This window comes from Pseudomonas sp. AM8 (genome assembly GCF_036346475.1).
Taxonomy (GTDB): domain Bacteria; phylum Pseudomonadota; class Gammaproteobacteria; order Pseudomonadales; family Pseudomonadaceae; genus Aquipseudomonas; species Aquipseudomonas marginalis.
The window spans coordinates 1-57,671 of record NZ_JAOTNX010000010.1 but is presented as its reverse complement, the minus strand read 5'-3'; the positions used below and the strand labels follow the sequence as shown (position 1 = coordinate 57,671).

The window sequence follows — 57,671 nt, the reverse complement described above, 5'->3', positions numbered from 1 at the left end:
GCGTGATGGAGGCGCTGTAGATGCCGGACTCGGTGGTGAGCACAGTACGGATGTTCTGGATCGTGCTGGCCGCCAGGATCAGGTTGCGCTCACTCTCGATCGTCCCGGAGCTGTTGATGATGCTGGTGGCCAGGCCGCCCTGGCCGTCGCGATCGACACGCAGGTTGCCCATGGCGTAGATCGCGGCGCCGAGGTTTTTCAGGCGGTCGACCTTGAGGTTCATGTCGCCGCCACTGAAGATCAGGCCGTGGTCGTTGAGCAGGTTGTCCACCGAAAGATCCAGGCTGCCCTGGCTGGCGACGCTGCCGCCCACGGTCCAGTCCTTGCCGCTGCCGACCAGGGCGCGGATGCCGAGCAGTTTGCCGGTGGCGGTCTGTTGCAGGTTATCGACGTTGACGGTCAGGCGCCCGGCCTGGATCGCGGTGCTGTTGGTCCAGTTGGCTTTATCGAGGATCAGGTCGCCATTGGTCACCAGGCTGCCGCCGACATCGTCGAGGCTGATGCCGCTGAGGTCGAGTGCACCCGTGCCCACGTGCAATACCTTGCCGCCGGTGTTCTGGAAGCGGGTGGCGGCGAGGCTCAATTGGTCGTTGGCGGTCTCGAGGCTACCGCTGTTGTTGAGCAGGCCGCCGATGGCGTAGCGGGTCTTGCCGGTGGTGCCGAGGGCGCGCATCTGGCCGCTGTTGGTGAGGCTGGCAGTGTCGACGTCGAGGGCGGTGGCGCTCTCGATCAGGCCACGGTTAACCAGGGCCCCGGTCAGGCTGACGTCGATCCGGTTGCCGGCGATCTCGCCGCCGCTATCCACATTCATACCGGTCAGGTGCACGCGATCCCGAGCAAACAGCGCGCCGCTGCCGTTGTTGAAGTCAGTGGCGTCGATCTGCGCATCACCGGCTTTGGCGGCGATGCGGCCACCGTCGTTGTCGAGGGTGCCGGCGGTGAGGGTCACGCCGGACTTTTCACTGTGGATCAGGCCGTTGCCGCCGTTTTGCAGCAGGCCGCTGGTGGTCAGGGTCAGGCCATCGTTGGCGACCAGGGTACCGTTGTTGCGGTTGTCGATGCTGTTGGCGAACAGGGTCAGCAAACCTTGGCTGGCGAGCTTGCCTCCCTGGTTGTCAACGTGGGCGGCGCGCTGGATCAGCAACGGGCCGGCACTCGCCAGCTTGCCATTGCGATTGATCAGGTCGCCGATCAGGTCCAGGGTGATTGCGCCGCCACCGGTGAGGCTGCCGGCGCTGTTGTCCAGGGTATCGCCGTGCAGGGTGAAGGCACCGGTGCTGTCGATGATGCCGCCCTGGCTGTTGTCCAGCAGGCCGCTGACGGTGAGGGTCTGCGTGCCGTCGCTGAGCAGGCGACCGTTGTTGCGGTTGTCGACGCTGGCGGCGGTGACGTTCAGCACCTGCTTGGCGTTCATGGTACCGCCCTGGTTGTCCAGGGTATTGGCGGTGGCGCCGAGCTCGCGATTGGCGATCACCGTGCCGGTATTGCTGATGTGCTGGGCCTCGAGCTTGACGTCGCCGACGGTGTTGCGCGTGTTATCGGCGTTGACCCCGGCCTCGACGATGCCGCTGTTGGTCAGTTGGCCGTTGCTGGTCAGTGTGATGCTGTCGCGGGCGGCGAGGGTCTTGCTGTTTTTCAGGGTGCCCTTGGTCTGTGCCTTGAGGGTGGTGCCCGCGTACACGGCGCCCTTGGTCTCCAGGCTCGCGGCCTTAATGTCCACCGCACCGCTGGCGGCGGCCTGGGCCATGCTCAGGTGGCCGTTGGCGTCGAGCTGAATATCGCCACCACTGGCTGCCAGTGTGCCGTCGAGCTTCACACCCACGCCGGCTTCGGTGCCCACCAGTTTGATCGCACCGGCATACATGCCGCCCAGGGCCGACGAGTCGATGGCCAGTTCCGGCTTGGTGCTGCCGTCGTCGGCGCGCGCGGTGGTTTTCAGGCTTTGGGCGTCGACGTCATTGCGTCCGGCAATCACGGTGAGCTGGCGCGCATTGATCTTGGCGTTGATCTTGGCCGAACGGGTAATGATCTCGAAGCGGTCGACGTTGCTGGCGTTCAAGCCCTGGCCGTCGATGGTCACCGCACCGCCATCCACCTGGTAGCGGTCCAGGCGCCCGGTCTGGTCAAGAATCGGCTTGCCGGTGGTCAGGGTGACGTTGGGGGTATTGATAAAGCCGCAACCGTTACAGCTCACGCCATACGGGTTGGCCACGATGACCTTGGCGGACTGCCCCGCCACTTCGGTGTAGCCGCGCAACTGGCTGGGGCTGCCGCCGTTGACTTCGTTGAGGATGACATTCGCAGCGCCGCCCTTGAGGTTCGGGTTGCCGACGATGATCCCGCCCAGCTGCGTGCTCTGCACCATGCCCGTGGCGTTGTTGAGGATCACGCCGTTGGGACCGACGTTGTAGTCCTTGAACTGGTTATGGGACAGCCCGCTGCCATTGGGCGTGGCGATGTTCACCACCGGAACGCCGTTGCCCGCCTGCCCGAGGGTAGTGCCGGGGCCGCTGACCACAATGCCCTCGGCCTGGGCCAGCAGCGGCTGCCAGAACAACGCGTTGGCCAGGATCAGGGCCAGGCCGCGTTGGCTCAGGCTTTTCAGGGCAGTAACAGGGCGAACGTCCATATTCAAAATCTCAAGGCAGCGGTGTTGAATTACAGGAAGAAATCCAGGCGGAAATAAATCGGCGCTTCGCGCTCGGTCACGACGCCAGGCCTTTCCAGCGAATGGGCAAACGTCACGCTGGTGCTGACGTGCTTGCCACGGGCAAACAGCTCCAGGGAGTTACTCGATACCCGGCCGTGCTGGTCATCGTTGTAGCGATCGTTGCGAATCACGCCCTGGTCGTAGCCGACGCTGGCGCCGTACTCGGCGAAGGCCGGGCGCATCCAGTCGAGGGTCACCGGGCGCGCCCAACGCACTTCGTTGCGCCAGTAGCCGCCGCTGTCGCCGTTCAACTGCTGGTCCTTGAAACCCCGCACCGAGTACGAGCCGCCAAGACTCATGCGTTGCGGCGCGTACAGCACGTCTTCACTGCGCTGCCCGGTGGCCAGGCTGGAAAAACTCAATGACTCGCCCCACAGCGTGAACGGCTGCAGGTAGCTCAGGGTGGCGGTGTATTTGCGGTAGCGCGGCGTGGGCGTGAGGTTGCCGCGGATACGGGTCTGCTCATCCTTTTGCGCATCGAAGGCACCGATACCGTTTTGCATGCCCACATCAAGGTTGACGAACGCGCTGCCGATACGGCGCCCGTGGCTGATACCCACCTGGAATTCGCTGAGGCGGTTGCTGCTGACGCCCAGGCGTGTGTCGTTGATGTAGTTGTTGGTGCGCAAATGAGTGAGGCCGACATTGACCGACGTCTTGCTCACGTCATCGCGATGCACCACGCGCTCGGCGCGCAGCTGGTGATTCTGGCTGTCGCCCCATTGCTTGTATTTGAAGTCATCGACGCTGCCCGGCGTGCGGTAATCGCTTTCACTGTAGGTGTAACTGAAGTTCCACCAGCCCCACGGCACGTTGTAGTAGAGCATGCTGTTTTTCGAGGTTTTCTGGTGGTCGCTGATGGCATCGTGGCCGCCGCGCAGGATCAGTTGGTCGGCCAGGCCCAGCGGGCTGTCCCATTCCAGGCCAGCGCCCCACTGCTGTTCGCCGGTACTTTTCTGGCCGTCGTTGTTGCGCGACAGGCTGGCGCGCCAGGGTTTTTGCGGCTGGTTTTTGACCAGCACTTCGCTGCCGCCGATCTGGGTGCCGGGGGTCAGTTCCATTTGCGCCTGTTTGGACGGCAAGCGGCTCAGTTGATCCACCAGTTGCTCGACTTCGCGCAGGTTGAGGGCCTCGCCAACCTTGCCGGGAAACGCCATGGCCAGCTCGCGGTCGGTGACCGTGCTGCCCTGGGCGCCCTTCAGGCCTTCGAGTTTGCCTTCGACCACCAGCACTTGCAGGTGGCCGCTGGAAAGGTCCTGTTGCGGCAGGTAGGCCCGGCTGGTGACGCGGCCCTTGGCAATGTAGTAATCGGTGATGACCTTGAGCAGTTCATTGAGCTGCGTAACGCCCAGGCATTGGCCGATATAGGGTTTGAGCAGGCGGTTACGGTCGGCTGCGGAGAGGCTGTCGGCGCCCTTGAGTTCGATGTCCTGGATGGGGAAGCAGCGGGTGTCAGCAGGCTGTGCCGGGGCCTGTGGCTGATTGCTCTTGCCGGGCAGGTCCTGGAGCTCTTCCAGGCGCCGACGCTGCTCTTCGAGAAGCCGGTTCTGGCGGTCGCGGATAAGGTCCTGATCCCCCGGCGTAGGGGCGGCCAAGGCACTGTTGCCGCTCAAATAAGCAAGCAGCAAAGTGCATAGCAAATACCGAGTCCGTGGCAATAAAAAAGACATGTTCGGTCCGTCGAAAATCAGGGGCCGCGAAACTAACATCGAACTAGCAGTAACCCAAGAAACAGAGTCAGTTGCATGTCCGCGCTAGTTATTAACGCAACACATTGATTAATAACAATAAAAAATCATCAAAAAGATACACGGCCTGAAACTGGAAATATTATTCCGACAGGCGGCAGCTGTTCTGATAGCGATTCGTCGGAGAACTTATAAGTTGCCATTACTTGGCCATCAAGTTCTTGCCGAGATAAGTTAGTACCGAAAAAAGCAGATAAGTTCGCGGGAGTTTTGTGAATTGGATCCCAATAATCGGGATCGGCAGGGTAAGAGTCCCGATAGGGAGGTGTCAGCCAAGCATTCATTAGCTGATCGACCGCAATCGGGGGCAAGCCCCCTCCCACATTGGATTGTGGTTTACACCACTAGCTGGCGTCTTTGTTCTGAGACGCGCCAGGCACGAGGGTCAAGCCTGGTTTTTCCACGTCACGGGAGACGTGGGCTTTGACTTCCGACACGCCGCCGTCTTCGTCGTTGTGGATCACCAGTACGCCCGGGCGGCGCAGTTGCTCCAGGTCGCCCTCGGCGAGGCTGAAGCTCTCGCTCAGGTTCTTGTCGGTGAGGGCCTTGGCTTCAGCGCGGCGCTGGGCGAACTTGCGCCCCTTGCGTTGCTGGTAGCGTGCCCAGGTGACCAGGATCACCGCGTTGAACAGTGCGATCCACAGGTAGACCTGCAAAGTATTGAGCGCCGCGAAAATCGGCGCCTCGATACGCGGGCCGCCGTGGGTTTCAAGCATCGAAGTGATCCCGCGCGCCAGCAGCCAGACCAGTCCGGCCCAGGCCATCAAGGTCAGGATCACGTCGATGATCCACATCACGGTACTTTGGCGAGTTCTGACCAGTTTCATGCTCACGCCTCCTCTTCAACAGGTTTGATACCGCGATCCGGGCTGACCCAGCGCGCGCGCTTCTGGTGCTGGTTGAACAACACCTTGGGGAAACTGACCAGGGTGGTGAACAGGCTGACCAGCCAGAACACCATCGGGTACCACACGGTCCAGAACAGGGTTTTCCACAGGTCTTTCTCGTAGCGGCGGTCGATCAGGATGCTCACCGCGAATTGCACCAGGCACACCATCGCCAGCACCAGGCCGGTAAAGGCCGGCGGGACCAGGGAGTCCACCGTGATTGCCGGCGGCAGCACGATGAATTTGCCCAGGCCCCAGAAAATCACCGAGAGCAGGAAGGTGAAGGCCCAACCGGTGGACAGGCAGTATTCGAACAGCAGCGGCCACAGGTAGCGATGGCGCCATTGCCAGATGCCACGGATATTCTTGAACAGCACTTCGGCGCCGCCCTGGGCCCAGCGCAGGCGCTGTTTCCACAGGCCGCCGACGGTTTCGGGCATCAGGATCCAGCACAGCGCGCGCGGCTCGTAGAAGATGCTCCAGTGATCGAGCTGCAGCTTCCAACTGACATCGATGTCCTCGGTGATCATGTCGGTGCTCCAGTAGTCGATGCGGTCCAGCGCCTTTTTACGGAACGCCACCACCACACCCGACACCGTGAAGATCCGCCCGAACACGCGCTGGGTGCGCTTGATCAAGCCGATGATCGAGGAGAATTCGCCCACCTGCACGCGGCCGATCAAGGTCGAGCGTGTGCGGATGCGTGGGTTGCCGGTCACGGCGCCCAGGCGCGGGTTGTCGAGCATCGGCGCGACCATGTAGGCCGCCGCGTTTTTATCCAGCAGCGCATCGCCGTCGATGCACACCAGGTATTCGCTGCGCGAGGCCACCGCGCCCATGCGCAAGGCCACGGCCTTGCCCTGGTTCTGCGCCAGGTGCAGCACCCGCAGGCGCGGATGTTCCAGCGCCAGGGCGTCGAGGACGGCGGCGGTGTTGTCCTTGGAGCCGTCGTTGACCGCGATCACTTCGATGTTCGGGTACAGCTGGCCCAGCGCCGCATGAATGGTGTCGGCGGCGTTATCGCCCTCGTTGTAGCAAGGGATGATGATCGAGATCAGCGGGTTGCCGGCCAGGGTCGGTGCCGGAGTGTCTTCCTCCCAGGGCCAGTGGCGCTCCCAATGCAGCCAGAAGTACAAGCCACCGGCGATCCACAGCGCCGACATGAACAGCGGGTAGAAAAACACGAAGTCCATCAGGAACTGCCCGGTGACCAGGAAGATCAGGCCCAGGGGCACGCCTAATACCAGTGCCAGCACGAATAACGCCAGGATTCTGTCGAACATGGTCAAGGATTCCATTGGTTGGAAAGGGCCGGACGCACAGTCTTCAGGTCCGGGGAATTTTCCAGGAAGTTGTCCGGGTAGTAGCCAAAACTCGTGACACCCTGGCGCTTGAGCACACCCATCCATTCAGCCATCTGCACAGCGTCGATATCCGGCGCGGCCTTGGTGCGCCAGTCTTTGGCCTGCAGTTCGAATACCGTGCGCTCCATCGCGCCAGGACGCACCTTGACCGTCGCCACCAGCTTCTCCAGCCAGGCATTGGAGGTCTTGTACTCCTGGCCTTCCATCAGCGGCATGGCCATCGGCGCGGTCCAGTCATAGGTCTGGAGGAAATCATCGAGGTTCTGGGCGAACCAGGCCTCGCTCGCCGGGTTGAGCATCGGCTCGGCGAAGATATTGCGCGCGGTCTGCACCTGCGGCCCACCGATGGCGTGGACCTTGGCGGTCAGCTCTTTGGTGAAGTCGATCAGGTAGCGGCTCTTGAAGCGCGTCCAGCGCTGCATCACGGCCGGGTCGGCGCGCAGGGCCTGGATGCTGCCCGGCAGGCCGTTGGCGGCATAGGCCTTGAGCGCGGCGGGGCTGGCGTCTTCGAAGTCAGAGAGCACTGCGTCGTCGTGGTACAGCACGCCGTCGATGGCATTGTTGCGCGCCAGGTCTTCATAGATCTCGCCAATGATCCTGCGCACCTGCGGGTCGAACGGCGACAGGCGTTTATATTGGTCCGGGTCGGTGCCGACCTGACCGGTTTCCGGGTCCCAGCGCGTCACGCGGGGCAGCTTGGGATCGAGGGCAAAACTCAACACCGGCATCCACGCGTACACGGCGGCATGGGCACGGGTGTGCAACTGCCAGGAGACGCGGTTGAACAGGTCGGCGCGCACCGGCAAGTGACGGTTGGGGAAGTACAGTTCGTGCACCAGGCCATCCCCCTTGGGGTCGGCAAAGGCTTGCAGGAACACCGTACCGGCGCCCATGTCCACCACGCGCTGCACCAGTTGGTCGAGGTTGCGCGCCTGCTGGGCCGGGTCCGGGTCGTAGACGTTGTCCAGGTCCACATGCAGCACCCGCAGCGGTGCCGGGGTTTGCACGGCGACGATGCTGTTGGCGAAATGCTCGCCGTCCGGGTCGGAGGCCACCAGGAAGCGCGGGCTGTTCATCAGGTCACTGGAGCTGTCGAGGCCGTCTTCCAGGGTCAGGGCCATCTGGTAGCCCTGCTCGCCGACGATCGCCAGCGAGGTGCCCTTGGCGGCGCCGTACGGCCACACCCATACCCGTGGTTTCTTGCCGGTCACGGTTTGGATCTTGTTGGAGATCGCCGCGACATCCGCACGCAGCCGCGCATCGAACTGCGCCTGGGTTTCATAGCGACCCGTGGCCGGGTCATAGCGCAGCGAGGTCGCCGCCGGCTCGAGGTTGCCCTGGGGGTTGGCCAGGATCCCGGTGTGGCTGGCGTCGGTGTGCGCGGCGATTTCCACCAGGCCCGATTGCGACACTTCGCGGATCTGCTGCCAGGTAAGGAACTCGCCGCGCGGCCGTGGCGAGCCGGCGAAGTCCACCGGTTTGTTCATCGGCGTGTCGATCCAGTAGCCCACCGGCGCCAGCAAGGCCGGCCAGCGATAGGCGCGCAGGATCGGCATCACGCGGGTATAGAAGCTCGAATAGCCGTCATCGAAGCTGAGCATGATGGCTTTGGGCGGCAACGCGGGGCCGCCACGGCGGGCGGCCAGGATCTGGTCAACGCTGACCGCCTGATAGCCGTTCTCCCGCAGCCAGGCCAACTGTTCGATCAATCGCTCGGTGCGCACCGCCACCACGGCCTGGTCAGGATCGCGGTCCGACACGTCATGGTAGGCAATGCCCAGGAAGTGGTTTTTCGGCCACGCCGCTTCGTTGGGCGGTGTCGGCCGCTCGGCGGGGGGAGTGAAAGGTGCGGGTTGCTGGGCGCAGGCACTGGCCAGCAATACGCCCAGAACCAACAAGCAACGGCTGAGGAAGGTCATGGTCAGGCTCTTTTAGAAACGGTAAGTGAGGTCGACGAGCAGACGCAGATCGCGTTCGCGATCCCCGTCATAAGGTCGGCTGATCAGGCTCAGGTTGGCGCCGGCGTCCAGCACGTCATTCCAGCGAAAGCGTTGGCCATAGCCCACCAGACCGATGCCACCGGTGGAATAATCCCGCTGGCTATAGGTACCCGCACCGACCTGGAACTGCTGACTCCACTGGGTCTCGTAGCGGTGATAGAGCACATGGTTGATGTTGAGGACGGGCAACACGGTAAAGTCCGACTTCGGGTTGAAGTACACCGTGTCTTCCTTGCTGTTGCGGCTGGCGCCGACTTCCAGGCCCAGGTCCACCTGCACTTTCGGCGAGCTGTAAAGGCCTTCGCGGCCGCTGAGCAAGGCTTCGAAGCGGTCGTTGCCATCGCTGAAATGGGAGGGGCTGAGGGTCAGTTTCCATTCGCGGCTTTCGTTGGCGCGCCAGCGGATAAAGCCGCTGCCACCGTTGGCCGTGACGCCGTCATTCAAGGCCCGCAGCGGCGTGGTGCTCAGGAGGTAGCCGAGGCTGCCGCCGTATTGCCAATTGTCGTTGATGTCGCGGGCAATCGACACCGCGGCGCCTTGTTTGGAACCATCGCCGTAGGAATGGTTGGAGACCTCGGCTTCAATGGTCATGTCGCGGGTACGCCGCTCCACGCCCACGACCTGCCAGCGATGCTGGCCCGTGCCTTCGCTGAAGTCGGCCTTGGCATACCCGGCGCCGGCGAATACACGCCAGTCTTCGTCGATGGGCGGCGTGTAGATCCGACTCTCAATGCCCCAGTCGCGGCTACCCGCGACGGCGCCCGCGTCACTGTCATTGCCCCCGCCAAAACTTTTACCGGTATAGGCCTCGACCCGCAGCTCGGCCATGTCATGCACGTCGCGCAGGCGGCTCAGGCGCTGCACCTGGCGATTGTCCGGGTTGCGGGCGAGCACATCGTCGGTGAGCACGTCGAGCTGGCGCCACTCCTGCAGGTCCATGGCGGTGTAGGCCTGGCTCACTTCCAGGCCCATATCCCGTGGGGCCTGGGCTTCGGTTTCCTTCAGGATGCCTTCGGCACGCCGTGGCAGGTCGCGGGCGCGGTACATGTCAGCCTGGGCCAGGCGCAGGCCGACGTTGCCCGGGGCTTTCGCCACCAGCGCTTCGAGGCCGGCTTCGCTGCCCGGCAGGTCGCCGCCGTAGACGCCGGCCTGGGCCGACAGTTGCTGGGCGTCCATCCACGCGTCGTTGGGGTTGCCGATGGGCAAGCCCTTGAGCTCGACCCGCGGGTTCTGGCTGTTGGCGAGGCCCTTGGCGACCTCGTTGGCGTCCTCCGCTTTATCGCTTTCCTGCAAGGCGTAGAACAGCGCAGTGGTGTCTTCGACCCGATCATCGGGCTCGGCGTCGGTGGCGCTCAGGGCCTGGCGATACAGCGGCTCGGCTTTTTCCGGCTGGCGCTGGTCCAGGTAGGCTGCGGCCACCCAACGCACGGCGTAGGTCGGCAGTTGCACGCCTTCGGCCTTAAGCGTCTCGTATTCGCGGATCACCTCGGCGGTACGCGCCCGAGCCTTGAGTGCACCGAGACGGTCGATGCGCCAGCGCACCACGTCGTCATGGGCGCTGGCGTCCGGGGTCCAGCGGGCGAGCAGTTTGTCGTAATCGGCCAGGGCTCGGTCGGCAATCACGTAGCGTTCTTTTTCGCTGCGGGTGGCGAACTCGGCCATGCGCACACGCTCGGCAGCGAGGTCGCCTTCCAGGCGGCGCTGGGTCACCGGGTCCAGCAGGCCAGGACGCTGGGCCGACAGGCGCAACGCGGCTTCCGGCAGGCGGGCCTTTTGCAGGGCGACGATGTATTCGCGGGCGACGTCAGGCTTGTCGCCCGCGCGGATAAACGCCTGGTCGAACTCAAACAGCGCATCGTAGTTGAGGCCGGCGCGGGTCAGTGCGTAGCCCAGGGCCATGCGGCGGTTAGGATCATCGGGCTTGGCGGCCACCAGCGCGCGGGTGCGTTGCACGGCTTCGTTGGCCTTGCCGCCGTCGGCCTGGGTCAGGGCCAAGCCCAGTTGCAGATCGACATTATTCGGCTCACGCAGCAACGCCTGGCGATAGACAGCCTCAGCCTGGGCCCATTGCCGCTGGTTACGATACGTACGCGCGACGGTGGCGAGCGCCTGGGTGCTGAGGTTGCGATGTTTACCCTGGGCCTCGTACACCTTCAGCACTTCGGCGTCCTGGCCGGCCCAACCGGCGATCACCACATGATCGCTGACCTGGCCTGGCGTCTGGCGTTCGGCAGACAGCTGGCGCAATTGGGTCAGGGCGGGGGTGAAGTTGCCGTTGCGCGCCTGAATAATCAGTGCGTCATAGGCCGGATCGGCCATGGCGAAGGCGGGCATCAGTAATTGGCTGCATAAGGCTGCCCCGACGAGCAGTCGCAACCGGCCTGATGCACTGAGTGGTAGGTTTCGCAACATATCGTGAGCTTCCTTACACACGGAAAGCTGTAACGATAGGTGGTCCTGAGCGAATTGCCGCAGGGTGCCGGCGTCCAATGACCCGGCCTAGCTTTCCTGTGTGAACTATCTCTTAGGAAAGTAGGAAAAAGACCAATCCAAAACAATTGTTCAGAATTGCGCAGCCTATCTGAAATGTGAATGTGGGAGCGGACTTGCCTGCGATAACGGGGTACCAGCCGGCACGTGCGCCGACTGTTTGACCCTTATCGCGGGCACTCCCGCTCCCACATTATTTATTTCCGGGTGATGGCGAAATCTTTACTGTGCGCCGCTGACCGCGCCGACCTTGGCCATCACAAAACCAATGAATTGCTCGACGGTCATCTTCTGGCCGTTGAAGGTCACTTCATTGTTGGCGTAGTGCAACTTGGACACCACGTCGCTGCCGACCAGGGTCGCCAACTGAGTACCGACCGCCATGCCGCTGACCATCTCAGCGGCCATTTGGGACTGCTGCTCGATGGCTTTCGCGTCGCTCACGCCACTGAGTTGCGCTTGCAGGGCGGCAACGTCACCGATCATCGGCTTGGACAAGGTCAGGTTGGCATCCAGCAATGCAATCATCTGCTTGCCCAGCTCAACCGGCGGCAGCTCCATGGACGCTGGCTTGGCCAGGTCCACCAGCAGGTTGAACTTGCTTTCGCCATGGGTGGTTTTCAGGGACAGGTTTTCCACGGCGATCTGCGGCTTGGCGGCCAATACCTGGTTGACGTTCGCTTCGGCCAGGGCCTGCTCGGCTTCGGTCAGTTGCAGCTCAGGTGCGGGCTGGCCCGCTGCGGCAGCGGCTTGCACCGGCTGCATCTTGTCCTGGTACAGCTTGGTCAACACCAGCATGGCCGGGATGTCGACGTTCTTCATGCTCAGGGCCATGGCCGCCGAACCCACGGGTTTGCCCTGGTAACCGATCTCGTCGATCTTGTAGTCGACACGGCCGGCCAGGTTGTTGTCCTTGGTTTCGCTGGAGTCTTTCTGCTCGAAGCCTTTGACCGTCAGCACGGCTTTCTGCGGGCCGAAGGTGAACGTGCTGTCGGTCAGCTCAACGGTGTTTTGCCCGGTGTAGAAGCCAAAGGTGGATTTTTCCAGGTTGCTGGCGATGGTCAGGCCAGCCAGTTCGGCCTCGAAGGCGTCGCCCTTGGCATCTACCGCTGCGATCTTGAGGCTGTTCATGAAGCCGTCGGCCTTGACCTTCTGGCCTTCGGCGGTGCTGTCGAAATTCAGGTTGGCGCCGGAGAAGTTCACCGAAGACGTGTCGTCCTTGAACGTCAGGGGCAGCAATTCGATGTTGCCGTTGACCGAGCGGCTGTAGCCGATATTGGCCACGCCCTTGAGCGGCGACACGTCTTTGGCGGCGGCGAACCACTTCTCGGTGGTGGGGTTTTTTTCCAGTTCGTAGTGACTGGTGGCCATGACCGGCAGCCATTTGAGCGTCACCAGGCGCGAGAACGGCAGCGGTCCGTGTTCGATATGGTCGACGAAGAGCAATTCGGGATTGGGGTTTTCTTCGCCGAACACCGAGCCTTGGCCTTTCAGGCGGTAGTGCGCGGTGCTGCTGAACACGCCACGCTCCAGGGACACCAGCTCCAGGGCCACGGTGCCATCGACGCCGGCCATGGAGGTCTGCAGTTCCTTGTTGGCGTTCTGGATCGCGGTTTGCAGCACCGGTTCCAGTTGTTTACCGGTGTACCAGGCGCCGCCTGCACTGACGACGCCTACGGCGACAACTAAACCCAAAAGAACGACTGCTGGCTTATTCATGAAGTGACCTGATCAAATCCTGTGAGAAGTGGGCTGTCTTCCTTGAACCCTGTTGGGGTTGGCTCAAGCCCGCCGAAAAATCCGGGAGAGGTTAGCATAGGCTCCGTAGCAGCGGTCGAGCGCAGCGAGGCCGCGTTCGACTGCGAAGCAGTCGTAAAACCACGCACCTTGGCTTATCAAAAACCGTGCGTGCTGGTTTTACGAGGACTTCGTCCTCGAACGCGGCCTCGTTCTACTCGACCACTGCTACGTCAGGAATACTCCAATTCGATCTCGTCGAGCTGGTGGTCAAAACTCTTCAGGCGTGCGGTCCAGGTGTACACCAGCACCTCAAACTCGCGGTGTATCACCGCATTGCCGGGCGTGTCGGACTTGGGGTCGCAGAAGTCCAGTTGGTAGCGCTCACGGGCCATCTGCGTGGCAACGTCGGACAATTCCCGCGCATTATTCAGCCAATGCCGGCCATCGGCGACCTGCCGATCGAGGGCCACACACTGTTTTTTCAGGACTTCGAGGCTTTTTTCCAGGGGCGTGCCGGTAAGGTCGCCCATGACTTCCTGGAAGGTGCGCCCCGGCTGCCAATAGCTGCCCCAGAAATAGCGGTCGAACACGGTTTCGACTCGACGCAGGGCGACCTTGGTGTCCCAGATCGCTACGCGGGTCTTGCCTTGCTCGAGGAGTTTTTTCTTCACGCGTTGGTTCTGGTAGGACGCCCAGGCCACCACGCCGATGGACAGGGAGCCGATCACCAGGCAGGCGCTGTCGAGAAACACCATGGCCTTGTCGAGTTGATGGGCGAGCATGACGCCGTAGAAATACGCGGCCGATAACAACACCAGTGCGAAGAGCACGCACCAGAAAGCGGGAGCATAAGGGTTTTTCATTATTGGAATCCCCATGAGCAAACGCGAGCAGTGTCAGGCGAGTCGTCACGGCGACCCGCCTGTCCAAGCATAGCTATTCGCTCAGGGTTTGCCGGGCTGTGACGCTTGCGTTCGTCCGCTTTCCCAGCCGCCGCCCAGGGCCAGGAACAGATCGATCTGGCTCATGGCAACCTGGGTATTCGCCGCCGCCAGTTGCGCGCGCATCGCGGTGTAGGTGCGGGTGGCTTGCAGGTCGGCGAGGAACGATTCGCGGCCGGCCTGGAAGAAGCGGTGGGTTTGGTCCGCCGCCTCTTGGGCCGAGCGCTCGGCGTCCGCCAGCGCCTCGCGCCGTTGCAGCACGGCGGTGTATTGCGCCAGGCCGGTCTGGGTTTCGCGGATGGCGTTGAGGACCACCCCGTCGAAATGCGCCAAGGCGCCCTGGGTCGCGGCTTCGGCCTCGTGGATACGTGCACGGGCGCCGTTGGTCGGCACCGTCCAACTGATCATCGGGCCGAAGCCCCAGCGGTTGGTCGCGGGCTGGCCGAGGTTGTCGAGCAGGCCCACGGTGCCCACCGTGGCGCCGATGGCGATGTCCGGGTACAAGGCGCCGGTGGCCACGCCGATACGCGCAGTGGCGGCGGCCAGTTGGCGCTCGGCCTGGCGCACGTCGGGGCGACGCTTGAGCAGTGCCGCACCATCGCCCACCGGCAACAATTGAGCGATATGCGGCAGTTCGGCACAGCTGCCGGTGCCCGCCGGCAGTTGGTCCACTGGCTTGGCCAGCAGCATCGACAGGCGGAACAGCCCGGCCTGGCGCGCCGCTTCGTAGCGCGGCATGTCGGCGCGCAGGGATTTGTATTGGGTTTGCGAGCGGGTGACCTGGGTTTCATCGCCACGGCCCGCGTCACGCAGGCGTTGGGTCAGTTTGGTGCTCTGGGCTTGCAGGTCGAGGGACTCGTTGGCAATCGCCAGTTCTTCGTTGGCGGCGCAGACCTGGGTGTAGGAGCGCACCACATCGGCCACCAGGGTGATGCGTGCGGTATCAGCGGCAGCCTGGGCCGCATCGGCGCTGGCCTGGGCGCTTTCGATGCCACGTTGCAAGGTGCCGAACAGGTCGAATTGATACGAGGTGGTAATGCCGACGCTGCCGATGTTATCCACCGGCACTTTGTCCGCCTGCAAAAACGCTTCGCCGGATTCCTGCAGCCGTTGCACCTCGGCCTTGGCGCCGGCACTCCAGCCGCCGGCGGATTCAGCCTGTTGGGTCTGATAACGGGCGCGCTGCAGGTTGGCTGCGGCCACCCGCAGGTCGGTGTTGGAGGCCATGGCCTGGCGTACCAGCTCGTCCAGGCGCGGGTCTTTGTACAGCTTCCACCAGTCGGCCGGCACCGGCGCCGACACCACGTCGCTGCCCTTGCCCGCCAGTTGCCCTTGCAGGTCAGCGCGGTTGACGGCAGACGTTTGCGGCAGCTTGTAATCCGGCCCCACCACTTGGCAGGCCGACAGCAACAACCCCAGCGCAGCGGTTGCCCACAACTGCTTCATGGCTTGGCTCCCTCATTGGGTTTGTCGCCAATGATCGACACCGTGGCGGTACGCCCGGCGATCATGCGGAAGTCCGCCGGGACATCGTCAAAGGCAATACGCACCGGAATCCGCTGGGCCAGACGCACCCAGCTGAACGCCGGGTTGACGTTGGGCAGCAGGTTCGAGCCGCTGCTGCGGTCGCGGTCTTCGATACCGGCGACGATGCTCTGCACATGCCCGTGCAGGCGGGCGTTGTCGCCGATCACACGGATGTCCACGCCCATGCCGACGTGGATGCCGTCGAGCTTGGTCTCTTCGAAGTAGCCGTCGATATGAAAGGAATTGCTGTCCACCACCGACAGCACCGGCCGCCCGGCGGTGACGAACTCCTGGGTACGCGGTGCGCGGTCGTTGACGTAGCCGTCCACCGGGCTGCGGATCACCGAGCGGTCGAGGTTGAGTTGGGCCGAATCCACCGTCACTTGCGCTTCGGCCAGGGCCGATTGGGCGCGGGCAACGCGGGACTGGCTTTCTTCCAGCTGCTCGCTGGGCACCAGGTTGCCGAGGCCACGGTTACGCTTGTACTCGCGACTTGCCTGGGCCAGGGTTTCCTGGCGGTCGGCCACGGCGGCCTGGGCCTGGCGCAGGGCCAGCTTGAAGCGGTCCTGGTCGACGGCAAACAGTACCTGGCCCTTGGTCACCAGCTGGTTGTCGTGCACATCGACGCGCTGGATCAGCCCGGACACGTCCGGCGCGATCTGCACGATGTCGGCACGGATGTGACCGTCACGGGTCCAGGGCGCAAACATGTAGTACATGACCATGCGCCACACAACGACGACCGCGAAGCTCACGATCAACAACGTCAGGACTACACGGCCGATGGTCAAAAAAGGTTTTTTCATGTCATCAGGTATCGACTGAGTGAGTCCACCGCGCCCAGCAACAGCGCGTAGAGCCCCACATTGAACAATGCCCGGTGCCAGACCAGGCGATAGAAGTGGACGCGGGTCAACAGCCCGTGCACCACCAGGAACAACACGTACGTAATGCCCATCAGCACCAGCAGCGTGGGCAGGAACACCCCGCTGATATCCAGATCACCGATCATAAAGGCGCTCCATCGGGTAGCGGCGCTTCCATCTCCGTGCCGCCAATGAATTCCACTCCCGGCAACAACGCCAGGCGCAGGCCGGCCAGCGCGTGCAGCAGGTGCAGGCGGGTGTCGTCTTCGTCTTGCAGGCCCTGGCCGTTGAGGGCGCGGCGTGTGCGGTCGAGGGTCATCAGCAGACCGCTGGGCGCGGGCAAGCGTTCACCCGCCTTGAGGCAGGCCTTGAAGTAACCGCCCACGCCTTCCACCACCTGGTTGAGCAGCACCCGCGGCACGCCGAGGATGCGCGGCGAATAGGCCAGCAGGTCGAGCAGGTTGAGCGCCACGCGCAGGTCGCGCAGGGCGATGCCGGTGTCCTGGCCGATCATCGCCAGGCGTGGCAGGTGCTGCATCAGGCGGTCAAGCATTTGCACGGCCAGGTAGCGGTGTTCGTTCAGGGTGGCGGGCTCGGTCAGGCCGACGATGTCGCGCCAGCTGAAACGGGTCAGGCGCTTGGCCGCCAGTTCGGCGCCGAAGGGCCGCGCGATCAACGTCCACACAAAGGCGAACAACAGGCCCACGGGCCCGGCCAGGTTGACGTTGGCGAAGTTGAGGAAGTCCGCGTCGTAGGCGCCCTGGATGCTGATGAACGACGAGGTGTTCACCAGCGTCAGCAGCATGCCCAGGTAAAAACGCGGCTGCACGGTCAGCGTGCCGATGCAGATGAACGGCACCGCGAACGCCAGTACCAGCATCGGGAAATCGTGCAGGTTGGGCAGTACCAGGAACAGGTAGAGGCTGGCGAACAGCACCGACATGGCGGTCCAGAAAAAGAACCGATAGATCTGCGGCGCCGGGTCGTCCATAGAAGCGAAAAAACTGCAAGCCACGGCTGCCAGGATCACCGCGCTGCCGCCATCGGTCCAGCCCAGCAGGATCCACAGCACCGACGCGACGATGATCGCGGTGACGGTGGAAAACGCCGAATAAAGCATCAGGCCATGGTCGAGGAACGGCGTGAGCCGGCCCAGGCGCCAGTGACGGTACACGGCGCGCCAGGTGTCCTGGCTTTCGCACTGGATGGCGGCTTGCAGGCTTCGGCAGTCCTGCCACAGGTCGATCCACTCGCCCAGGCGGTAGAGGGCGTTGGAGAACAGCAGTGTGTGGCGCTCGTCCAGCGCTTCGCCTTGGGGTTGCAGGGCGTCGACCTGTTCACGCAGGGCGCGCCAGCGTTCCAGCGGTGCGCTTTCGGTGGTGTTTTCCAGCCACTGCCGGGTGGCTTCCAGCAGCGACGTCAACTGCTCGAGAAACTGCGGCGCACGCTGTTCGACGGCATACAGCGCATCGTCGAGTTCCTCCACCAACGGCAGCAGGTGGATCATGCGCCCGCGCAATTCCTTGGTATTGCGCACCGTCTGCGGCCGCGCGCCTTCGTGGGGCAACTGGCCGATCATCAATTCAAGGGTATTGAAGGTGGCGACCATGCCGCCGCGCAGGGCGCTGACTTCTTCCGGCTGCACATTGCGGGAAAGAAAACGCTGGCTGTAGACCTGGGCGTCGCTGAACCACTTGGCCACCGCGCCATCGAACACCGGCATCAGCCGCCGCGGCCAGAACATGGCGCCCACCACCGCCGCGACCGCAATGCCGAGGAAGATTTCCTCGGTCCGCGCCTCGGCCACATCCCACACCGCCAGCGGGTTATCCACCACCGGCAGGGCGATCAGCGGCAAGGTGTAGCCGGCGAGCATCAAGGCATAGTTGTTGGCGGTGCGCAGGTGCATGGAGAGGAACAGCAAGGTGCCCGTCCACAGTGCGATCACCACCACCAGGATGTACGGCGACTGCACGAACATCGGCACAAAAAACACCGCCGCCGCCGCCCCCATCAAGGTGCCGATGGCGCGGTACAACGCCTTGGAACTGGTAGGGCCGACAAACGGGCTGGAGACGATATACACCGTGGCCATCGCCCAGTACGGACGCGGCATTTGCATCAGCATGGCGATATACAACGCGATCATCGACGCGGCGAAGGTGCGAACCCCATAGAACCAGTCACGGGCGGGCGGAAAGCCGGTAAAAAATCCGTTCAAAGCGTCGCCGCCTCAAAGGCCCGCAGTACACGCAGTGCCGCTTCCATGTCGGCGGTCGCAATGTCCGCCAGCACTTCGCGGCGCAGGCGCACCAGTTGCACCTCCACCGCCTGCACCAACTCGCGACCGCGCTCGGTCAGGCTCAGGGCCTTGGCGCGGCGGTCGTGGATGTCTTCGCTACGGCACACATAGCCGTCATGGCACAGCCGGTCGAGCAGGCGCACCAGCGAAGGACTTTCCATCCCGGAGGCCTGGGCTACTTTGACCTGATGCACTCCGTCGCCCAGGCGACCGATCATCAACAACGGCACAGCGCAGGCTTCGGAGATGCCATAGCTCACCAGCGTGCTCTGGCAGATTTTGCGCCAGTTACGGGCGCCCACCACCATGCTGCTGCTGAGGTTCATCTGGAGGTGTTCGAGGGATTGAGGCACTGGATAGTTCGCATACAGTTAGTTTGCTAACTATCAATATGGTGGAAGGATCGGATTGCGTCAAGTTTTGAAACAATTTAGCGGATGGGTGGAACGATTCAGTGGCCACACCGCAGGACGAATGTGGGAGGGGGCTTGCCCTGATGCCAGTCAGTTAAGCCTACATCGCCTCCTGTAGGAGCGAGCTTGCTCGCGAAAAACGTCAACGATAACGCGTGCTTCCTGAATGAACGCGGCGCCTAGATTTTTTTACTGCTCACCTTTTTTCTTTACAAAAACACAATTTCCAAAAGATTTTTTTACACCCCTCGCCCACCCCGCAACATCAGATTCAACTCATCCACCACTTCCGCCCAATCCGCATCGTCCAAAATTTCCTCGCGCAAAAACGCTTTCTGGCTGTCTGTCCAAAAAAACGCATCTGCCAATTTCAGATCCGGCTTGAGTGGCGAGTGGACCGCCACAAACTGATCAATACTGACCGGGTCATCCGGCAGCCCAAGCTGTTTGAACAGTGACGGCAAGCTGTGCACAGGCGATTGCATGGCGGGCTCCTGAGAAGACGATTGCACAGAGTCTAGTTCAGGCGCCAGCCAGGCCAGCAACCGCTCGACGCCCTGCTGTGCCGACAGCACGCCGGTATCCAGTACCAGCGCAGCGTGGGGCGGTGGCTCGTAGGGCGAACCAATGCCGGTAAACCCCGGTAGCTCGCCCCTGCGTGCGCGGGCGTAATGACCTTTGGGGTCGCGCCGCTCACAAACCGCCAGCGAGGCACTGCACCACACTTCCCGATAGTCGGCCCCCAGGCGCTCGGCGAAGACCTCGCGCAACTGCACCAGGGGCGCAATCATCGCCAGGATCACGATCTGCCCGTGGTCCACCAGCAGCGCCGCCAGTTCGCTGGCGCGGCGGATGTTTTCCAGGCGGTCGCTGTCGGCAAAGCCCAAGTCTTTGTTGAGCCCGACGCGCAAGGCATCGCCGTCGAGCACGATGCTCTGGCGGCCGTGTTCGAAGAACGCGGCCTGGAGGCCCTGGGCCAGGGTCGACTTGCCCGAGGCGGGCAAGCCGGTGAGCAGGATCGCCACACCGCGATGGCCGTTGCGCGCCTCGCGTTGACGGCGGGTGATGCTCGCCGTCGGCGCCACCAGGTTATTGGGCGACGGCACGCGGCACCGGTGCGGTGATGTTGCCGGCAGCCCAGGCCGATTCACGGCTGGCCAGGGCAGTGGCGATGCTTTGCACGCGGTCGGAGTCCAGTTGCTCCGGCAGCGGGTCGAGCCCGGCGCTGGCGAAGATCTGGCCGTAGGCGTTGCGCAGGTCAGCGTAGGCCAGGTCGCGGCGCAGGTCGGCTTGCAGGGTGTTGAGCTCGCCCTGGATCAGGTCGAGTTCGCCCAGGCCCGCCGCCTCGTGACGATTGCGCAGTTGGGTGAGGATTTGCCCGTCGATATTGGCCAGTTGTTCGTTGGTCTTGAACTGGCGCACGGCATCCTGGAAGTTGGCATTGGCCACATACACCTGCGCCAATACCGCGATGGACATGGCCTGGCGCCGGGCGGTGGCGACTTCTTCACCGGCCTTGGCGACGTCGATGGCGGCCGGGGCGGAGATCACGTTGAACAGGTTCCAGGTGATCTTGGCGCCGTAGTCAGCCCAGCGGTTGTCCACCAGGAACGAGTTGCTGTCGTAGTGGCCGCCGGCGGAGAACTCCAGGCCGGGCAGCAGGCGCAGCATGGCTTTGCGGGTTTCGGCGGCGCTGATGCGGGTCTGGTAGTCCTGCTCGCGCAGCTCAGGCCGATTGGCCAGGGCTTCCTGTTCCAGGCTGGCGAGGTTGACCTTCAATTGCGGCACGCTGTAGTCGTCCGGCGTGGCCAGCTTGAGGTCGGTACCCATCGGCAGGTTGATCAAGGTCGCCAGTTCGGTCTTGGCCAGGGACAAGGCACGGCGCTGCTCCTGCAACTGGCGCGTGGCTTCGATCAGCGAGCGCTGGTAGCCAAGGGCCTGGACCGGGTCGCCGATGCGTTGTTCGCTCATGCTCTGGCTGTCGGTCTGGGCCTGGTCGACCCGCGCCATCAGGCTGTCGATCTGGCCGAGCAAGCGTTCGGCCGCCACGGCGCGCCAGTAGGCCGAGCGCACGTCCTGAACGATGGTGTTGATCACCTTGCGGCGGCGTTCCTGGATGATCAGGCGCTGGTCGCCTTGCTGTTTGGCACTGATGTAGCTGACGCCGAAGTCGAGCACGTTCCACACCATGGTCAGGTCCGCCACACGGCGGTCGCGGTCCTGGGAGGTCGACGGTTCCAGGGACTGGGTGCCGGTGAGCACGCTCTGGCTGCTGGAGGCGTTGGTGTTGTTGCGCCCGGCATAGCCGGCGGACAGCGCCATGCGCGGCAACATGTCAAAGCTGGACAGGTCCGACTGTCGCTTGGCCAAGGCTTCTTCCATTACTTTCAAACGGCCTTCGAGGTTGTATTTCACCGCGCGGGCCATGGCCTGGTGCAAGGTAAGCGGGCCGCTGAGGGGTTCCTGCCCCGTGTACATACCGTGCAGATCATTGCGGGCACGTTGCTCGCTGACACTGCGTTCAATCGGCTCACTGGTGACCGCGCAACCGCTGATCGCCAGCACCAGCATGCTGGCGCCGAACAACTTATGACGTGTATTCATCCTTGTACTGCCCCTGTTCCTGCGCCGAAATTAAGTAGGTTCAAGCCTGCATTTCGCTGATGCCGACTTGTTGCAGTGCGTGTGCCAGATCGATCACCTGGCGATGCTCCCTCTCGTTGATCTGTTGCAGTTGTTGGCCAAGGGTCGGTGCGCCAAAGACGCCGCGCAGGCCTTGGGCCGCATCGCCGCCGCCCTTGATCGACTGGCTGTCGAACGCTTTGAAGCCTGAGTCGCTGCCACCGGTGTCGCGGTTGAACAGGCCCGACAACGTGCTTGAGCCAAACACCCCGCCGTCGCCGCCGCCGAAGCCAAGGAAACCCTGGCCACTGCCGTCCCCGCTGCCATCGGTGCTGAACACCTGGGCGATAAAGCTGGGCGACGACGCGCCGTTGTTGATGAAAATGCTGCCGATGGGCGGCAAGCCGCCACCCATCTCACGTTGCTCGAACAGTGGCGGGAAACCGAGGGGCGAACCCAGATCGCCACCCGGACGGCCGAAGATGATCGGCTGCAACGGCTGGTTCGGCGCATCCTGGGGCGCAACCGGAACGGTGACACGGAAGAGGGGGTCGCCCGTCAGCGCAATGGTGTTGATCGCAAAATTGTTGGAGTTGGCAAAACCGCTGCCAGCGTTGCCTGCCAGGTCTACCACCAGGCTGGAATCCAACGTGATGAAGTTGCTCGGATCGTTGATATTCGCCGTGGGTGTCAGGGTCGCAGTCCAGGTCTTGCCGCCGTCGTTGGTGGCCAGGTTGGACAAGGTGCCGTTGGCCACACTGAGGTCATCAAGCTCGAAGCCGCTGACCTTCTCGCTGAAGGTGAAGGTCACCGTGGTGGTCTGCCCGACTGTCAGACTGGGGTTGGCTATGCTGATGGTCGCGGTCGGCCGCTCTCCATCAATCGCAAAGTTGTTGGAAATTACGATGCCGCTGCCGACGTTACCCGCTGCATCATTCACCAGGCTGGTATCCAGCACGATCAGGTTGGTGGCATCGCTGATGGCCGCCGTCGGCGTCAAGGTGGCGGTCCAGGTTTTACCGCCATCGCTGCTGGCCAGGTTGGACAAGACAGCGTTGGCCACGCTCAGGTCTGACAGATCGAAACCGCTGACCGCTTCACTGAAGCCGATGGTCACCGTGGTGGTCTGCCCGATGCCCAGGTTGTTGTCAGCCACAGAGATAGTTGCGGTTGGGCGCTGGGTGTCAATCGTGAAGTTGTTGGAATCGGTGGTGCCCACGCCTGCGTTGCCAGCGCCGTTGATCAGGCCGGTATTGTCCAGGGTGATCACGTTGGTGGTGTCGGAAGTACTGACGCTCGGTGTGAACGTGGCCGTCCAGGTGACGCCGCCGTCGGTGGACGCCACGTTGCTCAACGTGCCGTTGCTGACGGTCAGGTCACTGTTGTCGAAACCGCTCACCGCGTCGTTGAAGGTGATGGTCACCAAGGTGGTTTCGCCGATGCTCAGGGACGAATCGGCAATCACGATGGTCGCCGTCGGCACGTTGGTGTCGATGGCGTAGTTGTTGGAACTGGTCGTGCCCGTGCCGGTGTTACCCGCCCCATCGTTGACCCCGGTGTTGTTCAGGACAATCAGGTTGGACGCGTCGGTGACCCCAAGGCTAGGTGTGAACGTGGCCGTCCAGGTGATGCCGCCATCGCTGCTGCTGACCGCGCTCAACGTGCCATTGGCGACGCTCAGGTCCGAATTGTCAAAACCGCTGACCGCCTCGGAGAACGTAATGGTCACCAGCGAGGTTTCGCCGACGCTCAGCGCAGTGTCAGCCACCACGATGGTGGCGGTCGGGCGCTGGGTATCGACGGCGTAATTGTTGGAGTCGGTGGTGCCACTGCCGACGTTGCCCGCCCCATCCACGACGCCGGTGTTATTGAGGGTGATCAGGTTGGTGGCATCGCTGGTGCCGGCGCTTGGGGTGAAGGTCGCGGTGTAGGTGATGTTGTCGCTGGTGCTCAGGCCCGAAATCAAGCCGTTGGCGACGGTCAGGTCGGCCAGGGTGAAACCGGTCACCGCCTCACTGAAGGTAATAGTGACCACGGACGTTTCGCCGACCTTCAGCGCGGTGTCGGCCACCACGATGGTGGCAGTCGGGCGCTGGGTATCGATGGCGTAATTGTTGGAGTCGGTGGTGCCGCTGCCGGCGTTGCCCGCCGCGTCACTCACGCCGGTGTTATCCAGGGTGATGAGGTTGCTGGTATCGCTGGTACTGGCGCTCGGTGTGAGCGTGCCGGTCCAGGTGACGCCACCGTCGCCGCTGCTCAGGCCGGTGACCGTACCGTTGGTGACCGTCAGGTCGGCGCTGGTAAAGCCTGTCACCGCTTCGCTGAAGGTGATGGTCACCAGCGAGGTTTCGCCGACGCTCAGCGCGTTGTCGGCCACCACGATGGTGGCAGTCGGGCGTTGGGTATCGACAGCGTAGTTGTTGGAGTTGGTGGTACCACTGCCAGCATTACCGGCCGCGTCGGCCACACCGGTATTGGCCAGGACGATCAGGTTGGTGGCATCGCTGATGCTGGCACTCGGCGTGAGCGTCGCGGTCCAGGTGGTACCACCGTCGCTGCTGCTCAACCCGCTCAGGGAGCCATTGGCAACGGTCAGGTCCGCCAGGGTGAAACTGGTCACGGCCTCGCTGAAGGTGATCGTGACCAAGGACGTTTCGCCGATTGTCAGCGCGGTATCGGCCACCACGATGGTGGCAGTCGGGCGCTGGGTATCGACGGCGTAATTGTTGGAGTCGGTGGTGCCGCTGCCAGCGTTGCCCGCCGCGTCACTCACGCCGGTGTTATCCAGGGTGATGAGGTTGCTGGTATCGCTGGTACTGGCGCTCGGCGTGAGCGTGCCGGTCCAGGTGATACCGCCGTCGCCGCTGCTCAGGCCGGTGACCGTACCGTTGGCGACCGTCAGGTCGGCGCTGGTAAAGCCTGTCACCGCTTCGCCGAAGGTGATGGTCACCAGCGAGGTTTCGCCGACGCTCAGCGCAGTGTCAGCCACCACGATGGTGGCGGTCGGGCGTTGCGTGTCGACGGCATAGTTATTGGAATTGATAGAACCCACACCGACATTGCCACTGAGGTCCGCCACGCCGGCTTTATCCAGGACAATGAGATTGGTGGCATCGGTGATAGCCGCGTCCGGCGTCAGCGTGGCCGTCCAGGTGATGCCGCCGTCGCTGCTGCTCAGGCCGCTGATTGAGCCGTTGGCAACGGTCAGGTCGGCGGTGGTGAAACCGCTGACTGCTTCGCTGAAGGTGATGGTCACTACGCTCGTTTCGCCGATCCTGAGGGCGGTGTCGGTGACCACGATGGACGCCGTGGGTGCCACGGTATCGTTGACGATGTAGTTGTTCGAGTCAGTGGTGCCCACGCCGGCATTGCCAGCCAAGTCGGCCACGCCGGTGTTGTTCAGGGTGATGATATTGGTGGTGTCAGCGATGTTACCGGCTGCGGTCAACGTCCCCGTCCAGGTGATCCCGCCGTCGCCACTGGTCAAGGTCCCGACGCTGCCGTTCTGCACGGTCAGGTCCGCCGCGGTAAGGCCGGTCACGGCTTCGGAGAAGGTGATGGTCACCAGCGATGTGCCGCCGGAGTTCAGGTTGGTATTGGCGACCACGACGGTCGCGGTGGGTGGCGTCTCGTCCGGCACATAGTTGGTGTTGATGGTGCCGCCGTCACCGTAGACGTTGGCCACCGAAGACGGCGAAACACCCGCGGAGCCCGCACTCGTCCCCCCCACGCCACTGCCGCCAATGTTGCCGGCCAGTGCCGCGAAGTTGGCGGCGGTAATCAGGATCGAGCCTTTGTTCCAGATGGCGCCGACCCCGACGCCGCCCGCGCCGCCTGCCTGGAGATAGCTGCCGCCGGCCCCGCCCCCCCCACCGCCGCCACCCGCGCCGACGTTGTTGGAGATGGCCGAGTTACCGATGATCCGCAGGGTCGCGCCGGTGTCGTTGTAGATCCCCCCCACCGCACCACCGCCGTCACCACCGAAGTTGTCGTACCCGTCACCGCCACCGCCACCGCCGATGGACAATCCGCCACTGGTGGCCGTGCCACCGGCCGAACGGGTGCTATAACCCGGATACGCCGCACCGCCGGCGCCCCCCGTGGTGGAACCGCCACGCCCACCGATGTTGAAGAAACCACCGCCCGCACCGCCCTGCCCCGCCGTGCCATTGGAGCCCGTGGAGTTGAGCGTGTCGCCGCCCCTGCCGCCGGTGCCGCCGGTGATCGCGCCGCCGCCGCCGCCGCCGCCCCCGGCATATTGCGGCGTTACACCGCCACCGCCGCCACCGCCCGAAGCGGCGTTGGCGGTGACCGTAACGTTGCGCAGGGTCAAGGTGCCGGCGTTGTAGATACCACCGCCCTTGGACACCAGTGCATCGTCACCGCCGTTACCACCGTTGCCTGCCACCATGCCCCGGGTAATGACCAGGCCATCGAGAGTGGCCGTGGTACCCGCCGTCACGTTGATGATCTGGGTGCGGTATTGCCCATCCAAGGTCACATCGGCCACGTTGTCGTTATTGAGGTCACCATCGATAGTGACGTTCTTGTCGACCACCAGCACCGACGTCAGCCCGATGGTCATGCTGGTGTTGAACGTGACGATATCGCCGTTCTGCGCAGACGCCAGCGCCGCGCGCAGGGAACCCACGCCGCTATTGAGATTGTTAGTGGCGGTCCAAGTGGCCAGGCCCCATTGATACTCGCTCATGGCGCTGGCCGACAACACGTTGGCGCTTTCGATATTGCCCGTGGCGATTTCCAGGTCCCAGTCGCCGCCCAGGCCGGTGCGGTCGGTTGACGCCGCCACGTCGCGGCCGGTCAACTGCGCCAATGAATCGACCAGGCTCAAGCCACGCTCGCCTTCGGCGGTGTAGCAGCCATAGATCAGGATATCGCCACCGACGTTCATGTCCTGGCCGATCTGCGCCAGCACCTCGCTGCGGGCCTGGACGTTATCCGCCGACAGGTAACTGTTGCCCAACCACAAATCGCCGGCGTTACCGTGGGCGATGATCTGCACCGAGCTGACGCCCTGGTGGCTGTCCAGGTAGTCGGCGATCTGCTGCAAACCGTCCCTGGTCGCATCCAGTTGCACCACCTGGGTACCGGGCGCCACGCCTTCGAGCAGGCTGGCGGAATCCTTGACTCGTGAGTCGACGAACAGCACGCTCTTGCCCGGCACCGCCGCATGGGTCGCATCGACCTGGCCCTGGGGCGCGTGCGTGTCCACCGGCTGATCCGCCGAGGGGGGCTTGGCCGCCTCGGCCGTAGGCTGGGCATCCGGCTGCGCCGCATCGACCACGGTTGCCGCCACCGCACCGTCGAACAGCATTCGCGGCTCCAGGAACATAATCATTGGCGATGCCAGGGCATGTGCCCCCTCGATTACCCGCGATTTGCCTTTGTTCCACCACATGACGATCACCTGGACTCGAACGCTTTGAACACGCAAAAAAGAAAAGCCGCAATCAGCTGATCGCGGCGTCGGTTTTCATACGAATGACATTGGCTGCACTGGCAGACCCATCGCGCCAGAACGACAACGCGGCATACTTTTCAAACAGGTCCGGCGGTAACACGGTTCGCCGGGCCTGCGGCGCGACCTTGGGCTTGACCTTGTGCAGGCCGGCAAGCCCCAGCGCCTCGTCAAAGGCCGGTGCGTCGTAGGTCAGGTGATTGAAATCATGTTCGAACCACGGTTCACCGATGAACTCATACACCAGCCGCATCACGCGCTCCGGGGCCTGGCTCAACAAGTCGTAATCGACGATCAGCAACGACTCGGCGTTCTCGCCGTAATACGCCTCTTTGAGCGCCGTCCAGGCAAAGCCTACCAAGCGATTACGCTGGGCCAGGGTTTCGCAACGGCTGTACACGGTGTTGCGCTCGTCATCGTCATTGAACAGTTTGGTGTTCTCGAACGGATTGGCGCGGTACAGACGTTCAAGGCTGTCCAAGACCCACGCCACGTTGCGCACGCAGGCGATTACCTTGGCCTGTGGGAATAGGTCATGCAGCGCGGGCATGCGCGCGCACCACTGGCGATTGGTGTCGAACACCACCGGGGTGGAGGTCTGGTTGGCGTAATAGGCGTCGAATAGCCCGCGCAACAAACGGCGGCGAGTGCTGGCATCGATTACCGAGCCGAACTCACTGCCGGCGCTGCATTGCGCCAGCACCCCATTGAATAAGGGACTTACCGGGCTGCTCATGCCGGCGTGAAAACGCGGGTTCTGCAAGAGGATCGCAGAAAGCAGGGTCGAGCCGGAACGCGGCAAGCCGGAGATAAAGTGATACTGCATCCGTTCACCACTTTGTAGGACAACATCCATTTGTCGCCGAAGAGTAGTTGAAGATTGCACGCACCACTAGGACGCAGTTGCCACCATTTTGATATTCCTTTCATAACGAATGGGTATTAGCGGCAACCTTCCGGTCGCAAGGGCTCGGGGCCGCGGCACAACACATAAAGACGCGCCCTCGCCCCGCCGCCGTCTTGTTGGCTGACTAGTCGCCAATCCGCTGGCAGCGGCGCAAATTCGTCCGGCTGTTCGTTGCTGCTGATCAGCCAGACACGCCGGGTATCGGCCGGCAAATCCGACAAGCGGTCGAGGTAGATGCGCCCGCCGTCCTGGTCCACCAGGGTGCCAAAGCCGTAGGCATTCGGCCGGGTTGGCGTGCCATCGGCCTTGGGCGGGGTGTAGAGCTGCAACTGGGCGTCGGTCTGGTCGTAATACACGTAGCTGAGGTACCACAGCATGTCACTGAGAACGATGCGGTCGTCTTCCTGGTAGTTGCGATTGACGAACTCCACTGGGCCGTTGAACTGGTCATGTTCATCCACCGTGAAGTTGTTCTTCAGCCCCAGCAGTTCCACACCGACCAACAGCACGAACAGCGCCGCCCCCAGCAGAGACAGGCGCGAGGGCAAGCGGTCGATGGCTATCGTCACCAGAATCGGCAAGCCCAGGGCGTATACGGTGAGGTAACGCTCGATAAACACCGGGGAGATAAACGACACGCCGTAGACGAGTAACAGCGGCAACAGGAAGAACAGCGCCAACAGGCTGGCCGGACGATAACGCTCGCGATCACGCCAGGCCGTAACACCCACTACACCCAGCAGCAGCAACGGGAACAGCCAGAACAGCGGCGCCCAAATGCCCAGGCCCTCATCCTGGAGCAGAAACTGCCAGATCATCGACGGCACGGAGAGCAGGCTGACCGGGTCTTCCCAGCCTATATCGCCGCCCACCTTGAGTTCATCGACATGCTGCACCAGGCCCAGCAGGTTCGGCAGCCAAGGCAGGTACAACAGCACGATGGCCACGTTGGCCAGCCACCACTGCCGACGCAGAATCAGGCGCTCGCCAGGCCGCTGGGACGTGCACAGCACGCCCAGCCACGCCCAATGCACCAGCACGCACAACGCGGTGAAGTAGTGGGTGTAGAAACCGGCGGCCATCAGCAACACGTAGGCCACCAGGCAGCGGCTGCGTTCGGGTTGGCGCACCCAATACACCAGCGCCAGCGTGGCGGCCAGCAGCCACACGCCGAGCAGCGAGTACATCCGCACTTCCTGGCTATAGCGCACCGCCGTGGGCATCAGCGCCAGCAGTACACCGGCCAATACAGCGGCACGCTGGGTCGACAGCTGGCGCGTCAGCCAGACGCCAAGCCCCACGACCACCACGCCGGGCAGCGCACTCATGCTGCGTATGGACCAGATCCCATCGCCAAACAGCTCGATCCAACCGCGCAGCATGAAAAAATACAGCGGCGGGTGCACATCATGGGCGGCGTGAAACCACAGGTCGTCCAAGGCGTATTCACTGAGCAGCAGGCTGGAACCTTCGTCGCCCCAGATCGCCGCCGCCGTCAGGCCATAAAAACGCACGGCCATGGCCAGCGCCAGGATCGGCAACCACCATAGCCGGCTCAGCCATCCGGCGCCTGCCCAGGCGCCGTTGTACGCGGCAATGGCCGCAGCCTTTTCGTCTTGCTCTACCACAGACCGTCGCACCTCAATTCCCCTGCCATTGCCTGTTTCCAGGGCAAACCCCGTGCATGCACAAACAGTCGCCACTCTAGGTCAAAAGCCCCCGGTTCGCTCGCTGTTTCGAAAGCGCAAGGCAGCGAGCGAGCGCTGCGTCTACGCTCTGCGGTGACGCCCGATCAGATTGGCGTCACACCCCGTAAAGCCCATACAAGGATGAACGATTCATGGAAGTATTCATCGGTACCATCCAACCCTTTGCGTTTAATTTCGCCCCACGAGACTGGGCCTTGTGCGCCGGTCAGACCCTTTCGCTCAGCCAGTTCCAAACGCTGTTCGCCCTGATAGGCGTCACCTACGGCGGCGATGGCGTGCAAACATTCAAGCTGCCGGACCTGCAAGGTCGGCTACCCATCGGCCAAGGCAACGGTGCAGGGCTGTCGCCACGGGTCACGGGCGAATTCGCCGGCACCGAAAGCGTCACGGCCACCCTGGCCAACCTGCCCGCCCACACCCACGATGCAACAGCGCTCGCCATCAGCACCTCGGTGCAGCTGACCAGCGTCGCCAGCAACCCAGTGACGGCGCCCACCGCCACCAACGCGTTTATCGGTGCTTCCGGCACTGGACCGGGCAGTGCCACGATCTACTCCGACCAACAAGGCGTCAGCCCGGTACCGCTCAAGGGCGTCGCCTCCACGGTGACGGGAACCCTCGCGCCTGCGGGCCAAGGCCTGCCCATGGGGTCGATGAATCCGTTCCTGGCGATCAACTTCAGCATTGCCCTGAACGGGATCTTTCCATCACGCAGCTGACACCTGCACGGGGCCGAGGCTTACAGGCCTCGGCCCTTCTGACGCGGAGCCTCCTATGTTGAACCTGGTCACCCCGGAACATTTTCGGCCGCTGCTGAACCGCACCAGCGTGCTGTACCTGCCCGATGGTTCGGCGCTGCCGATCCAGATCCAGCGCTTGAACGATGCCCCGCAAGCGAGCATGCCCGGCAGCCCTCGCGAGGCGTTCAGTGTGTTGCTCAACAGCCTGGAGCCTACCGACTTCGTCGATGGCCTGTGCCGTTTGTCACTGGCGGACACCTGCCTGGAACACGTGTTTGTGTCCCGCGAGCCCGCCATGGGCCGTGACGCGCAACGCGGTTATTTCTGTATCGTGTTCAACTGAGACGGGTACCACACCAAGCGCTGAGCGGCAGGCGTCGCTTCTTCCTCCCGAAACCCCAGCGCCAGGTAATGCTGGCGCGCATGAGGGTTGCTCGCCCAGACCACCGTGGCCACCGGGCAACACACCTGTTGTGCGGCTTGCTGCACGCCCTGCAGCACCGCCCGGCCAAAGCCCCGGCCTCGGGCGACGGGGATAAACGCCAGGTACAACACGCGGATTTCATTGGGCCCGAAGTCGGCACTCAAGGCGCCGATGGGGGTATCGAGTTTCTCGATCACGTAATGCAGCGCACCCGGAAAGTGCTCGCCCATGCCGCGCTCCTGAACCTGAAACTGCTGGGCGATGACCTCCTCCACCAGGGCCTGCTCACCATCGATCCACTGCAAGTCCGGGCGTGCCGAGCGGTAAAGCCTGTGCAAAAACGGCTCGTCGATACTGCGTGACGGGCGCACCGAGAGACCCAGCGCCAACGCGCCTTCCTTGTTCAACATTGCGTTCCACTCCTGTCAGAACCCGCTTTCCCTAACCCCCAACGCTGCCACCCGTCGCCAGGCCACACCCAGCACCGACTCACGGCGCCCTTGCAACACCACCACACCGCGCAGCGGCTGATGGGGTGTCGGGATCGGTTGCACACTCTTCAAGCGAGCGCCGTATTGGGCCTGTACCGGCTCCGGACGCTGGTTTTCGTCACGGCGTACGGCTATCGGCCCATGGTGGTCGGAGGTCAGCGCCTCTTGATCCAGGTAGGCCACGCCGTTGGCGTCGATGTCGGTCAATTCCACCGCGATGGCGGCGTGCATCGGGTCATCGGCGATGAAACGCCCGGTCGCCCCCGGCGCCACGCGCCACAATTCGGCTTCAGCCACATAGCCGCGCAGACGGGCGCCGTCTTCCACCACCCGCGCCAGCGCGTCCTTGGGTGACAGCCAGCGGCCCACGCTCAACTGCGGCAGCACATCGCGCACGATGCCGGCATGGGGCGCTCGCAACAGCAGGCGCTCACGCTGCGCGGCGAGGCCACGGTACTCGGCCAGGGCCTGGGACAGTCGCTGGTCGTTGATGCCCGCGTCCGCCGCCGTTTCACTGCGACCCGCCTGGCGGCGCATCTGCAACTGCAGGATCTCCACTTCGCGGCGCACGATACTTTGCCGGGCATCAAGGTCAGGGGATTCCAGCTCAATCAGCACCTGGCCCTGGCTCACCGTTTGCCCATCGACGACCTTCAACCCCTTGACCCGCGCCGCCACAGGCGCATGCAGCGCACTGGCGCGTCCCGCCTCGAGCATCGTCGGCAGTTCCACGGCGCTGCGCCATGGCACCACCAGCGCCAGCAGGATCAACAGCAACCCCAGGCCGGTCAGCAGCACCCTCGGCGCATAGGCCTGGCTGCGCCGGCTCCACCATTCGCGCCATTCCTTGAAGATTGGCAGGAAGATGAACCACACCAACTCCACCAGCATCAAGAAGATCCCGAGCAGTTTGAAAAACAGGTGGTACACCGCCAAGGCGATCCCCAGGAACAACGCTGCCCGCCACAACCACGCCAGGTAACCCCACCACAGCAGGCGCCGTTGCATCGTCGGTGACCAGGGCTCCGGCGCCGGCTCGCCGTAGCCGAACAGCCACTCACGCAGGCGCCAGCGGCATAGAGCGAATGCGCGACCTTGCAGGTTATCGACACCCCACAGGTCACTGATCAAAAAATAACCATCAAAGCGCATGAACGGGTTGAGGTTGATCGCCAGGGTGGTCAGCCACGTGGCACTGGCCAACATGAACGCCGCCGTGCGGGCCGGGCCGTCCGGCAACAGCGACCAGGCCAGCAGGGCGACACAGGCGAGCAACAATTCGGCCATCACCCCGCCCGCGCCGATCATCAGGCGAGAGCGGCGATCATTCACGCGCCAGGCGTCGCTCACATCGGTGTAAAACATCGGCAGCATCACCATGAACGCCACACCCATGCTCTGTACCCGGCAGCCGGCGCGCTTGGCCATGAACGCATGGCCGAACTCATGGCACAGCTTGGCGAAAAACAACGCGGTGCCAAAGGCCAGGGCGCCCCCCAGGCTGAACAGGTGCGGGAAGGTCGCCAGGAACCGCTGCCAGTCCCGCGCGACCAGAAACACGCCGAACCCCAGGATGATCGGCAAACCACAGCGCAACAGGCCCGGCCCGAAGCGCGCCAGCCACGGCCATGCCCGGTTGAGAAAAGCGTCCGGACGCCACAGCGGGATGCGGAAAAACAGGTATTGGTGCAGCAGGACTTTCCCCAGGCTTTGTTTCTGCGCGGCGGCTTTATACAGGTAGCTGGCCCGTTGTTCGGGGTCGAGGGCGGCGATCAGGTCGTGGGCGCGTAGAAAACTCAGCAGTTCATCTACCTCGCTGCCGCCCAGGGGCAGGCCCGGCTCACGGTTGGCGGCTTGCAGGACTTTTTCCGGGTCGCCCAAGGCCCAGTGGCGCAACAGGCGGATGGCGGTCGCACCGAGCTTGAAATAGCGCCCGCGCACCGGATCGGCGAGGGTCCAGCGCGGCGAACCATCCAGGGCGGCGCCGGCGCTGGACAGTTGCAGGTCTTCGCGCAGCTTGGGCAGGCACGTCACAGGCCCACACTCTGGCGCAGACCCGCCAGCGGTCGGCGCAACAGGTACAGGGCCAGCGGCGCGCGCTCGCCAAAGACCTTCGCGGTACCGCGCAGGCCAATACGCGGCGGCGCTTCATCGAACTGCGCGTCCAGGCGATAAGCCAATTGCCCGCCCGGAGTGGGCTGGGCCTCGTAGGCGGCGCGTTGCAGGGTGGCGAGATGGCGCTGCAACGGATCGCTGTCGAGGAACAGCGCGACCTGGGCGTGCGGCTCCAGCGCAATCGCATCGCCCACCGCCAGTTCAATGCGCAATTCGGCCTGGGTCGGGTCGGCGATCTGCAACAGGCGCTCGCCGGTCTGCACCGGTTTGCCGGTCCAGCGTTCGGCGTCGGCGAATACCGCGATACCGTCGCGTTCGGCGCGCACTTCGCTGCGCTTGAGCAACTCGCGGGCATAGTCACGCTCGGCGCGTTTTTGCTCGACCCGCGCGGCCAGCAGGTCGATGCGCGAACTGGATTCGGCATCGGCAAAGGCACGCTGGGCATTGGCCTTGAGTTCCGCTTCGGCCACGCCCAGGGCGCGCGCGGCCACATCGGCCTGAGCCGTGAGGGTGGTGCTTTCAAAACGCAGCAGCAGGTCGCCGGTCTTGACGACCTGGTTGGGTTTGACCAGGAATTCGGCGATCACCCCGTCCAATGGCGCTGCCACCACCTGCCCGGCCAGCGGCACCACTTCAGCCGGCGCCAATACCGATTGGCGCACCGGGATCAGCAGCGTGAGCAACAACGCAACGCCCACCAGCACCTGGCGCTTGCGGGTCAGGCGCAGCCGCCACGGCTGGCGCGGTTGCAGGGCGAGCCAGGCATGGCTGCAAGTATCGCCCCACTGCGCCAGCAACACCTGCTCGGCGGGTTTCCACGGCGTGTCCCGCGCCAGCCACAAACCACCGAACACGCGGCCTTGCGGGTCGATCAAGGGCAGCCAGAACACATGGCCGGCGGACAGGCTTTGCCAGTCGGCCTGCACCTGGGCGCTCAATTGCTCGGCCGGTACCACCCGTGCGTCCTGGCTCAGCGCCTGCTTGTGCAATTGCGCCACGGCCTGCTCGACGAACGCCACAAACGGCGCATTCGGGTCGACACTGCTCACCGCCGTCACCGCCCGCACCTTGCCGGCGATCAGCAGCGCCGCATGGCGATAGCCGAACAACGGCTGACCGTCGTTGACCAGGCCGTAGGCCAACTGCTCGATGGTTCGGGCGGCACGGGTCTGGTGCTCAAGCGCCAGAAACTGGGCGAATACCCGCTCGGTATTGCCCGGCATCGGGGCGTTCATTGCAGTTGCGTGAAGTGGGCGGTACCGCTCATGCCCGCCATCAACCCGGTGGCATTGGTCACAGCGGCAACCAGTAAGAGCGTCTGGCTACCTTCATCGATGCGGGCGCCGAGACGTTTGACGGTGGCGTTGAACGCCTGGCCGGTTTCATCCGGGGTAAAGCTGAAGGTCTGGCCGGGCTTGAGCTTACCCATCCAGCGCGACGGCACCAGCAGGTGGATTTCCAGGCTGCGGTTGTCGACGATTTCCAGCAGCGACGCACCCGCCGAAACACTTTCATAACGCTGGACCTTGCGCTGCACCACCTGGCCGTCATACGGCGCCAGCACGCTGCAGCGCTTGACCTGCACCTGGTAGACCTGGGATTGGGCCTGGGTTTCGGTGAGCTTGGCTTCGGCGCGGGCCACTTCAAAACGCCCGACGGAATTCAGTGCGGCCAATTGCTTGTTATGGGCCAGCTCTTCACCGGCACCACGGCTGGCGGCTGAAGCCGCATTGAGTTGGGCCTGGTAGGCCGAACAATCGAAGCGCGCCAGGGTGTCACCCTTCTTGAACGACTCGCCTTCGCTGAACGGCAGGTCGACAATGCGCCCGGATAATTCGCTGGCCAGCATTGCCTGGTCGCGGGCACGCAATACGCCACGGGCTTCACTGTCGGTGCTGGCGGCGGTCGTTGTGGAGGGATGATCCAACAGCGGATCGTCGGCCATGGCCATGGTTGCCACACCCAGCACACAGGAAAAACTTAACATCCATTTACGTAGGTGCGTCATGCGCATGCTTCTCCCTGAAGATCACCGCAGTCTAGGGCAGCAAGATTTAATTGCCACTATTCCCGCCCGACAAATCAGCAATTTGTGTAGGGCTTCACCGAAGCCTGCGTAGGAACACGTTATGATTGCCGCCCTCCAAGGACCCAGGATCAAGGACACGTCATGCGCATCGGTTTTCTCTCCCCCCTCGCACTGGCCCTGCTGGCCGGTATTTCCCAGCAGGCCCAGGCCAGTTCCGACGATTCGTGCTACCCCGATTGGCGTGTCTCGCGTGACAGCCTGGACCCTTGTAACAACGTGCCGTTCCTGAGCCCAGGCAATGACAGCCGGGCCAACCTGCGCCTGTTGCTGGCCGACAAAAAGGCCGCGCCGTTGGCGCCCAAAGCGTTGAGCGAAGATGACCTGGCCCAGGGTTTCGGCCCGGTGCCGTTCCCGGTGTATCGCCTGGCCGCTGCCTCCAGCGCAGAGACTGAGCCCGACTCGGACGATTCGCCTACCGCCGAACTCGACACCCTGCTGACGCCCCTGGGTATCAAGCGCGAGGAATACAAAACCGCTGGCGAAGCGTTCCTCAATGGCGAAGGCAGCCGCTGCCGCAGCAACGACGATGACAGCGCCACGGCGTTTATCCGCCAAGTGGTCAAGGCCGACATGCCGGCGGACGAGCGCGCGCTGCTGGCAAAGGCGCGGCTGCAACTGCTCACCACCTGCACCTGGGATGGCCCGGTGATCGCCGAAGCGCAGCAGATCCAGTCAGCCGGCGGCCAACTGTTTCGCACCTACCTGCAAGCCGCCGCCGATTTCTACAGCGGCCGCTTCGCCGAGGCCGCGCAAGGCTTTGCTGGCGTCGGCAGTGCACAGTCGCCGTGGCTGAAGGAAACCGCGCTGTACATGACCGCCCGCACAGCGCTCAACCAGGCCCAGGCCAACACCTATGACGAAGACGGCGTACCGCACCTGGACCGTGTGGATAAGCCCGCATTGGCCACGGCCGAGCAGGGTTTCAACGCCTATCTGAAAACTTACCCACAGGGCGAATACGCGGCCTCGGCCCACGGTTTGCTGCGCCGGGTGTACTGGCTGGCCGATGACAACACCCAGCTCGCCGACGCGTTCGCCTGGGCACTGACGGCCACCGACGAACAGCGCAATGTGTCGGAAGATCAGCTGGTAGAAGAAGCGGATCTCAAGCTGTTGATGGTCAACAGCGATACCGTCAAGACCCCGATGATCCAGCTCGTCAGCGACCTGATGGTGATGCGCGGCGGCAACCAGCCGGCCCTCAGCCGCGCCGACCTCGAGAAGCAAAAAGCCGCGTTCGCCAGCGAGCCAGAGCTCTACGACTACCTGCTGGCTGTGTGCGCGCTGTACATCGAGCATCAACCGGACGCTGCCTTGAAGCAGTTGCCGCAAAGCGTGCCGTCGAGCCTGAATTACTTCGCCTTCAGCCAGCAGACCCTGCGCGCCCTGGCCCTGGAAGCCAAGCAAGACTGGAAAGGCGCCGAGGCCTTGTGGCTGCAATTGTTGCCACTGGCAAAGCTGCCGTTGCAACGCGACCAGTTGGAGTTGGCACTGGCCATGAACTACGAGCGCAGCGGCCAACTGGCCAAGGTGTTCGCCAGCGATTCGCCGATCAGTGCCAGGCAGGTGCGCTACATCCTGCTGCGCAACGTTGCCGGGCCTGAACTGCTGCGCCAGCAGATCGCCCAGGCGAGCGATCCGCTGGAACGCCAGACCGCGCAATTCGTGCTGCTCTACAAAGACCTGCTGCGCGGCCAGTTCGCCACGTTCGCCGAGGACCTCAAGCAACTGCCGGCCCAGGCCCCCGAGGACAAGCTGGGCACCAGCCTGGGTTATGTCTACAGCGCCAGCCAGACGCTTAAGCTGTTCCAGTGGAACGGCGACAAGGCCGAATCCGGCTACGCCTGCCCCAGCATCGCGCAAACCGCAGCGACCTTGCAGACCGACGCGAAGAACCCCCAGGCCCTGAACTGCTTCGGCGAATTCATCCTGCGCAACAACCTGGACGGCATGCCTCTGGAGCAGGCCCGCGCCGCCGGCAGCCTGGGCAGCACCGCCTCGGACTTCAAGGGTGAAACCTTCTCGCGGCTCGACGGTTACCAACAGGTCATCGGCAACGCCAAGGCGCCGAAAAACGACAAGGCCTACGCCCTGTTCCGCGCCATCAACTGCTACGCGCCGGCCGGCTACAACAGCTGTGGCGGCAAGGACGTCGAACCCGGTGTGCGCAAAGCCTGGTTCCGCCAGCTGAAAAGTGGTTTCGCCGACACCCAGTGGGGCAAATCGCTGCAGTATTACTGGTGAAACACCTGTGGCTGGGCTTGCTGTTGCTGGCAAGCCCGGCATTCGGTGCCGTCGATGCCCGCGACTACGACGCCTTCTGGCTGTGGAGCGGCGTCACGCCGCAGCCGGTATTCAAGCAGGCCAAGACCCTGTACATCCTCCAGGGCCAGATCAACGCCACCCGCCGCGCGCCCCAGCGCGGTGTGCAGCTGATCGCCCAAGGCATCAGCGTACCGCGCCTCACCCGCGGCGACGTCTGGGTGGTCTACCGCGCCCACACCCTGCACTGGCCCGAACAGGTCTATACCCAACTGCTCGGCCAGGTACAACGCTGGCGCGACGCAGGCAACCCAGTGGTCGGCATCCAGATCGACTTCGACGCCCGCACCCAATACCTGCACGAATACGCCGACTTCCTGCGCGACCTGCGCCAGCGCCTGCCGGCCGATCTGAAACTGAGTATCACCGGCCTGATGGACTGGAGCAGCAACGCCGACCCCACCGCCATCAGCCAGCTCAAAGGCGTGGTGGATGAGGTGGTGGTGCAGACCTATCAGGGCCGCCAGAGCATTCCGGATTACGCGGCGTATTTGCCACGGATGAACCGGATGGGGCTACCGTTCAAGATCGGTTTGATTCAGGGTGGGGAGTGGGAGGAGCCGGGGTATTTGCAGGGGAGTGAGTGGTTTCGGGGGTATGTGGTGTTTTTGCAAAACCGTTGACATGAGTGTCAACCCTGTGCAAGAAAGTGTCCTCTGTCCGCGGACAGAGGACACTCGCTTTTGGAGCCCCATGAAAAGTCAAGACATCGTCATCCTGTTCAAACTGATCAGCCTGGAACTACAGGAAGGTTGTTCAACGCAAGACGTTGTCATCTTTATGCTTTTGCGGTCTTAAAAAACACTGCTCCCTGAGGACAATCACGACAGCCCTTGCTCGTGAAACGCCCCTATAAAGCCCAAGCTCCACATGCCCAGCCCGATAACGATCCAGATTGCGTTAGCCCAAGTCAGGCGATTGTTCGCCTCGCCATCTGTGTCGCCCTCGATCAGGTTCACCGCGCCTTGCACCTGCACGAACAGCGCTACCTGCACGATCATCAAGCACACGCTCAACTTCATTGCCGTCATGGCGGTGACGAAAAAAACGTAGGTAAAGGGTAACAACCCACACGCAATAAGCCCCAGCGCCATGGCTCGCGGCCACCAGCGGTACGGCGTACCGTCAAGCGCCAGTTTCTGCCTGATTTTCATCACCAGCGAATACAGAAAAAACACCGAGAAGAACGCTCGCACCAGCGGCAACACCTTTGCGCCAGTAGCCCGCCGATAGCAGGCCCACTGCTGGTAACACCAGTAGAAGAGATAAAAACCTTGGGACAGCAACACCATCAGGACCAGCTTGCGCGGCGCGACCACGAAGAATGTAGGTTGGATGGCGGAGACTGGAGTGCGCAGATCAGCTTGTGGAGGCGCGTAGGGGTTTTCGATGACAGACATCGGAAAGACTCACAGGTAATAATCGGACTGAAAGCTTAACGATCAAGGTTCACCAAGGTTTAAGGCAGCAAAAATCAAGAACGGTCCTACATCGGATACTCCAATTTCAATGCTGAGCCATTGCCACTGGGTAGACCGACTCCCACCCGCCCCCCAACGCCTTGTACAACCCCACCATCGCCAACGACACCCCGGTAGAACTCTCGACCCACTGCTCCTGCGTGGCCAGCAGCGCGCTTTGCACGGTGAGCACGTTGACGAAATCCACCACGCCTTCAACGTATTGGTGCTGTGCGGTGGTCAGGGCGATCTGGTTCTGGCGCACGGCTTCGGCGAGGCTGTCGCGGCGCAGCTGGCTGGCGTTGTAGCGGGTCAGTTGGTCGTCGATTTCATGCCAGGCACGCAGCACCGTTTGCTGGTAGGCCAGGGCCGCTTCCTGTTGCTGGGCTTCGCGCAGGTCCAGCATGCCTTGCAGGCGGCCGCCGCTGAACAGCGGCAGGCTCACTTGCGGGCCGAAGGCAAACGCACGAGAGCCCCAGGAGCCGAAATCCGACAGTTGCATGGCCTGGGAACCGAGGCTGCCGGACAAGGTAATACGCGGGTAAAAATCGCCCTTGGCCACGCCGATGCTGGCGGTGGCGGCGTGCAGGCGCGCCTCGGCCTGGCGGATATCCGGACGGCGTTCGGCGAGCTCCGACGGCAGGCCGATGGCGACCTGGCGTTGGGCCTGCGGTACGGCGGCGTCCTTGGACAATTGCGCGTGCAGAGCCTGGGGTGGCTCGCCCATCAACAGGCTGAGGGCGTTGATCAACTGGTCCTGGCGTTGCTGCAGATCCGGCAGCCGCGCTTCGATGGCGGCGACCTGGGCGGCGGCTTCGGCGACATCGAGGTCGGTGGCCACGCCGTCTGCCAGGCGCAGTTGCGAGAGCTTGAGGCTGTGGCGGGCGACGTCGAGGTTTTGCTCGGTCACCGCGCGGGTGTTCTGTACGCCACGCAGCTGGATGTAGTCCTGGACGGTCTCGGCCAGTACCGACAACAGCACGGCGCGGCGGTCGTTTTCCGCCACTTGCAGGGTGGCGTCGGCGGCTTCGGTTTCGCGTTTGACCCGCCCCCAGAAGTCCAGCTCCCAGGACGCCGAGAAGCCCGCGTCCCACTGGTTGAACGCGGAACGGCCGTTTTCGCCGGAGGGGTCGTTCAAGCCTTTGCCGCTGTTGCGTTTGCGCTGGTAGGCACCCGTGGCGTCGACAGTGGGATAACGCTCGGCGGTGGTCACCTGGCGGACCGCACGGCTTTGTTGCAGGCGGCTGCTGGCCAGCTTCAGGTCGAGGTTATCGGTCAGCGCGCGGCGCGTGAGGGCCGACAGTTGCTCGTCACGGAACACGTCCCACCAGCGCTCTTGCAGCGGATCACTCACTGCTCGGCTGGCGGCTTGTCGCCCTTGAGGTTCGCTCCACCGCGTGGCTTGCAGCGTGTGCGGGCGCTGAAAATCCGGCCCGACAGTGCAGGCACTCAGGCTGATAACACTCAGGGTGAACCAGGCAAGGTGTCTCATTGCTGGGCCACCTCACGCTGCTTGACCGGCTGCGTGTCGACGCTGGCTTCAACCGACATGCCGACCCGCAGGCGCTCGGTCAGCGGTTGGTTGGGTTCGAGGACGATTTTCACCGGGATACGCTGCACCACCTTGGTGAAGTTGCCGGTCGCGTTGTCCGGCTTGACCGATGCGAAGGTCACACCCGTCGCCGGTGCGAGGCTCTCCAGGTGGCCGTTGAGCAACTCCCCGTCGAGGCTGTCGACCCGCACCTGCACGGCCTGGCCCGCGTGCATATGGGACAGCTGGGTTTCCTGGAAGTTGGCGACCACGTAGGCCTCGGCCAACGGCACCACCGCGAGGATCTTGCTGCCAGGGGTCACATAGGCACCGACCCGCACCGCACGCTCACCAACCATGCCATCCACCGGCGCGACGATGCGCGTGTAGGACAGCTGATAGCTGGCCATTTCCAACGCGGCCTGGGCACGCTTGAGTCCACCTTCGGCTGCATCGCGCTGGGCCGTGAGGATTTCCACCTGCTTACGTTCGGCCGCCAGCACCGCGGTGGCGTTGGCCAGGCGCGCGTTGGCCTGGTCGATGCGGGTCTTGGCTTGCTGGGCGTTCTGCACGGTACCCGCACCCACGCCGGCGAGGTGGTTGTAGCGGTTCAGTTCATGTTCGGCGAAGGCCACTTCGGCGCGGTCTGCCGCCACGGTGGCCTGGGCCTGGGCGATCACCGAGGTTTGGCGCTCCAGGGTCGCGGTGGCGTTTTTCAGCTGGGCCTGGGCGACCAGGGTGTCGGCGTCGGCGGCCTGGGCGGCGGCGCGAAAATCGCGGTCGTCGATCAGCGCCAACAGTTGGCCGGCCTTGACGCGCTGGTTGTCTTCCACCAGCACTTCCTTGATAAAGCCCGCCACACGTGGCGCCACCAGGGTGAAATCGGCGGCGACGAAGGCGTCGTTGGTGGCCTGGCGCTTGTTGCCCAACAGGCCGGGCGCGACCAGGTACACCAGCACCCCGACAGCAAACACGGCGATAACGGAGACGGCGATTTTGTCTTTGCGTTTCATGGGAAGTCCTTGTGGCTAGGTCGGTGCGCGAGGCGGAAAAATCCGCGTGGGCATCCAGAAAATCAGCAGGATCAACGCCACCGCGACAGCGGCCATGACGTAATAGAGATCCGAAGAAGTCAGCACCACGGCCTGCTCGTGCAGGCGGTGGGCCAGGCCCGGCGCATCGCCGTCGGCCAGCGGCGAGTTACCCAGGCGGTCCACCAGCATGGTCGAGTGAAAGTGCAGGCGCTGGGTGGTCAGCGCATCCAGCACGCCGGTGGCAATCACGGCGGCCAGGCCTTTGACGGTGTTGAACCAGGCCGAGGCGAACGGCCCATCCGCCGGTTGAATGCTGCCGGTGGAGAGCATCAGCAGCGGCAACACCGCCATGGGCTGCCCGAAGATTTGCAGCAGGTACAGGCCGTAGAAATCATCGCGAATCCACGCCGAGGTCAGGTGCGCGCTGCCCACGCAACACAGCACCAACATCCCCAGCCCGATCCCCAGGACCCAGCGGCAATCGACCCAGCGCAGGTTGCACAACGCCGCCACCAGCGGCAGTGCGATCAATTGCGGCAGCGCCATCAGCAGCATCACCGGCGCGGTTTGCAATGGGCGATAACCCTGGACCTGGGCGAGGAAACTCGAGGGGATGATGATCACCGAGGTCAGCACCATCAGCACGCCTGCCAGCACGATCAGGGCAAACGCCAGGTTGCGCAGGCCGAGCATCTGCAACTTGAAGAACGGCATCGGGTGCGACCATTCATTGAACATGAACAGCACCAGCAGCACGCTGCCGCCGCACAGCAGGAAGGTGATCAGGCCCGACTCGAACCAGTCCAGGCGATTGCCCTGCAGAATGCCGATCACCAGCATGCAGATCGCCGGAAAGCCGAGCAACAGGCCGCGCCAATTGAATTGCTTGAAGCGCTCCAGGCGCAGCGGGTCTTGCGGCAAGCCGTAGGCCACGGCGGCCATGGCCAACAGGCACGGCCCGACGATCTGCCAGAACGCCCACTGCCAGCCCACGTATTCGGTCCACAGTGCCGCCAACGGCGTGCCGAGGCTCGGCCCGAACGTGGCGGTAAGTGCGTAGCCAGCCAGACCATACAGCTTGACGTTGGCCGGCAGGAAGCGCAGCGCCACGGTCATCAGCATCGGCGGTAAGGCACCGCCGGCCAGGCCTTGGACGGTACGCAGCAGCAGCAGGCTTTGGTAGTTCGGCGCAAACGGGCACAGGATCCCCAGTGCGGTGAACAAGCCAATAGCGCACAGGGTGAAGCGCCGCAGGGAAAACGTCACCGAACACCAGGGCGCAAAGGCCATGGCCGACACGGAGGTGGCCGTGTACGCGGCCACCAGCCAGGTGCCTTCGTCAAAGCCGATGTACAGCGCGCCGCGAATATCCGCGAGGGCCACCTTGGTGACCATCTCGTTGAGGCCGGACACCAGCACCGCGAGCAACACGCCGACCAGGCCGATGATGATGCGCGGGCCAAATACAGGCGGGGTGATGGCGGTGGGTCTGGCTGCGGCCGCAAGGGTGGGGGCAGCGAGGGAAGTCATGAACAGGCAGCTCGGGATTAGAAATACCCGAGCAGTTTAATCAGGCACATGCATGACAAAAAGTTACTTATTGGCAGCTTATAACTGCACCACACACAATCCTGAAACCGACACAAATCTACATGTGGGAGGGGGTTTACCCCCGATTGCTGTGTGCCAGACACAGATTTTCTATCTGATCCAACGCAATCGGGGGCAAGTCCCTTCCCACATTTGCCCTGTGTACGCTTGATGTTTAGGTTGGTTGAGCTTCCAGCCAGGTGGCGTGGCAGCTCTCACGCATCGTCTCGCGCAGCCACTTATGAGCCGGGTCTTTGTCGAAGCGCGGGTGCCAGGATTGGGCCAATACCAACGTCGGCAGCGAGATCGGCAACGCAAACGCGCGCAGTGGCAGCTTCAAGCGGTTGGCGCTCAACAGGGCTTCCTTGGGCACCGGCAGAATCAGGTCGGAATCGGGCAACATGAACATCGCACCGTGAAACCCCGGGGCGATCATCGCCACCCGCCGCTCCAGGCCCTGGGCATTCAACGCGGTGTCGATCGGCCCACGGGCGATGCCACGCCGCGAGATACTGATATGGGAATAGCTGGCGAAGCGCGCGGCGGTGATCTCGTCGTCAAACAACGGATGGTCCTCCCGCGCGAGGCCCACGAAGGTGGTGGAAAACAGGTTCTGCACCTTCACTTCCGGGGTGACCGGCATGGTGTTGCTCACGCGCAGGTCCAGCCGCCCTTCGCGCAGGGCTTCATCATCGGTGTCGCCTTCGGGTACGAAACACAGCTCGCACAGCGGCGCCATGCGCTCCATGGTGTCAAACAGCCGACCGCCATACACGCCGATGAAAAAGTCATTGGCGCGCACACTGAAGCGACGGCGCAAGGTGCTTAAATCAACCTGATCCGCCGAGCGAAACAGCAACGCCGCCTGCTCCACCACGTTGCGCACCTGGCCTTGCAACTGCAAGGCCTTGGGCGTCGGCACCAGGCCGCGACCGGCGCGCACCAGAATCGGGTCGCCTACCGCTTCGCGAATACGTGTGAGGGTACGGCTCATGGCCGCCGGGCTGAGGTTCATCCGCCGCGCGGCGCCCACCACGCTGCCCTCGTCGAGCAAGGCGTCGAGGGCGACCAACAGGTTCATGTCGGGTAGTTGCATGCCAAGCACTCGTGATCAGTCGGGAGTGAGCTGGCCGCAATCGTAGCAGGCTGGGTGTATCAGCGCTGCATGCCCCAACGCTTCACGGTGAGGCGCTCGAAGGTGTCGAACACCAGGTTTTCCACCAGCAGGCCGATCAGGATCACCACCGCCAGGCCGGCGAATACCTTGTCGGTGTACAGCTCGTTGCGGTTCTGGAAGATGTACCAGCCCAGGCCGCCCTTGCCGCTGGTCGCACCGAATACCAGCTCGGCGGCGATCAGTGTGCGCCAGGCGAAGGCCCAGCCGATTTTCAGCCCGGCGAGGATGGACGGCAGTGCGGCCGGGATCAGGATGAACAACACGAAACGCATGCCCTTGAGGCCGTAGTTGCGACCGGCCATGCGCAGGGTTTCGGACACGCCGAGGAACCCTGAATACGTGTTGAGCGCCAGCGCCCACAACACCGAATGCACCAGCACGAAGATCAGGCTGTTCTGGCCCAGGCCGAACCACAGCAGCGCCAGCGGCAATAACGCAATGGCCGGCAGTGGGTTGAACATCGAGGTCAGGGTGCTCAGCAGGTCACGGCCCAGTTGCGTGGACACCGCTAGGGTGGTCAGGGCAAACGCCAGCACGATACCGATCAGGTAGCCCTTGATCAGCACCACCAGCGAGATGCTCACCTTGCCCAGCAGTTCGCCACTGAGCAGGCCGTCATAGAGCGCGTGAAAGGTCTGCAGGAAACTCGGCAGCAGCAGGTCGTTGTTCTGGTAGCGCGCGACGGCTTCCCAAAGGATCGCGAGCACGATCAGGATCAGGCCCTTGCGCAGCCAGCCTTGCTGCCACAGGCGTTGGCGCAGGGGCAGTTCGCGTTCAATGGGGACACTGAGCAGCGGCTCAAGGTTGATTTCGTATTCCTGGCGCATTGGGTTGTCCCCTTAGTAAGCGATGCGGATGTCGGCGAAACCCAACTCACGTTCGGCCTCGGGCGCTTCATCGAACAACAGGCGATGAATCCGCCGCGCCGACGCCTGGAACTCCACGCCACCGAGGCTGTGCAAGTCGTATTGATGGCTGTGGATTTCCGCGCGCACGCGCCCCGGATGCGGCGACAGCAGCAGGATGCGATTGCCCACCACCAGCGCTTCTTCGATGGAGTGGGTGACGAACAGCAGGGTGAAGCGCACTTCTTCCCAGAGCAGCAGCAATTCTTCCTGCATCTTGCGTCGGGTCAGGGCGTCGAGGGCGGCGAAGGGTTCGTCCATCAGCAGGATCTTCGGCTGCATGGCCAGGGCGCGGGCGATGGCCACGCGGGCTTTCATACCGCCGGAAAGGGTGTGCGGGTAAGCGTCGGCAAAGGCGCAGAGGCCGACTTTGTCGAGGTAGTGCAGCGCCCGTTCTTCGGCTTCGCGACGCGGCAAAGTTTTCGACGCCAGCAGCGGAAACATCACGTTCTGTTTGACGGTTTTCCATGGCGGCAGTTGGTCGAATTCCTGGAACACCACAATGCGGTCCGGGCCTGGTTGTTCGACCTTTTGCCCCAGCAGGCGGATCTCGCCTTCGCAGGGCTTGATAAACCCGGCAATGGACTTGAGCAGTGTGGATTTGCCGCAACCCGATGGGCCGAGCAACACGTAGCGATCCGCCGGGTCGATCTCGAAGCTGACTTGGTGAGTGGCGCGCACCACGCGCTCGGGGGTGCGGTATTCCAGGCTGACGTTATCCACCGCCAGCAATGGTGCGGCGGTGTGCAGGTTGCTGGCCGTGTGGCCTTGCAAGGGCGCGTTCATCTCAACTTCCTTGCAGGGGCTTGGCATCCTGGAAGAAGTAGTCCTTCCACGATTCAGGCTTGTTTTTGATGGCGCCGACGCGGTAGAGGAATTCCGCCAGCGGGTAGGTGTTTTTTGGCGTGACGCTGAATTCGAACTGCGGGTTGTCGATGATTTTCAGCAACTCGGCGCGGTCGATCTTGGCCTTGGTGACGCGAATGTAAGTGTCGGCCGCAGCGCCTTTATCGTTCTGGGCGAATTGCGCGGCTTCGGTCAGCGCCTCGACAAATGCCTTGTAGGTCTTCGGGTTGTCGTTACGGAATTTCTCGGTGGCGAACAGCACCGTTGGCGAGTTCGGCCCCAGCAGGTCGTAGGTGTTCAGCACCACATGCACGTTAGGGTTGGCCAGGGCCTGGTCCTGGAACGGCGGGTTGGAGAAGTGCCCGGTCAGTTCGGTGCCGCCGGCGATCAGGGCAGCGGTGGCATCCGGGTGCGGGACGGCGACGGTGTACTTGTCGAGGCGATTGAATTCCTTGTCGCCCCATTGCTTGGCGGCGGCGTATTGCAGGAAGCGCGACTGCACCGACACGCCCACCGCCGGCACGGCGATACGGTCCTTGTCGGTGAAGTCGGCAATGGTCTTGACCTTGGGATTGTTACTGACCAGGTAGTAGGGGAAGTTGCCCAGGGAGGCCACGGCCTTGACGTTCTGCTTGCCATGGGTGCGGTCCCAGATGGTCAGCAGCGGGCCGACGCCGGCACCGGCGATATCGATCGAGCCGGAGAGCAGTGCGTCGTTGACCGCTGCGCCGCCGGACAGCTGGGTCCAGTCGACCTTGATGTCGAGACCTTCCTGCTTGCCGTATTTTTCGATCAGGTTCTGGTCGCGCACTACGTTAAGCAGCAGGTAGACGATACCGAACTGTTCGGCGATGCGGATCTCGCCTTCGGCCTGCGCAGCCGTCGGCGCCACCAGGCTGCCGGCCAACAGGCTGACACCGAGGCCGACGGTCGCGGCCAGCCGTGCAAATGGGGTTTTCCTGGACATGGTCATGCTCCGAATCAGAAAGGCGCGTCGCCCTGGATGGTGGTGCGAAACAGTTTGCGGCGCAGATGGCTCGGGCAACCGGCGGCCAGGTGGATCAGCGAGCGGTTGTCCCAGAACACCAAGTCGTGGGGCTGCCATTGGTGGCGGTAGATGTTGTGCGGCAGCACACTGTGGGCGTAGAGCTGGGCCAGCAGGTCGCGGCTTTCGTCTTCCGGCAGGCCGACGATGCGGGTGGTGAAGCCTTCACTGACGAACAGCGCCTTGCGGCCGTTTTCCGGGTGGGTGCGCACGATGGGGTGAACCACTTCCGCGACTTGGGCAAGCTGCTCGGGCGTCAACGTCGGGCGCCAGTTGCCTTCGAATTTGGTTTCGCTGTAGCGCGCGGTATAAGAGTGCGCGGCACTGCGGCCTTCAACAGCTTTGCGCAGGTGCTCGGGCAGTTGGTCCCAGGCTTTGTGCATGTCGGCAAACAGGGTATCTCCGCCTTCCGACGGCAGCTCCTGGGCGTGAAGCATCGAGCCCAGGCTCGGCAGCTCTTTATAGGACAGGTCCGAGTGCCAGAATTTGCCTGCGTCACCCAGGCCTATGGATTGGCCGTTTTCGATGATGTTGGAGACGATCAGGATTTCCGGGTGGTTGGCCAGCAGGAACTGCTTGAGCACGTGGATCTGCAGGACGCCAAAGCGGCGGCTGAAAGCGATCTGTTGTTCGGGGGTGATGCGTTGGTCGCGGAACACCACGACGTGGTGATCCAGGTGCGCGCGATGAATGCGGGCGAAATCCTGGTCGTTGACTGGCCGGGACAAATCCAGGCCGACAATCTCGGCACCGACGCTGCCGGGCAGTGGTCGAATCTCGAACGTTTGGGCGGCAAGGGTCGCTGTTGGAACAGTAGAGGTGGCGGACATGAGTTCACTCCCGGTCAGACAGGAGAGTGACTTTATAGATATAAGAACGGCAATTTAAATACCGTTAAAGAATATCTATATGCGGTAATGTCGCAACACGTCAGTGGCGTGTCAGACTCGGCAAAACCCGCGCGTGGGCCGCCGGAGCCGCGCGTTGAAACGCTTACAAGCCGAAACCGTGCCCGTTTGACAAGCCCTATGGGCAGCCTCTAGTGTGCATTGGATCCAATTAGCACCCCTATTTTAATAAGGAGGATAGCGTAACCGTGACGCAGAAGCCGAATCCGTTGAACAGCATCAAGATCACCGGCCCTATTCCCGCCCATCTTGCTCGCTCCGTGATTGAAGAAACCTTGCGCAATGCCATCCTTGATGGCCGCTTGCCCTGCGGTACCGCCATGCGCCAGCAGGAGCTGGCCAGCCTGTTCGGGGTCAGCCGCATGCCGGTGCGTGAAGCCTTGCGTCAGTTGGAGGCCCAGTCACTGCTGCATGTAGTCACCCACAAGGGCGCCGTGGTTGCACCGTTGATCGAAGACAATTCGGCTGAGACCTATGAGCTGCGAATGTTGCTGGAGTCTGAAGCCCTGCGTTTGTCGATTCCCTTGCTGACCGAAGCCGATATCGCCGAGGCAGACACGCTCATCTTTGCCCTGGAACAGGAAAAAGACTACACCGAGATTGGCCGTCTCAATCGCCTGTTCCACATGACCCTGTATGGCAAGGCCCCCAACCAGCGGCTGCTCAAGCTGGTGGAGCACGGACTGAATGAGGAGGAGCGCTTCCTGCGTTTCAACCTCGAGGCGATGGGGCTGGGCGAGACTTCCCAGGAAGACCACCGTGAACTGCTGAACCTGGTGGCACAAAAGAAGGTCGAGGAAAGCATCCTGACGCTGCGTAATCACTTGATGCGCGGGATGGAAGTGATCACAACCTATCTCAATGACCTGGACGCCGCCGCAAAGAAGACGCTCTAACAAGGTGTCAGGTCGCTCGGCTTACCCGTCGAGCACTGCGGGGTTCCCTACCTGGCCAAGTAGCACCCCGCGCAGAAGAAACGTCCCACTCTTATAAAGTAAGTTGCCGACAGCTTATATTATTTAGAAAAACATCTGATGCATTCATATACTCGCCAACTTGTTTAACCCGCTTATTATCTTTCATTACTAAATCAGCCACTTAATTCGACCGTGCAGCCCCACTTGCGTGAGCGCGCGTGCGCGCAAAGCCTGGTTTACATCTTTCTTATCTTTTTGCGGCATACAAAAGCCCAACGTTGTTTTAGCGGCGACGCAATAATTTATAGGCATCAACTATGTACCCACCTTTACTGGAACAAAGAAAACGGCTGTTGTGCAGCCATCCGTTATTTCTGGAAATAACTTCGCTGGAAAAGTTACGACTATTCATGGAAAACCATGTATTCGCTGTCTGGGACTTCATGACGCTCACCAAACGCCTGCAGCAGGACCTGACCTGCACTCGCCTACCCTGGCTGCCACCGGCCGACCCGCAAGCAGCACGCTTGATCAATGAGATTGTGCTGGGCGAAGAATCAGACTCACACCCCAGGCAAGGCCATTGCAGCCACTTCGAGTGGTACCTGGAAGCCATGGTCGAAGTCGGCGCCAGCACCTCGGCGATACACCGTTTCATTGCACTGCAGCACCAGGGCGTGGAAGCAAGCACGGCCCTGCGCATGGCCGATGTTCCTGCTGGGGCCGCGCGCTTCGTCAGCGCCACGCTGCACATTGCGCTGCAAGCCTCTACCCATTGCGTAGCAGCTGCATTCCTTCATGGGCGTGAGCGTGTCATCCCAAGTATGTTCGAACACCTCCTGCAGCCCGATACGCTCATCCATCGCCAGGCACCAGCCTTGTGTGGCTACTTCAGGCGCCACATCGAGTTGGACACTGAGCATCACGGGCCAGCAGCTGAAGAACTGCTCGAACGCCTGGTGGGTGCAGACCCGGCTTATCCGCAACAGGCCCATGACGCAGCCCTTGCCGCCGTAGAAAGCCGTATCACGTTCTGGGACGAGGTGCGCGCCGCGCTGCACGAGGTACACCCATGAATACCGCCGGATACACCACCATCGCCGACGACTGGGAACGCCGCGCCACCATCCGAACCCGCCCTCGTCGCCTGTTGGAAGACGACGACAAGCTGATCTACCCACTGTGCCGTCAGCCCTTGGTACTCAACGCGACCTTCATGGAACATTGCTCGCAATGGCGCGACTTCGTGCTGGTGCAAAGCTTCTATAAGTTCATCCACGATGTGGTGATTTTCGAAACCGAAATCGTCGACAAGACCGCGCGCAGCATTGCCAAGAATCGCTTCTCGGTGCCCTTCCCGCTTGCCTGTCGCGTTGATGCGATGACGGTTGTGGTGGACGAGGACTACCACGCCTTGGTGGCCCTGGATTTCATGCAACAGACTGTCACAATGACGGGCATACAACCGATTGACCTGCCCGGGCATATCGAACTGAGTCGCGCGCTGCCGGCGGCGCAGGCGCAGGCTCCGGAACACCTGAGCGACGCTGTGGAGCTGATTGGCGTAGCCATCGCCGAAAACACCGTGACCCACGATGTCGCAGCGTTTTCCAAGGACCGCAGTGTCAAGGCCTCCATACGAGGCTTGATGGACGACCACCTGTTTGACGAAGGTCGCCACGCGCAGTTCTGGACGCGGCTGGTGCGCATCTACTGGCAAGCCGCGAGCCCGGATGACCGTGACAGCATCGCTCACGTACTGCCGACATTCCTGACGCATTACCTGACCAACGACCTGCAGAAAAACTTCGACCTGCGCCTGATCGAACACCTGGACATCAGCGAGCGCCTGCGCGGTGTGCTGCGCGATGAAATATCAGCGCTGGCGTTCCCCATCACCCGCCAGCACCCGTTGATGGGCAATATCATGGGCTTCCTGCAACACAGCGGCTTGCTGCAAACGCCGAGTGTGGGGCAGGTGCTGAGCGACTACCTGTCGGTGTCGCCATGAGGTGCCTGACCATCGGCTGGTGCGGCACAAGCAAGGCACTGGGCGAAATCAGGCCAATGCTGGAACAGTACGGCCATGTTTCAGGGGATGAGGCCACCGACCTGTGGATTGAAGACGGCAGCCTGCCGTTGCCGGATGACGTGGGCGAAACCACCTGTATAAGTCTGCGCCTGGGGATTGGCCCGTTGAGCGACGGTGGGTTGTCTGCGCTGCAAGTGCGCGCCTATGACCATGGCCGACGCTTGTTCGCCGTGCTGGACATCGCCGAGGAGCCCAGTGGCAACGGCCAGCGATTGCGTCGGCAGGCAACAACCGCGCTGGTGGATTGGGTCGCACTGCTAGTCAGTGGCTTCTCACGTGACCCCGAGTCTCTCTCTACACGCGCGATTGCCACTGACTGGCCCGAGCACGGCCTGCACGGGCTTGAGCCGTTGGCATTTATGCATCGATTCAATCGTACGGCAAACCCTGCCCTGATCCAGGAAGCCCAGGTACCGGTGATCGAACGGGTGCAGGCCAGCCTTGTCCTGTTCGCCGTCCGGCCGGCGCTGAACATTGCGGGGCACACCGTGACCTACCGCCAACTGCACCTACAGGCCATGGCGATTCAGCTGCGATTGCGCCCGCTGCTGGAGGCGCTTGAGGCGCCACCGGTGATCGGTGTATGCCTGGAAAAATCCGTGGAATTGTATGCCAGCATTCTTGCCGTACTGGGCAGTGGCGCGGTGTACCTGCCACTGGGACCTGATCAACCCACACAACGCCATCGGGCCATGCTCGAAAACGCTGGGGCCCACGTATTGCTGGATGCCGGCCAACATCCATTACGGGAGTGTTTCATTTCACTGGATGTCAGCACAGTCGAGGCGCACAACGCCAACTCCTCATCCTCGCTGATGCACGATCGCCCCTGCTCGGATATGCCGTGCATGGTGCTCTATACATCGGGCAGTACGGGCCAGCCCAAGGGTGTGCTGCTCAGCCAAGGTAACCTGGCGCATTTCACCGCTTGGTTCGGGTCCTGCATGAAACTGGATGAACGGAGCCGCGTCCTGCAGTTTTCGCCCTTGGGTTTCGACTCGTCATTGATCGAAATCTTCCCCGCCCTGATTGCCGGCGCCGAGTTGATCGTACCCAGTGAGGAGCAGCGACGCGACCCTGGGCAACTGGTGGAATTGCTCCGCCGACAACGCGTCACTCATGCCTTCCTGCCGCCTGCGCTGCTCAACATCCTGCCGCCGGATCCCCCCCTCGGCCTAACGCATCTGCTCACCGGTGGCGATGCCTGCGAACCACATGTAATCGAGCGGCTGGCAGGACGGTGTCAGTTGCACAACCTCTATGGTCCCACCGAAACCACGGTACTGATTACGCACCGGACGTTCGCCCCCGATGACAATAATCGTAATGTCGGCTACCCCATCGCCAATAGCCAGGTGCTGATCCTCGATGACGATCTGCAACCGGTGGATGAACAGGTGATGGGCGAGTTGTACATCGTCGGGCCCGGAGTGAGCCTGGGGTATGTGAATGCGCCGCGGCAGGCTGACAGCCCGTTCGTCGAACTGCTGGTGCCGGGCGGCCAAAGGCTGCGGGCCTACCGCAGCGGCGACTTCGCGCAGTGGACCGCCGCAGGGATTGTGCTGAGTGGGCGTCGCGACGATCAGGTAAAGATCCGCGGCTTTCGGGTCGACCCCCGGGAGATTGAACAATGCCTGCGCAGCAACAGGCTGTATCGCGAGCTGGCCGTGGTGATCGACCATGAAAGCAGGATCTGCGCCTTTGTCGCCCAGCCCGAACTCAACGCTTCGCTGGTGGCCTTGCAGCAGCATGCGCGCCAGTGGCTACCGGACTACATGCAACCTGGTTTCTGGGTGGAACTGCCAGCCATGCCGCACAGCGACAACGGCAAAGTCGACCGCAAGGGGCTGCTGTCGCGCCCCTTCCTCCCCATTTTGCAGGCCACTCCCGGCGCCGCGCATACGCCGCTTCAAGCGCGATTGAGCGACCTTTGGGGTGAGCTGCTGGGCTTGCCCACCCGCCAGTTGCCCATCGATGAAAGCTTCTTTGCACTGGGCGGCCATTCGATTTTGCTGTCGACGCTGTTGTTGCGCGTTCGCGAGCAATTTGGCCGTAGTTTCGCGTTGAGCCATTTCATTGAAGTACCGACTATTCGTACGCTCGCAACGCTGATGGAGGATGGTGAACTGCCAGACGCATCCTCTGCCCAAGCGGCCATGGACGCTCAACGGGAGTGGGAAATCAATCCGTTGCAAGGGGACCGCGCAGGCAATCCGCACAAGGTGATCGTGACGGGGGCCAACAGTTTCGTCGGCGTCCATATTGTCGAGGCGTTGTTGAACGCCGGTGCCACCGAGGTGGCGTGCCTGGTGCGTGACTTGCCGGGGAGTCCTGCGATGGCTCGTTTTACCCAGGCGTTGCGTGACTACCAACTGGAACATCTGGACTTGAGCCGCGTACGAGTATTCGCCGCCGATGTCAGCCTGCCGCGATTGGGTTTGGCCTGTGACGCGTATGACGCACTCGCCGCAGACTTTGGCGCGCTGGTGCACAACGCAGCACGGGTCAACCACGTGCTGGACTACGCCTCACTGGCCAGGGACAACGTCGACCCCATATTCGAATGCCTGCGCCTGTGCGAAACCCGCTGCAAGAAAGTCTTCAACTTTGTCTCGACGTTGTCGGCCGCCAGCAGCATCGGCACGACGGGGCATGTGCTCGAAGCTCCGGCGGCAGCCACCCTGCCGCTGTACATCCGAAATGGCTATAACCTGTCCAAGTGGGTCGCCGAGCGGGTCCTGGGACGTGCAGTGGAGCAAGGAGCCTGGGTGAACATCCATCGCCCTGGAAATATCAGCTTCAACAGCCATAACGGTATCTGCCAGCCACAAAAGAATCGCCTGATGTTGATGCTCAAGGGGTCGCTGCAGTTGGGCTTGCTGCCGAGGTTGGACCTGAATTTCGACCTGATGCCCGTGGACTTTCTGGCTCGCTTCATTGCGTTCCACTGCAATCGCTTTCAAGCCGATAGAAGCGTATTCAACCTGCATAACCCGCAACCACTGAGCTGGGAGCACTACCTGGATGCATTCAACCGGGCGGGCCACCGGTTCGAGCGGGTCAGTACTGCGCATTGGCAGCAGGCGCTGCGAACGGTAAGCCAGGACAATGCGATGTTTGGTGTACTCGGGTTTTACCTTGATCGACTGGATGAAGACATCGGTGACACCTCGATGATCCTCCATGACAACGCGCAACGCGGCGTTCAGCAGATGGGTGAGCAATACCCCGAAAAAGACCCGGCACTGCTGAGTAAAGGCTGCAACTACCTCAAGGCCATCGGCTTTCTTTGAACCGCTTCAGGACAACTTCATGAAACCGCTGCAACCCGATACGTTAATTCATAACCCTAGCGGCCAGCCGATAGTGTCCTCTGTGGTGATCGACTGCCATGCCAACCGTCTATGGAACATAGTGGGGCAGTTTGCAGGCTTCGATGCGTTCATCCCTTCCTTGACGCATATCGAAATGACCGGCACCGGAGTGGGCGCTTTACGCACGAAATTTTTCCGCGATGGCAACCGCGTCGTAGAACAACTCAATAGCCGGGATGAGCAAGCGATGCACATGACCTGGACCACGATCTACAACACCCTGGGCGTGGCCAGGTTGTGGGCAGCAATCAAAGTGGAAGCGCTTGGAGCACACTGCTCCAAGGTAACCTGGACTATCATTGCCGACCCCCTGGAGACGGCACAGGAAGGATTTGAGCAGTTTGTGCAAGGCTTCGCAGACAGCGCGCTGGACAATGTTCGCCGCTTGCTGGGTAAGCAGTAGGAGCGAACCGGCTCGCTCCTACTCGTACACTCAGCGGCTCAGATCTTGAAGCTATCGACCAGCTGCTTCAACCGATTGGCCTGTTGCGACAACGCATCGCAGTCTTTCAGGGTTTCGTTGAGGTTGGTCACGCCCTGCTGGTTCAGCAGGTTGATCTGGTTGATATCGACGTTGAGGGTTTCCACCACGGCAGTTTGTTCCTCGGTGGCCGCAGCGACGGACTGGTTCATGCCGTCGATCTCGACAATTCGCTGCGTTACGCTGACCAGGCGCTCACCGGCCTGGTTGGCCACCTGAACACTTTCCTCACTGGAGGTCTGGCTGGCATTCATGGTGGTCACTGCTTCACGCGACCCCACTTGCAGCGAAGTGATCATTTTATGAATCTCCTCAGCCGACTCCTGGGTACGGTGAGCCAAGTTACGCACCTCGTCGGCGACCACGGCAAACCCGCGTCCGGCTTCCCCGGCACGTGCTGCTTCAATCGCAGCGTTCAGTGCCAGCAAGTTGGTTTGCTGGGAGATGCCTTTGATCACATCAAGGATGTGGCCGATATTGTCGGTGCTGGCGTTCAGGGTTTCGATCTGAGTGCAGGACAGGCTGATTTTCTGCGACAGCTCCGACATTGCCAGGATGGTTTGCTCGACCACTTTACGCCCATCATCAGCCTGCTCGCTGGCACCGCTGGCGTGCTGTGAAGCATCGGCGGCGTTACGCGCGATTTCCTGGGTGGCAGCCCCCAGTTCGTTGATTGCGGCGGCCACGCTGTTGGTGCGTGCGCTTTGCTCATCAGAACCGATGATCGAGGCGTTGGATGACGCCATCACACGCTGAGACAGGTCATGCACCTGACGTGTTGCAGAAGACACTTCGGAAATCGAGGCGTGGATACGCTCCACGAACCGGTTGAACGCACTGCCCACTTCACCGAACTCGTCTTTACTGGTGACCGTCAAGCGGCGGGTCAGGTCGCCCTCACCTTGGGCAATGTCCTGCATGGCAATACCCATGGTGGTCAGGGGCCGCAGTAACACTTGAATTAGCAGGCTCAAGAGCACGGCAATCGCGACTACGGCGATCAGCATGGCGATCAATGCAGACGTACGGAATTTGCCCAGCGGTGCGTAGGCTTTGTCTTTATCAATCGACAGGCCGATATACCAATCTGCCCCGGGCAAGCCGCTGATAGGTGTGAACGACAGGATGCGATCCTGGCCCTTGAGAACTACGTCCTGATTAACTTTCTCAATACGGACGTTAGTGCCTGGGTAGATGTCCTTGAGGTTTTTCATCACATGGTCTTCGTCAGGACTTACGATGACTTGGCCGTCGCCGCTGACCAGAAACGCATGGCCGATGCCGCCGAAGTCCACCGAATTGATGATTTTCACCAGGGTTTGCAGGCTCAGGTCTCCGCCGACCACGCCGAGCAACTCGCCGTTCTTTTTCACCGGCATAGCGATAGTTACGATCTGCCCACCCACGGCGGCCATATAGGGCGGCGTGAGCATGGGTTTATCCGCAGCCACGGCTTGCTTGTACCAGGGACGCTGACGAGGGTCGTAGCCGTCAGGCATTTTTGCGTCCGGGCGCTGGGTGAACACACCGTTGGTTTGGCCAACGTAGGTGAACTGGAAGTTCGAGGTGAACGCCGGTTGATCGACCAACCCTGGAAGATCAGCAGCACTACCCTGATGGGCAACGTTTTGCGTCAGACTTTCGAGCACCAGTATTCGACCGCTAAGCCAGTTCTGCACACTACTCGCGGTGAGCTCACCGGACTGCTGGATAGACGACTCCAGATTCTGTTTGATGGTGCTGCGCTGCAGGTAATCGTTGTAAAGCGTGAATAACGCGAAGGCCAGAACCACAACGCCTGACGCGGCCAACAGAATTTTATGACTGAATTTGAGATTCATTTCATCGACTTCTTTTTGCCAAATGGGGGTGAGCGTGCCGAGAGGAACATTCCATGTAACGGTATAGGCGGCGTCTCGGGCCGCTCTATTTCGGTGCACGCATGGCTCATCAGGCTTTCGGCCAAGCTGAAGGAAAGCTTAGGGGATTGTGGGATGAATCGCCCTTTTACGTAGGAAACCGACCAAAGGTTGTCGTACAAGATTTAGAAGTAAAAATTCTTCCCTACTACCTGCGTCGTGCTCTTAAAGCAGGTCAGTGCCATGAACATGATTTTGGAGTTGGGTAGGCGTAGTTGCTGCTCGCTTACAGAGTTCATAAACCCTCTAAACGACAAAACCCCTGTCTGCATGAGCAGACAGGGGTTCTGGAATTTAATCTTGACGATGACCTACTCTCACATGGGGAAACCCCACACTACCATCGGCGATACATCGTTTCACTGCTGAGTTCGGGATGGGATCAGGTGGTTCCAATGCTCTATGGTCGTCAAGAAATTCTGTGTACCGGAGCGTTGCTTTAGCAACGTGCCGATGAAATTCATGGACTTCTACATAAACGAAACCCCTGTCTGCGTTAGCAAACA

General features: G+C 62.4%; 41 protein-coding genes, 1 rRNA gene and 1 pseudogene (1 of these 43 running past the window's edge). 9 read left to right on the top strand and 34 right to left on the bottom strand.

Going from position 1 to position 57,671, the window contains the following annotated elements; genetic code table 11:
- The 19 genes and pseudogenes from V3W40_RS22570 to V3W40_RS22480 form a co-directional block, all read right to left on the bottom strand.
- A protein-coding gene (locus V3W40_RS22570; protein ID WP_330215670.1) for a two-partner secretion domain-containing protein crosses the window boundary here: on the bottom strand, positions 1–2,629 show its start. It extends 5,750 nt beyond the left edge of the window; the window shows 2,629 of its 8,379 coding nt (coding positions 1–2,629); it begins with the start codon at positions 2,627–2,629; the stop codon falls past the left edge of the window.
- 29 nt (positions 2,630–2,658) lie between these two features.
- The gene (locus V3W40_RS22565; protein WP_074848304.1) at positions 2,659–4,380 is read right to left on the bottom strand and encodes a ShlB/FhaC/HecB family hemolysin secretion/activation protein; all 1,722 of its coding nucleotides are present in this window, start codon (positions 4,378–4,380) and stop codon (positions 2,659–2,661) included.
- A gap of 422 nt (positions 4,381–4,802) precedes the next feature.
- Positions 4,803–5,285: a poly-beta-1,6-N-acetyl-D-glucosamine biosynthesis protein PgaD gene (gene pgaD / locus V3W40_RS22560; RefSeq protein ID WP_027608082.1), complete on the bottom strand. Its 483-nt coding sequence runs from the start codon at positions 5,283–5,285 to the stop codon at positions 4,803–4,805.
- Positions 5,286–5,287: 2 nt separating this feature from the next.
- Positions 5,288–6,628 carry a poly-beta-1,6-N-acetyl-D-glucosamine synthase gene (pgaC, locus tag V3W40_RS22555; protein ID WP_027608081.1) on the bottom strand — a complete coding sequence of 447 codons (1,341 nt, stop codon included), beginning with the start codon at positions 6,626–6,628 and terminating at the stop codon, positions 5,288–5,290.
- A gap of 2 nt (positions 6,629–6,630) precedes the next feature.
- The gene (gene pgaB, locus V3W40_RS22550) at positions 6,631–8,628 is read right to left on the bottom strand and encodes a poly-beta-1,6-N-acetyl-D-glucosamine N-deacetylase PgaB (RefSeq protein ID WP_330215669.1); all 1,998 of its coding nucleotides are present in this window, start codon (positions 8,626–8,628) and stop codon (positions 6,631–6,633) included.
- A 12-nt stretch (positions 8,629–8,640) separates the two neighbouring features.
- Positions 8,641–11,121: a poly-beta-1,6 N-acetyl-D-glucosamine export porin PgaA gene (pgaA, locus tag V3W40_RS22545; protein ID WP_330215668.1), complete on the bottom strand. Its 2,481-nt coding sequence runs from the start codon at positions 11,119–11,121 to the stop codon at positions 8,641–8,643.
- A gap of 300 nt (positions 11,122–11,421) precedes the next feature.
- On the bottom strand, positions 11,422–12,918 hold the full coding sequence (locus V3W40_RS22540; protein ID WP_330215667.1) for a YdgA family protein: 1,497 nt from the start codon (positions 12,916–12,918) through the stop codon (positions 11,422–11,424).
- A 251-nt stretch (positions 12,919–13,169) separates the two neighbouring features.
- On the bottom strand, positions 13,170–13,802 hold the full coding sequence (locus V3W40_RS22535; protein WP_027608077.1) for a hypothetical protein: 633 nt from the start codon (positions 13,800–13,802) through the stop codon (positions 13,170–13,172).
- A gap of 81 nt (positions 13,803–13,883) precedes the next feature.
- The gene (locus V3W40_RS22530) at positions 13,884–15,326 is read right to left on the bottom strand and encodes an efflux transporter outer membrane subunit (protein ID WP_330215666.1); all 1,443 of its coding nucleotides are present in this window, start codon (positions 15,324–15,326) and stop codon (positions 13,884–13,886) included.
- Positions 15,323–16,213 carry an efflux RND transporter periplasmic adaptor subunit gene (locus V3W40_RS22525; RefSeq protein ID WP_065941017.1) on the bottom strand — a complete coding sequence of 297 codons (891 nt, stop codon included), beginning with the start codon at positions 16,211–16,213 and terminating at the stop codon, positions 15,323–15,325. The genes V3W40_RS22530 and V3W40_RS22525 overlap by 4 nt, the downstream gene beginning before the upstream one ends.
- Positions 16,210–16,419, bottom strand: coding sequence for a DUF1656 domain-containing protein (locus V3W40_RS22520; RefSeq protein ID WP_012721577.1), 210 nt, complete (start codon positions 16,417–16,419; stop codon positions 16,210–16,212). The genes V3W40_RS22525 and V3W40_RS22520 overlap by 4 nt, the downstream gene beginning before the upstream one ends.
- Positions 16,416–18,494 carry an FUSC family protein gene (locus tag V3W40_RS22515; RefSeq protein ID WP_330215665.1) on the bottom strand — a complete coding sequence of 693 codons (2,079 nt, stop codon included), beginning with the start codon at positions 18,492–18,494 and terminating at the stop codon, positions 16,416–16,418. The genes V3W40_RS22520 and V3W40_RS22515 overlap by 4 nt, the downstream gene beginning before the upstream one ends.
- Entirely contained in the window at positions 18,491–18,901 is a 411-nt protein-coding gene (locus V3W40_RS22510; RefSeq protein ID WP_065924681.1) for a MarR family winged helix-turn-helix transcriptional regulator, read from the bottom strand. The genes V3W40_RS22515 and V3W40_RS22510 overlap by 4 nt, the downstream gene beginning before the upstream one ends.
- A 326-nt stretch (positions 18,902–19,227) precedes the next feature.
- Positions 19,228–19,473, bottom strand: coding sequence for a DUF2789 domain-containing protein (locus V3W40_RS22505; RefSeq protein WP_330215738.1), 246 nt, complete (start codon positions 19,471–19,473; stop codon positions 19,228–19,230).
- A gap of 45 nt (positions 19,474–19,518) precedes the next feature.
- A pseudogene (gene cysC, locus V3W40_RS22500) lies at positions 19,519–20,094 on the bottom strand (adenylyl-sulfate kinase); the annotation flags it as partial.
- Positions 20,078–21,592, bottom strand: a complete 1,515-nt coding sequence (locus V3W40_RS22495) for a TolC family protein (RefSeq protein WP_330215664.1) — start codon at positions 21,590–21,592, stop codon at positions 20,078–20,080. The gene V3W40_RS22495 and the pseudogene cysC, both read right to left, overlap by 17 nt.
- 40 nt (positions 21,593–21,632) lie before the next feature.
- Entirely contained in the window at positions 21,633–27,029 is a 5,397-nt protein-coding gene (locus V3W40_RS22490; protein ID WP_330215663.1) for an Ig-like domain-containing protein, read from the bottom strand.
- A gap of 52 nt (positions 27,030–27,081) precedes the next feature.
- On the bottom strand, positions 27,082–27,915 hold the full coding sequence (locus tag V3W40_RS22485) for a sulfotransferase family protein (protein WP_137212691.1): 834 nt from the start codon (positions 27,913–27,915) through the stop codon (positions 27,082–27,084).
- A gap of 116 nt (positions 27,916–28,031) precedes the next feature.
- Positions 28,032–29,636: a glycosyltransferase family 39 protein gene (locus V3W40_RS22480; protein WP_137212690.1), complete on the bottom strand. Its 1,605-nt coding sequence runs from the start codon at positions 29,634–29,636 to the stop codon at positions 28,032–28,034.
- A gap of 200 nt (positions 29,637–29,836) precedes the next feature.
- Here V3W40_RS22480 and V3W40_RS22475 point away from each other — a divergent pair, with 200 nt between their 5' ends.
- Both V3W40_RS22475 and V3W40_RS22470 read left to right on the top strand, forming a co-directional pair.
- Positions 29,837–30,424, top strand: coding sequence for a phage tail protein (locus tag V3W40_RS22475; RefSeq protein WP_137212689.1), 588 nt, complete (start codon positions 29,837–29,839; stop codon positions 30,422–30,424).
- A 55-nt stretch (positions 30,425–30,479) separates the two neighbouring features.
- Positions 30,480–30,788 carry a DUF6916 family protein gene (locus V3W40_RS22470; protein WP_137212688.1) on the top strand — a complete coding sequence of 103 codons (309 nt, stop codon included), beginning with the start codon at positions 30,480–30,482 and terminating at the stop codon, positions 30,786–30,788.
- Here V3W40_RS22470 and V3W40_RS22465 read toward each other — a convergent pair.
- Genes V3W40_RS22465 through V3W40_RS22450 form a run of 4 tightly spaced genes read right to left on the bottom strand, consistent with a single transcriptional unit; the run spans position 30,764 to position 35,483 of the window.
- Positions 30,764–31,279, bottom strand: coding sequence for a GNAT family N-acetyltransferase (locus V3W40_RS22465; RefSeq protein WP_330215662.1), 516 nt, complete (start codon positions 31,277–31,279; stop codon positions 30,764–30,766). The genes V3W40_RS22470 and V3W40_RS22465 overlap by 25 nt on opposite strands.
- Before the next feature lie 15 nt (positions 31,280–31,294).
- Entirely contained in the window at positions 31,295–33,394 is a 2,100-nt protein-coding gene (locus V3W40_RS22460) for an HlyD family efflux transporter periplasmic adaptor subunit (RefSeq protein ID WP_323147390.1), read from the bottom strand.
- A complete protein-coding gene (locus V3W40_RS22455) occupies positions 33,391–34,710 on the bottom strand; it encodes an efflux RND transporter periplasmic adaptor subunit (protein ID WP_323147391.1) in 1,320 nt (439 codons plus the stop codon). Before V3W40_RS22455 ends, V3W40_RS22460 begins: the two co-directional genes overlap by 4 nt.
- Positions 34,707–35,483: an efflux RND transporter periplasmic adaptor subunit gene (locus V3W40_RS22450; RefSeq protein ID WP_330215661.1), complete on the bottom strand. Its 777-nt coding sequence runs from the start codon at positions 35,481–35,483 to the stop codon at positions 34,707–34,709. Before V3W40_RS22450 ends, V3W40_RS22455 begins: the two co-directional genes overlap by 4 nt.
- Before the next feature lie 162 nt (positions 35,484–35,645).
- On the opposite strand from V3W40_RS22450, the gene V3W40_RS22445 reads away from it, so the two are divergent.
- Together V3W40_RS22445 and V3W40_RS22440 are read left to right on the top strand one after the other, a co-directional pair.
- Positions 35,646–37,808: an outer membrane assembly lipoprotein YfiO gene (locus V3W40_RS22445; RefSeq protein WP_330215660.1), complete on the top strand. Its 2,163-nt coding sequence runs from the start codon at positions 35,646–35,648 to the stop codon at positions 37,806–37,808.
- Entirely contained in the window at positions 37,805–38,509 is a 705-nt protein-coding gene (locus tag V3W40_RS22440; RefSeq protein WP_330215659.1) for a DUF3142 domain-containing protein, read from the top strand. Before V3W40_RS22445 ends, V3W40_RS22440 begins: the two co-directional genes overlap by 4 nt.
- A 198-nt stretch (positions 38,510–38,707) precedes the next feature.
- On the opposite strand, the gene V3W40_RS22435 is transcribed toward V3W40_RS22440, so the two are convergent.
- The 9 genes from V3W40_RS22435 to V3W40_RS22395 all read right to left on the bottom strand — a co-directional run bounded on the left by V3W40_RS22435 (position 38,708) and on the right by V3W40_RS22395 (position 48,304).
- On the bottom strand, positions 38,708–39,286 hold the full coding sequence (locus V3W40_RS22435; protein ID WP_065924676.1) for a hypothetical protein: 579 nt from the start codon (positions 39,284–39,286) through the stop codon (positions 38,708–38,710).
- 106 nt (positions 39,287–39,392) lie between these two features.
- Positions 39,393–40,838 (bottom strand): efflux transporter outer membrane subunit, encoded by a 1,446-nt coding sequence (locus V3W40_RS22430; protein ID WP_330215658.1) that lies wholly within the window; start codon positions 40,836–40,838, stop codon positions 39,393–39,395.
- A complete protein-coding gene (locus V3W40_RS22425; RefSeq protein ID WP_137212683.1) occupies positions 40,835–41,890 on the bottom strand; it encodes an HlyD family secretion protein in 1,056 nt (351 codons plus the stop codon). Before V3W40_RS22425 ends, V3W40_RS22430 begins: the two co-directional genes overlap by 4 nt.
- Positions 41,891–41,905: 15 nt before the next feature.
- Positions 41,906–43,441, bottom strand: coding sequence for an MFS transporter (locus V3W40_RS22420; protein ID WP_065924673.1), 1,536 nt, complete (start codon positions 43,439–43,441; stop codon positions 41,906–41,908).
- 235 nt (positions 43,442–43,676) lie between these two features.
- Positions 43,677–44,597, bottom strand: a complete 921-nt coding sequence (locus V3W40_RS22415; protein ID WP_027608061.1) for a LysR family transcriptional regulator — start codon at positions 44,595–44,597, stop codon at positions 43,677–43,679.
- A 59-nt stretch (positions 44,598–44,656) separates the two neighbouring features.
- Positions 44,657–45,505: an ABC transporter permease gene (locus tag V3W40_RS22410; protein ID WP_065924672.1), complete on the bottom strand. Its 849-nt coding sequence runs from the start codon at positions 45,503–45,505 to the stop codon at positions 44,657–44,659.
- Positions 45,506–45,517: 12 nt separating this feature from the next.
- Positions 45,518–46,369, bottom strand: coding sequence for an ABC transporter ATP-binding protein (locus V3W40_RS22405; protein WP_065924671.1), 852 nt, complete (start codon positions 46,367–46,369; stop codon positions 45,518–45,520).
- Position 46,370: 1 nt separating this feature from the next.
- Positions 46,371–47,396, bottom strand: a complete 1,026-nt coding sequence (locus tag V3W40_RS22400; RefSeq protein WP_065924670.1) for an ABC transporter substrate-binding protein — start codon at positions 47,394–47,396, stop codon at positions 46,371–46,373.
- Positions 47,397–47,410: 14 nt separating this feature from the next.
- Positions 47,411–48,304 carry a TauD/TfdA dioxygenase family protein gene (locus tag V3W40_RS22395; RefSeq protein WP_065947098.1) on the bottom strand — a complete coding sequence of 298 codons (894 nt, stop codon included), beginning with the start codon at positions 48,302–48,304 and terminating at the stop codon, positions 47,411–47,413.
- Positions 48,305–48,570: 266 nt separating this feature from the next.
- Between V3W40_RS22395 and V3W40_RS22390 the strand changes: the two genes are divergently transcribed.
- The 5 genes from V3W40_RS22390 (at position 48,571) to V3W40_RS22370 (ending at position 55,168) form a co-directional block, all read left to right on the top strand.
- Complete coding sequence (locus V3W40_RS22390; protein ID WP_065924668.1) at positions 48,571–49,278, top strand: GntR family transcriptional regulator; 708 nt, start codon at positions 48,571–48,573, stop codon at positions 49,276–49,278.
- 338 nt (positions 49,279–49,616) lie between these two features.
- Positions 49,617–50,375 (top strand): DUF3050 domain-containing protein, encoded by a 759-nt coding sequence (locus V3W40_RS22385; RefSeq protein ID WP_330215657.1) that lies wholly within the window; start codon positions 49,617–49,619, stop codon positions 50,373–50,375.
- Positions 50,372–51,310 (top strand): diiron oxygenase, encoded by a 939-nt coding sequence (locus V3W40_RS22380; protein ID WP_330215656.1) that lies wholly within the window; start codon positions 50,372–50,374, stop codon positions 51,308–51,310. The genes V3W40_RS22385 and V3W40_RS22380 overlap by 4 nt, the downstream gene beginning before the upstream one ends.
- Complete coding sequence (locus V3W40_RS22375; RefSeq protein WP_330215655.1) at positions 51,307–54,684, top strand: amino acid adenylation domain-containing protein; 3,378 nt, start codon at positions 51,307–51,309, stop codon at positions 54,682–54,684. The genes V3W40_RS22380 and V3W40_RS22375 overlap by 4 nt, the downstream gene beginning before the upstream one ends.
- Before the next feature lie 19 nt (positions 54,685–54,703).
- A complete protein-coding gene (locus tag V3W40_RS22370; RefSeq protein WP_065924664.1) occupies positions 54,704–55,168 on the top strand; it encodes an SRPBCC family protein in 465 nt (154 codons plus the stop codon).
- 38 nt (positions 55,169–55,206) lie between these two features.
- Here V3W40_RS22370 and V3W40_RS22365 read toward each other — a convergent pair whose 3' ends face one another.
- Together V3W40_RS22365 and rrf are read right to left on the bottom strand one after the other, a co-directional pair.
- Positions 55,207–57,087, bottom strand: a complete 1,881-nt coding sequence (locus V3W40_RS22365; protein WP_330215654.1) for a methyl-accepting chemotaxis protein — start codon at positions 57,085–57,087, stop codon at positions 55,207–55,209.
- Positions 57,088–57,463: 376 nt separating this feature from the next.
- Positions 57,464–57,579 (bottom strand): 5S ribosomal RNA (gene rrf, locus V3W40_RS22360).
- Positions 57,580–57,671: the final 92 nt, after the last annotated feature.

Coding starts and splice junctions, on each gene's coding strand:
- V3W40_RS22530 (WP_330215666.1), bottom strand. CDS start 15,326: ATGAAGCAGTTGTGGGCAACCGCTGCGCTGGGGTTGTTGCTGTCGGCC.
- V3W40_RS22455 (WP_323147391.1), bottom strand. CDS start 34,710: ATGAACGCCCCGATGCCGGGCAATACCGAGCGGGTATTCGCCCAGTTT.
- V3W40_RS22495 (WP_330215664.1), bottom strand. CDS start 21,592: ATGAATACACGTCATAAGTTGTTCGGCGCCAGCATGCTGGTGCTGGCG.
- V3W40_RS22470 (WP_137212688.1), top strand. CDS start 30,480: ATGTTGAACCTGGTCACCCCGGAACATTTTCGGCCGCTGCTGAACCGC.
- V3W40_RS22410 (WP_065924672.1), bottom strand. CDS start 45,505: ATGCGCCAGGAATACGAAATCAACCTTGAGCCGCTGCTCAGTGTCCCC.
- V3W40_RS22400 (WP_065924670.1), bottom strand. CDS start 47,396: ATGTCCAGGAAAACCCCATTTGCACGGCTGGCCGCGACCGTCGGCCTC.
- V3W40_RS22425 (WP_137212683.1), bottom strand. CDS start 41,890: ATGAAACGCAAAGACAAAATCGCCGTCTCCGTTATCGCCGTGTTTGCT.
- V3W40_RS22370 (WP_065924664.1), top strand. CDS start 54,704: ATGAAACCGCTGCAACCCGATACGTTAATTCATAACCCTAGCGGCCAG.
- V3W40_RS22450 (WP_330215661.1), bottom strand. CDS start 35,483: ATGACGCACCTACGTAAATGGATGTTAAGTTTTTCCTGTGTGCTGGGT.
- V3W40_RS22445 (WP_330215660.1), top strand. CDS start 35,646: ATGCGCATCGGTTTTCTCTCCCCCCTCGCACTGGCCCTGCTGGCCGGT.
- V3W40_RS22415 (WP_027608061.1), bottom strand. CDS start 44,597: ATGCAACTACCCGACATGAACCTGTTGGTCGCCCTCGACGCCTTGCTC.
- V3W40_RS22365 (WP_330215654.1), bottom strand. CDS start 57,087: ATGAATCTCAAATTCAGTCATAAAATTCTGTTGGCCGCGTCAGGCGTT.
- pgaD (WP_027608082.1), bottom strand. CDS start 5,285: ATGAAACTGGTCAGAACTCGCCAAAGTACCGTGATGTGGATCATCGAC.
- pgaC (WP_027608081.1), bottom strand. CDS start 6,628: ATGTTCGACAGAATCCTGGCGTTATTCGTGCTGGCACTGGTATTAGGC.
- V3W40_RS22395 (WP_065947098.1), bottom strand. CDS start 48,304: ATGTCCGCCACCTCTACTGTTCCAACAGCGACCCTTGCCGCCCAAACG.
- V3W40_RS22525 (WP_065941017.1), bottom strand. CDS start 16,213: ATGAAAAAACCTTTTTTGACCATCGGCCGTGTAGTCCTGACGTTGTTG.
- V3W40_RS22430 (WP_330215658.1), bottom strand. CDS start 40,838: ATGAGACACCTTGCCTGGTTCACCCTGAGTGTTATCAGCCTGAGTGCC.
- pgaB (WP_330215669.1), bottom strand. CDS start 8,628: ATGACCTTCCTCAGCCGTTGCTTGTTGGTTCTGGGCGTATTGCTGGCC.
- V3W40_RS22505 (WP_330215738.1), bottom strand. CDS start 19,473: ATGCAATCGCCTGTGCACAGCTTGCCGTCACTGTTCAAACAGCTTGGG.
- V3W40_RS22490 (WP_330215663.1), bottom strand. CDS start 27,029: ATGTGGTGGAACAAAGGCAAATCGCGGGTAATCGAGGGGGCACATGCC.
- pgaA (WP_330215668.1), bottom strand. CDS start 11,121: ATGTTGCGAAACCTACCACTCAGTGCATCAGGCCGGTTGCGACTGCTC.
- V3W40_RS22510 (WP_065924681.1), bottom strand. CDS start 18,901: ATGAACCTCAGCAGCAGCATGGTGGTGGGCGCCCGTAACTGGCGCAAA.
- V3W40_RS22465 (WP_330215662.1), bottom strand. CDS start 31,279: ATGTTGAACAAGGAAGGCGCGTTGGCGCTGGGTCTCTCGGTGCGCCCG.
- V3W40_RS22380 (WP_330215656.1), top strand. CDS start 50,372: ATGAATACCGCCGGATACACCACCATCGCCGACGACTGGGAACGCCGC.
- V3W40_RS22535 (WP_027608077.1), bottom strand. CDS start 13,802: ATGAAAAACCCTTATGCTCCCGCTTTCTGGTGCGTGCTCTTCGCACTG.
- V3W40_RS22475 (WP_137212689.1), top strand. CDS start 29,837: ATGGAAGTATTCATCGGTACCATCCAACCCTTTGCGTTTAATTTCGCC.
- V3W40_RS22405 (WP_065924671.1), bottom strand. CDS start 46,369: ATGAACGCGCCCTTGCAAGGCCACACGGCCAGCAACCTGCACACCGCC.
- V3W40_RS22485 (WP_137212691.1), bottom strand. CDS start 27,915: ATGCAGTATCACTTTATCTCCGGCTTGCCGCGTTCCGGCTCGACCCTG.
- V3W40_RS22520 (WP_012721577.1), bottom strand. CDS start 16,419: ATGATCGGTGATCTGGATATCAGCGGGGTGTTCCTGCCCACGCTGCTG.
- V3W40_RS22435 (WP_065924676.1), bottom strand. CDS start 39,286: ATGTCTGTCATCGAAAACCCCTACGCGCCTCCACAAGCTGATCTGCGC.
- V3W40_RS22375 (WP_330215655.1), top strand. CDS start 51,307: ATGAGGTGCCTGACCATCGGCTGGTGCGGCACAAGCAAGGCACTGGGC.
- V3W40_RS22540 (WP_330215667.1), bottom strand. CDS start 12,918: ATGAATAAGCCAGCAGTCGTTCTTTTGGGTTTAGTTGTCGCCGTAGGC.
- V3W40_RS22420 (WP_065924673.1), bottom strand. CDS start 43,441: ATGACTTCCCTCGCTGCCCCCACCCTTGCGGCCGCAGCCAGACCCACC.
- V3W40_RS22385 (WP_330215657.1), top strand. CDS start 49,617: ATGTACCCACCTTTACTGGAACAAAGAAAACGGCTGTTGTGCAGCCAT.
- V3W40_RS22565 (WP_074848304.1), bottom strand. CDS start 4,380: ATGTCTTTTTTATTGCCACGGACTCGGTATTTGCTATGCACTTTGCTG.